53 protein-coding genes (1 of these 53 cut by a window edge) are annotated in these 56141 nt (G+C 71.9%); 20 read left to right on the forward strand and 33 right to left on the reverse strand.

Annotated elements, in window-relative coordinates; translation table 11 throughout:
- A protein-coding gene (locus JOL79_RS27365) for a GNAT family N-acetyltransferase (RefSeq protein ID WP_210158777.1) crosses the window boundary here: on the reverse strand, positions 1–143 show its start. It extends 1318 nt beyond the left edge of the window; 143 of the gene's 1461 nt are visible here — the first part of the coding sequence; its start codon is at positions 141–143; the stop codon falls past the left edge of the window.
- Between the two features lie 114 nt (positions 144–257).
- On the opposite strand from JOL79_RS27365, the gene JOL79_RS27370 reads away from it, so the two are divergent.
- Positions 258–1136: a LysR family transcriptional regulator gene (locus JOL79_RS27370; protein ID WP_210158778.1), complete on the forward strand. Its 879-nt coding sequence runs from the start codon at positions 258–260 to the stop codon at positions 1134–1136.
- 52 nt (positions 1137–1188) lie between these two features.
- Here the strand turns inward: JOL79_RS27370 and JOL79_RS27375 are convergent, their stop codons facing one another.
- Genes JOL79_RS27375 through JOL79_RS27390 form a run of 4 tightly spaced genes read right to left on the reverse strand, consistent with a single transcriptional unit; the run spans position 1189 to position 8966 of the window.
- Positions 1189–3990 (reverse strand): FtsX-like permease family protein, encoded by a 2802-nt coding sequence (locus tag JOL79_RS27375; RefSeq protein ID WP_210158779.1) that lies wholly within the window; start codon positions 3988–3990, stop codon positions 1189–1191.
- Positions 3987–7328 carry an FtsX-like permease family protein gene (locus tag JOL79_RS27380; RefSeq protein WP_307848759.1) on the reverse strand — a complete coding sequence of 1114 codons (3342 nt, stop codon included), beginning with the start codon at positions 7326–7328 and terminating at the stop codon, positions 3987–3989. Before JOL79_RS27380 ends, JOL79_RS27375 begins: the two co-directional genes overlap by 4 nt.
- Positions 7297–8037, reverse strand: coding sequence for an ABC transporter ATP-binding protein (locus JOL79_RS27385; protein ID WP_307848760.1), 741 nt, complete (start codon positions 8035–8037; stop codon positions 7297–7299). Before JOL79_RS27385 ends, JOL79_RS27380 begins: the two co-directional genes overlap by 32 nt.
- Positions 8034–8966 (reverse strand): ABC transporter ATP-binding protein, encoded by a 933-nt coding sequence (locus tag JOL79_RS27390; protein ID WP_210158780.1) that lies wholly within the window; start codon positions 8964–8966, stop codon positions 8034–8036. Before JOL79_RS27390 ends, JOL79_RS27385 begins: the two co-directional genes overlap by 4 nt.
- Positions 8967–9268: 302 nt before the next feature.
- On the opposite strand from JOL79_RS27390, the gene JOL79_RS27395 reads away from it, so the two are divergent.
- Positions 9269–9763, forward strand: coding sequence for a hypothetical protein (locus JOL79_RS27395; protein ID WP_210158781.1), 495 nt, complete (start codon positions 9269–9271; stop codon positions 9761–9763).
- A 53-nt stretch (positions 9764–9816) separates the two neighbouring features.
- Here the strand turns inward: JOL79_RS27395 and JOL79_RS27400 are convergent, their stop codons facing one another.
- Complete coding sequence (locus JOL79_RS27400) at positions 9817–10638, reverse strand: SAM-dependent methyltransferase (RefSeq protein ID WP_210158782.1); 822 nt, start codon at positions 10636–10638, stop codon at positions 9817–9819.
- Positions 10639–10846: 208 nt separating this feature from the next.
- On the opposite strand from JOL79_RS27400, the gene JOL79_RS27405 reads away from it, so the two are divergent.
- Positions 10847–11653: a maleylpyruvate isomerase family mycothiol-dependent enzyme gene (locus JOL79_RS27405; RefSeq protein WP_210158783.1), complete on the forward strand. Its 807-nt coding sequence runs from the start codon at positions 10847–10849 to the stop codon at positions 11651–11653.
- A 31-nt stretch (positions 11654–11684) separates the two neighbouring features.
- Here JOL79_RS27405 and JOL79_RS27410 read toward each other — a convergent pair whose 3' ends face one another.
- The 6 genes from JOL79_RS27410 to JOL79_RS27435 all read right to left on the reverse strand — a co-directional run bounded on the left by JOL79_RS27410 (position 11685) and on the right by JOL79_RS27435 (position 18397).
- Positions 11685–12854, reverse strand: coding sequence for an acyltransferase family protein (locus JOL79_RS27410; protein WP_210158784.1), 1170 nt, complete (start codon positions 12852–12854; stop codon positions 11685–11687).
- A 155-nt stretch (positions 12855–13009) separates the two neighbouring features.
- Entirely contained in the window at positions 13010–14632 is a 1623-nt protein-coding gene (locus JOL79_RS27415) for an ABC transporter permease (protein WP_210158785.1), read from the reverse strand.
- Entirely contained in the window at positions 14629–15552 is a 924-nt protein-coding gene (locus JOL79_RS27420; RefSeq protein ID WP_210158786.1) for an ABC transporter ATP-binding protein, read from the reverse strand. Before JOL79_RS27420 ends, JOL79_RS27415 begins: the two co-directional genes overlap by 4 nt.
- Complete coding sequence (locus tag JOL79_RS27425) at positions 15545–16246, reverse strand: TetR/AcrR family transcriptional regulator (RefSeq protein ID WP_307848761.1); 702 nt, start codon at positions 16244–16246, stop codon at positions 15545–15547. The genes JOL79_RS27420 and JOL79_RS27425 overlap by 8 nt, the downstream gene beginning before the upstream one ends.
- Positions 16247–16307: 61 nt before the next feature.
- Positions 16308–16703 (reverse strand): Rossmann-fold NAD(P)-binding domain-containing protein, encoded by a 396-nt coding sequence (locus JOL79_RS27430; RefSeq protein ID WP_210158787.1) that lies wholly within the window; start codon positions 16701–16703, stop codon positions 16308–16310.
- Between the two features lie 785 nt (positions 16704–17488).
- A complete protein-coding gene (locus tag JOL79_RS27435; protein WP_210158788.1) occupies positions 17489–18397 on the reverse strand; it encodes a TIGR03620 family F420-dependent LLM class oxidoreductase in 909 nt (302 codons plus the stop codon).
- A 424-nt stretch (positions 18398–18821) separates the two neighbouring features.
- On the opposite strand from JOL79_RS27435, the gene JOL79_RS27440 reads away from it, so the two are divergent.
- The 5 genes from JOL79_RS27440 (at position 18822) to JOL79_RS27460 (ending at position 22265) form a co-directional block, all read left to right on the forward strand.
- Positions 18822–19394, forward strand: coding sequence for a COG4315 family predicted lipoprotein (locus JOL79_RS27440; RefSeq protein ID WP_210158789.1), 573 nt, complete (start codon positions 18822–18824; stop codon positions 19392–19394).
- Between the two features lie 207 nt (positions 19395–19601).
- Positions 19602–20069, forward strand: a complete 468-nt coding sequence (locus JOL79_RS27445) for a GAF domain-containing protein (RefSeq protein WP_210158790.1) — start codon at positions 19602–19604, stop codon at positions 20067–20069.
- Between the two features lie 68 nt (positions 20070–20137).
- Positions 20138–20866, forward strand: coding sequence for a GAF and ANTAR domain-containing protein (locus JOL79_RS27450; protein WP_210158791.1), 729 nt, complete (start codon positions 20138–20140; stop codon positions 20864–20866).
- On the forward strand, positions 20838–21191 hold the full coding sequence (locus JOL79_RS27455; protein ID WP_210158792.1) for an STAS domain-containing protein: 354 nt from the start codon (positions 20838–20840) through the stop codon (positions 21189–21191). Before JOL79_RS27450 ends, JOL79_RS27455 begins: the two co-directional genes overlap by 29 nt.
- A 21-nt stretch (positions 21192–21212) precedes the next feature.
- Positions 21213–22265: a quinone-dependent dihydroorotate dehydrogenase gene (locus tag JOL79_RS27460; RefSeq protein ID WP_210158793.1), complete on the forward strand. Its 1053-nt coding sequence runs from the start codon at positions 21213–21215 to the stop codon at positions 22263–22265.
- A gap of 44 nt (positions 22266–22309) precedes the next feature.
- Here JOL79_RS27460 and JOL79_RS27465 read toward each other — a convergent pair whose 3' ends face one another.
- The 3 genes from JOL79_RS27465 to JOL79_RS27475 all read right to left on the reverse strand — a co-directional run bounded on the left by JOL79_RS27465 (position 22310) and on the right by JOL79_RS27475 (position 24765).
- On the reverse strand, positions 22310–23206 hold the full coding sequence (locus JOL79_RS27465; protein WP_210158794.1) for an N-acetylmuramoyl-L-alanine amidase: 897 nt from the start codon (positions 23204–23206) through the stop codon (positions 22310–22312).
- Positions 23207–23273: 67 nt separating this feature from the next.
- Positions 23274–23540: a hypothetical protein gene (locus JOL79_RS27470; RefSeq protein ID WP_210158795.1), complete on the reverse strand. Its 267-nt coding sequence runs from the start codon at positions 23538–23540 to the stop codon at positions 23274–23276.
- A 121-nt stretch (positions 23541–23661) separates the two neighbouring features.
- Positions 23662–24765 (reverse strand): LacI family DNA-binding transcriptional regulator, encoded by a 1104-nt coding sequence (locus JOL79_RS27475; RefSeq protein WP_210158796.1) that lies wholly within the window; start codon positions 24763–24765, stop codon positions 23662–23664.
- A gap of 221 nt (positions 24766–24986) precedes the next feature.
- Here JOL79_RS27475 and JOL79_RS27480 point away from each other — a divergent pair, with 221 nt between their 5' ends.
- Positions 24987–25649, forward strand: coding sequence for a TetR/AcrR family transcriptional regulator (locus JOL79_RS27480; protein WP_307848762.1), 663 nt, complete (start codon positions 24987–24989; stop codon positions 25647–25649).
- 195 nt (positions 25650–25844) lie between these two features.
- Here JOL79_RS27480 and bldC read toward each other — a convergent pair whose 3' ends face one another.
- Together bldC and JOL79_RS27490 are read right to left on the reverse strand one after the other, a co-directional pair.
- Positions 25845–26048, reverse strand: a complete 204-nt coding sequence (gene bldC / locus JOL79_RS27485; protein ID WP_013133571.1) for a developmental transcriptional regulator BldC — start codon at positions 26046–26048, stop codon at positions 25845–25847.
- A gap of 320 nt (positions 26049–26368) precedes the next feature.
- Positions 26369–27289 carry a DUF8083 family protein gene (locus JOL79_RS27490; RefSeq protein ID WP_230985584.1) on the reverse strand — a complete coding sequence of 307 codons (921 nt, stop codon included), beginning with the start codon at positions 27287–27289 and terminating at the stop codon, positions 26369–26371.
- An 82-nt stretch (positions 27290–27371) separates the two neighbouring features.
- Between JOL79_RS27490 and JOL79_RS27495 the strand changes: the two genes are divergently transcribed.
- Both JOL79_RS27495 and JOL79_RS27500 read left to right on the forward strand, forming a co-directional pair.
- A complete protein-coding gene (locus tag JOL79_RS27495) occupies positions 27372–28490 on the forward strand; it encodes a Glu/Leu/Phe/Val family dehydrogenase (RefSeq protein ID WP_210158798.1) in 1119 nt (372 codons plus the stop codon).
- 151 nt (positions 28491–28641) lie between these two features.
- Entirely contained in the window at positions 28642–28869 is a 228-nt protein-coding gene (locus JOL79_RS27500) for a DUF3073 domain-containing protein (protein WP_210158799.1), read from the forward strand.
- Positions 28870–29054: 185 nt separating this feature from the next.
- Here the strand turns inward: JOL79_RS27500 and purM are convergent, their stop codons facing one another.
- Positions 29055–30080, reverse strand: coding sequence for a phosphoribosylformylglycinamidine cyclo-ligase (gene purM, locus JOL79_RS27505; RefSeq protein ID WP_210158800.1), 1026 nt, complete (start codon positions 30078–30080; stop codon positions 29055–29057).
- Entirely contained in the window at positions 30077–31513 is a 1437-nt protein-coding gene (purF, locus tag JOL79_RS27510) for an amidophosphoribosyltransferase (protein WP_210158801.1), read from the reverse strand. Before purF ends, purM begins: the two co-directional genes overlap by 4 nt.
- A 149-nt stretch (positions 31514–31662) precedes the next feature.
- Between purF and JOL79_RS35640 the strand changes: the two genes are divergently transcribed.
- On the forward strand, positions 31663–32262 hold the full coding sequence (locus tag JOL79_RS35640) for a hypothetical protein (RefSeq protein ID WP_307848763.1): 600 nt from the start codon (positions 31663–31665) through the stop codon (positions 32260–32262).
- A gap of 22 nt (positions 32263–32284) precedes the next feature.
- Here the strand turns inward: JOL79_RS35640 and JOL79_RS27520 are convergent, their stop codons facing one another.
- From JOL79_RS27520 to JOL79_RS27535, 4 genes are all read right to left on the reverse strand, one after another.
- Complete coding sequence (locus tag JOL79_RS27520) at positions 32285–32983, reverse strand: hypothetical protein (protein WP_210158802.1); 699 nt, start codon at positions 32981–32983, stop codon at positions 32285–32287.
- A gap of 257 nt (positions 32984–33240) precedes the next feature.
- A complete protein-coding gene (locus tag JOL79_RS27525; RefSeq protein ID WP_210158803.1) occupies positions 33241–33786 on the reverse strand; it encodes a hypothetical protein in 546 nt (181 codons plus the stop codon).
- A 100-nt stretch (positions 33787–33886) separates the two neighbouring features.
- Positions 33887–34327, reverse strand: coding sequence for a sterol carrier family protein (locus tag JOL79_RS27530; RefSeq protein ID WP_210158804.1), 441 nt, complete (start codon positions 34325–34327; stop codon positions 33887–33889).
- A 17-nt stretch (positions 34328–34344) separates the two neighbouring features.
- Positions 34345–35817 carry an MFS transporter gene (locus JOL79_RS27535; RefSeq protein ID WP_210158805.1) on the reverse strand — a complete coding sequence of 491 codons (1473 nt, stop codon included), beginning with the start codon at positions 35815–35817 and terminating at the stop codon, positions 34345–34347.
- Positions 35818–35915: 98 nt separating this feature from the next.
- On the opposite strand from JOL79_RS27535, the gene JOL79_RS27540 reads away from it, so the two are divergent.
- On the forward strand, positions 35916–36593 hold the full coding sequence (locus JOL79_RS27540; RefSeq protein WP_210158806.1) for a TetR family transcriptional regulator: 678 nt from the start codon (positions 35916–35918) through the stop codon (positions 36591–36593).
- Here the strand turns inward: JOL79_RS27540 and JOL79_RS27545 are convergent, their stop codons facing one another.
- The 6 genes from JOL79_RS27545 to purS form a co-directional block, all read right to left on the reverse strand.
- A complete protein-coding gene (locus JOL79_RS27545) occupies positions 36594–37262 on the reverse strand; it encodes a Crp/Fnr family transcriptional regulator (protein WP_210158807.1) in 669 nt (222 codons plus the stop codon).
- A gap of 62 nt (positions 37263–37324) precedes the next feature.
- Positions 37325–39460, reverse strand: coding sequence for an adenylate/guanylate cyclase domain-containing protein (locus JOL79_RS27550; protein ID WP_307848764.1), 2136 nt, complete (start codon positions 39458–39460; stop codon positions 37325–37327).
- Positions 39461–39548: 88 nt separating this feature from the next.
- Positions 39549–41804, reverse strand: a complete 2256-nt coding sequence (gene purL, locus JOL79_RS27555; RefSeq protein WP_210158808.1) for a phosphoribosylformylglycinamidine synthase subunit PurL — start codon at positions 41802–41804, stop codon at positions 39549–39551.
- The gene (gene purQ, locus JOL79_RS27560) at positions 41801–42484 is read right to left on the reverse strand and encodes a phosphoribosylformylglycinamidine synthase subunit PurQ (protein WP_210158809.1); all 684 of its coding nucleotides are present in this window, start codon (positions 42482–42484) and stop codon (positions 41801–41803) included. Before purQ ends, purL begins: the two co-directional genes overlap by 4 nt.
- A 126-nt stretch (positions 42485–42610) precedes the next feature.
- Positions 42611–43060 carry an ATP-binding protein gene (locus tag JOL79_RS27565; RefSeq protein ID WP_210158810.1) on the reverse strand — a complete coding sequence of 150 codons (450 nt, stop codon included), beginning with the start codon at positions 43058–43060 and terminating at the stop codon, positions 42611–42613.
- 172 nt (positions 43061–43232) lie between these two features.
- Positions 43233–43478, reverse strand: coding sequence for a phosphoribosylformylglycinamidine synthase subunit PurS (gene purS / locus JOL79_RS27570; protein ID WP_210158811.1), 246 nt, complete (start codon positions 43476–43478; stop codon positions 43233–43235).
- 392 nt (positions 43479–43870) lie between these two features.
- On the opposite strand from purS, the gene pdhA reads away from it, so the two are divergent.
- From pdhA to JOL79_RS27595, 5 genes are all read left to right on the forward strand, one after another.
- Complete coding sequence (pdhA, locus tag JOL79_RS27575) at positions 43871–44962, forward strand: pyruvate dehydrogenase (acetyl-transferring) E1 component subunit alpha (protein ID WP_210158812.1); 1092 nt, start codon at positions 43871–43873, stop codon at positions 44960–44962.
- Positions 44959–45933, forward strand: coding sequence for an alpha-ketoacid dehydrogenase subunit beta (locus JOL79_RS27580; RefSeq protein WP_210158813.1), 975 nt, complete (start codon positions 44959–44961; stop codon positions 45931–45933). The genes pdhA and JOL79_RS27580 overlap by 4 nt, the downstream gene beginning before the upstream one ends.
- Before the next feature lie 9 nt (positions 45934–45942).
- On the forward strand, positions 45943–47310 hold the full coding sequence (locus tag JOL79_RS27585) for a dihydrolipoamide acetyltransferase family protein (RefSeq protein ID WP_210158814.1): 1368 nt from the start codon (positions 45943–45945) through the stop codon (positions 47308–47310).
- Positions 47311–47399: 89 nt separating this feature from the next.
- The gene (locus JOL79_RS27590) at positions 47400–47693 is read left to right on the forward strand and encodes a Dabb family protein (RefSeq protein ID WP_210158815.1); all 294 of its coding nucleotides are present in this window, start codon (positions 47400–47402) and stop codon (positions 47691–47693) included.
- Positions 47694–48089: 396 nt separating this feature from the next.
- On the forward strand, positions 48090–49604 hold the full coding sequence (locus JOL79_RS27595; RefSeq protein WP_210158816.1) for a sodium:solute symporter family protein: 1515 nt from the start codon (positions 48090–48092) through the stop codon (positions 49602–49604).
- A gap of 74 nt (positions 49605–49678) precedes the next feature.
- Here JOL79_RS27595 and JOL79_RS27600 read toward each other — a convergent pair whose 3' ends face one another.
- Together JOL79_RS27600 and JOL79_RS27605 are read right to left on the reverse strand one after the other, a co-directional pair.
- Positions 49679–50869: a sensor histidine kinase gene (locus tag JOL79_RS27600; RefSeq protein WP_307848765.1), complete on the reverse strand. Its 1191-nt coding sequence runs from the start codon at positions 50867–50869 to the stop codon at positions 49679–49681.
- Positions 50866–51519 (reverse strand): response regulator transcription factor, encoded by a 654-nt coding sequence (locus tag JOL79_RS27605; protein WP_210158817.1) that lies wholly within the window; start codon positions 51517–51519, stop codon positions 50866–50868. Before JOL79_RS27605 ends, JOL79_RS27600 begins: the two co-directional genes overlap by 4 nt.
- An 88-nt stretch (positions 51520–51607) precedes the next feature.
- Here JOL79_RS27605 and JOL79_RS27610 point away from each other — a divergent pair, with 88 nt between their 5' ends.
- Positions 51608–53038: a S41 family peptidase gene (locus JOL79_RS27610; RefSeq protein WP_210158818.1), complete on the forward strand. Its 1431-nt coding sequence runs from the start codon at positions 51608–51610 to the stop codon at positions 53036–53038.
- A gap of 82 nt (positions 53039–53120) precedes the next feature.
- On the opposite strand, the gene JOL79_RS27615 is transcribed toward JOL79_RS27610, so the two are convergent.
- Positions 53121–54944 (reverse strand): acyl-CoA dehydrogenase, encoded by a 1824-nt coding sequence (locus JOL79_RS27615; RefSeq protein ID WP_210158819.1) that lies wholly within the window; start codon positions 54942–54944, stop codon positions 53121–53123.
- 262 nt (positions 54945–55206) lie between these two features.
- On the opposite strand from JOL79_RS27615, the gene JOL79_RS27620 reads away from it, so the two are divergent.
- On the forward strand, positions 55207–55584 hold the full coding sequence (locus JOL79_RS27620) for a VOC family protein (protein ID WP_210158820.1): 378 nt from the start codon (positions 55207–55209) through the stop codon (positions 55582–55584).
- An 85-nt stretch (positions 55585–55669) separates the two neighbouring features.
- Here JOL79_RS27620 and JOL79_RS27625 read toward each other — a convergent pair whose 3' ends face one another.
- Positions 55670–56119, reverse strand: coding sequence for a hypothetical protein (locus JOL79_RS27625; protein ID WP_210158821.1), 450 nt, complete (start codon positions 56117–56119; stop codon positions 55670–55672).
- Positions 56120–56141 lie beyond the last annotated feature (22 nt).

A 56141-nucleotide genomic window follows, 5' to 3' on the forward strand; every position in this document is an offset into this window, starting at 1 on the left:
TCGGCCAGGGTGCCGCCGGCGTCCACGCGGATGTGCCGGGACTCGGGGATCATGGCGGCCAGGCGGGAGGCGCCTTCGACCAGCCTGGGCGCCGTCGGTGACAGCGACCCCTGCCACTGGGGAACCTCGACGACGGTTAACACCGTGCCCCCTCGCCTGACGATCCGCGTGACGATTCCTGGACGGTCACCAGTCTCGTATGCTCCAATTCGCAACGTCCACTTAGTGTTTCCGCGCAGATCTATAAGGCTTCCTTGATGTTGGACCCCACGCGGCTCCGTCTTCTGGTGGAGTTCGCCGAACACGGCACGATGACGGCCGTGGCGGAGGTCTGCGGGATGACCTCGTCCGCGGTCTCCCAGCAGCTCGCCACGCTCGAACGCGAGGCCAAGGTGCCGTTGTTCGAACGCGCCGGGCGTCGCGTACGCCTCACGGCCGAGGGCCGGCGCCTCGTCGGGCACGCGCATACCGTGCTCAACGCGCTGGACGCTGCCGAGGAGGACCTCCGCTCGGCCGCGACGCCGAGGGGGCCCGTCCGGGTGGCCTGTTTCGCCACGGCCGCGGTCCACCGCCTGCTGCCGGCCGTCGCGGCCGCCAGAAGCCGCCATCCGGAACTCCGCGTGAGCGTTCACGAGCTCGAACCCCAGGAGGCGGTCGAGGCGCTCCGCGACCGCCGCTGTGACCTCGCGATCATCTTCACCTACAACCTGATCCCCGAGGACTTCCCGCCCGGAGTGTCCCTGCGGCTCCTGGGGGCCGAACCCATCCTGATCGCCCTTCCCTCTGGCCATCGGGCCGCGACCGGCGAAGTCGATCTCCGGCTGCTGGCCGGCGAGCCGTGGATAGCGGGCACCCACGGCACCACCGACCACGAGATGCTCGACCGGGCCTGCGCGCTGGCCGGCTTCCGTCCGGACGTCATCCACACGGCGGACGACTACGCGCTGGTCCTCCGCATGGTCCACGAGGGGCTGGGGGTCGGGCTGGTTCCCGAAGTGGTGGCCGCCGTGGTCGGCGTGCCCGAGGGCGTCGTCCTCCGCCCCATCTCGACGATCGCGATCACCCGGAGCACCTACGCGCTGGTCCGCACCGCGACCCCGGCGGTCGGCGCCGTGCTCGGCCTGCTCGGCGGCTGACGCGCCGTCGAACCCGCGGCGGGCCGTCCGTTCCGGACGATGTCCGCGAGCGTTACCCGTCGCCCACGCGGAGCACCTCGCTCAGCCGCCTGCGGCGCCGTAGCGCCGACTCGGCGGGCACCACGACGGCGACCGTCGCGAGCAACGCGGCGGTCACCAGAGCGAGCCGCCACCACGGGAGCACCAGGGCGAGATCGGCGGCCTGCCCGGTGAGCGTCCGCAGCGAGAGAGAGCCGAGCGTCAGCCGGGCGAGCAGGACGCCGAGCAGCGGACCTCCCACGGCGGCGACCAGCACGGGCGGCAGCAGTTCTCCCGCGGCGACCCAGCGGGCGTCCCGTGGCCGCAGACCGAGGGTGCGCAGCCGGGTCAGGGTCTGCCACCGCTCCGGCGCGCTCGCGGCCGCGCCGAGAAGGAGCCCCAGCAGGCCCAGGGCCAGCAGCGTCGCGGCCGAGGCCCACGCCAGCCGCAGCAGGCCCGAGGTCAGCGGCGCGGCGCGGCGGGCCCGCAGCAGGTCGTCGCGGAGCACGACGTCGGCGGCGCCTGCGTTCGCGGCGGCCGCCCGCGCCGCTCCTGGGCCGCGCACCCAGATCGTGTCCGGTACGGACGGCATGCCCGCGGCGGCGAGGGTCGCGGCGTCCACCATGACGACGTCACCGGCGTCGCCGACGGCGGGCGCCGTACCGACGACTGTGAGCCGGATGGACGGGGCGCCGTCCCGGAGCAGCTGCAGCCGCGTGCCCTCGGGTGGTCCGCCGTCGTCCGAGCGCACCAGGGCGGGGACATCGCCGCGACCGGTTCCCCTGAGCCGGGCGAGCGCCGGGGCGTCCGGCAGGGGAGTGGAGGTCAGCAGCCGCCGGAACGCGGACGCGTCCACGACGACCAGCCGCCGGCTGTCGACCAGCGAATCGGCGGCGAATCGGACGTTGTCCGTCACCTGGGCGGCGACGACCTGCCCGACACCCGGCGCGGCGGCCACGCGCCGGACCAGTCCGGGGGTGGAGGCGGTGGCTCCGGGGAGCACGTCGAGGCGGGCGTCGGCTCCGACGGTGCGCCACGTGCCGTCCTCCAGGCCCCGCACGGCGGTGGCGTCGAGGGTGAGCGCGAACGACGTCAGGGCGGCCGACGTCACGAGGACCAGGAGCGGCAGCACGCGGGCGGACGTCGCGGCGGCCCGCGCGGCGCCGAACACGGCCAGCGGGCGCCGAGAGCGCAGGGCCTGCCTGAGCGCGAGGCCCGTCCCTGCGGGCATCAGCCGGAGCAGGACGAGCGTGCCGGCGAGGACGCCCAGGGCGGGAGCGCTCGCGGGCAGCGCACCGCCGCCGACCGGCCCGAGCCCCAGGCCGGCCGCGTCGTCCGCGGCCGGGGCGATGCCGCGCTGGCTCAGTGAGACGAAGGCGGCGATCGCGGCGATCACCACCGCGGCCTCAAGGGCGGCGCGGCGCAGCCGTACGGTGTGGCGGGCCCAGCTGCGCGCGGACCGGTTGGCCGGGACCCGCCGGTCGCGGGTGGCACGGGCGGCGGCGAGCGTGCCGAAGGCCGGGCCGGCCACGGCGGCGGCGAGGACCACCGGGATCACCCAGGCCCACGAGGCGCCGGGGGCGACCGCACGGGCCAGCGCGAGCCCGGCGGCCGCGGCGGACAGGGCGATCACGGCCGATTCGAGCAGCAACTCAATGCTGAGGTCGGGCAGGGCGACCCCTCGTTGCCGGGCGGCGCCGAGCGCCGGGGCGCGGCGGCGCACGAGCAGGTCGGCGGCGAGCAGCAGCACCAGAACCGCGGCCGCCAGCACGCCGGTGAGCAGGACGGACGCCTGCGCGGACGCGGCGGCCACCTGGACGCGGACGTTTCGCAGCACGTCGTCGAGCCGTGTCTCCCATTTCAGGGAGCCGTCGATGGCGCCGGAGGAGCCGGAGGTCGCCTTGAGCGCCACCACCTTCGCGCCGATCGTGTGGGCGGAGTCCCAGGTGAGCTTGCCGGGGTCGGGGGCGAACCAGACGGTGCGCTGCAGGTCGTCCGGGCCGAAGGCGAGGCGGGCGTCGGGCAGCGACTCGCGCGACAGCAGCCCGGTGAACCGGGTCGTGCCCACGCCGTCCGCGCCGGAGACGGGACGCAGCAGCGAAGGGGCGAGCCCCCAGGCGGGATCGGCGCCGTCCGTCGCCCGGAAGACGCCGCTGACCTGGACGTCCTTGACATTGCCCTGGTCGTCCGCGAGCGGGATGCGCGCGCCGGGACGCACGTTGAGCGCCGCGGCGTCTGCCTCGGAGAGGCCGACCTGCACCCGCCAGGGCTTACCCCCCTCGTACGGGACCTCGGCACGGCTGTCCACCCCGCCGGCCGAAGGCGGGGGCGGGCCGCCCGCGATCCAGGTCACGTGAGGTCCGCCGCCGGACTTCCGGTCGTCGGCCAGATAGGCGAGCTGGAAGGTGCGCAGCACGCTGCCATCAGTGATCTTGAGTACAGGGCTGGTGACGGTGGCGACGGGCGGGCGCATGGCGGCGCGCAGGCCCGGACCGAGAGCGTCCACGGCCCTGTCGCGGAAGTCGTCGATGTCCTCGGCCAGGGTGGGCGTGCGCATCCGCCCGCCGTTCACCCCGTCGTCGCGTTCCAGACGGGCGTGGACCAGGAGGTCGCTGTCGCGTCCTGAACGGCGAACCGCGTCCTGGACGGCGTCGCCGGCCGTGGCCGTCAGCAGCGGCGGCACCGCGCCCGCGAGCAGGGTGACGACCGCCACGACGGCGGCGGCCAGCAGCAGGGGACCGGCGTCGGCGCGGGCGCGGCCCCGGACGCTCGGCCAGTGCGGGGCCGGCAGGGCTCGCCGGTGATCGGGCACCCGCAGGGCGGCGTGCCACCTCACGACGTCACCCGCAGGTGCGCGGCGTCGACGCGGCGGGCCTGGACGACGATCACCAGGGTGACCGCGAGTGTGCACGCGGCCAGCAGCAGGGCGAGCGCGACGGCCTCGGTGGTCCACGGCCAGACGGGCAGGGCGGCCGGGACGGGCGCGGCCCCGGTGTCCGATCGCACGAGCAGGGGCGCGACGACGCGGGTGGCGAGCCCGCCGACGGCCGCGCCCGCCGCCAGGAGCGGAAGCAGGATGCCGACGTGCTGGCCGAGCAGTACGGCACGGACCTCGCGCCGGGTCATCCCGAGGCCCCGCAGCCGCGCCACCTCGATCGCGCGGCTGCGCAGGTCGAAGGTCACATGCAGCAGGACGCCGGCGAGCAGGAGCAGAGCCGCGGCCGGGCCGAGCAGCCGCAGCGCGGCCGGCAGCCCGGCGCGGAGCGGGCCGGCGGAGAGGCGGGCGGTCTCGGACGCCCGGGTGATGACCGGGCCGAGGTGGAGGGCCGTGGCACGCGCCGCGGCGTCCGCCCGGGTGGGGTGACCGACCCACCAGGCGTCCACGGGGAAGCTGAGATCACCGGCGACGACGAGGGCGCGGGAAAGGGCGTCCAGGTCGGCCAGGATGGCCGCGGCGCCGGGCGCGGACGGGACGGTGGGCACCACCTCGGTCACCCGGACCGGGACGGCGGTGAGTCCGACGGTGAGGCTGAGCCGGGAGCCGGGCCGGGCGCCGACCTGGCCGGCGAAGCGGCTGGAGACGGCGACGGGGACCGGTCCCGGCACCGGGAAGGCGGTGGCGACCAAGGTGCGGGCGGCGTCCGGGGGACCCTTGAGCTCGACACCTGTGGTCATCTTCAGCCGGACGCCCGAAGGGCCGCCGCTGAGGGTGACGGCGGGGCCGGCGAGCTGCCCGGGAGCGGGCGCGACGGAGGTCGCGGTCCACGGCGACCCCGGCGCCGAGACGGCTGAGGCGGGAGCCCCCGGCACCGTGAGCGTGACGGCGACGCGGCTGGCGCCAAAGGGGCCCGGTCCCCCCTCCAGGGAGTCGGAGTAGCCGAAGCCGACGTTGCCCTGTCCCGTGTCGGCCGCGAACGGGAGAGACACCGCGACCAGCCGTAGCCCCGCCGCCGTCGCGCACGTGGGCAGCGGGTGCGCCCTGCCGTCGAGCGGGACGGGCGTCCCCGCGCATGAGGTCCGCAGGCCCGTGGCGTCCTGGAACATCAGCCGGGGGGTCACGGTGAGCGGGATCGCGCCGGTCGCCGTCCCGGTCAGGGTGAGCGCGGCGCCGGCCGGGACGGGGACGCCGGTGACGCCGGTCGAGGGCGCGAGGGAGGCGCCCAGGTCCGTCCAGCCGCGGCCGTCGGTCAGCCGGCCGCGCAGCAGGTCCTCGGCCCGGGCGGTGTCGACGGCGACCAGCCGCGGCGCGTCGCCCGCGGCGCCGAGCCACTGCCCGACCGCGATGCCCCGGCTGGTGGCCGGGCTCACCGCTCCTCCGGTGGCCGCGGCGACGGCCGCGCCCTGCCCGGCGTCCGGCGGGGCGGTGAGGGTGAGGGCGAGGTCGGTGCCGACGGACAGATCGGCCTGGTCGTGCTGGGAACGCTGCCACGTCGCGTCGAAACCGATCCCGAACGTCACGGCGGCGCAGGCCAGGGCGATCAGCAGCCCCGCGGCGATCGCCTGCGGTCTGCGGGCGGCCTCGAACGCGGCCAGCGGGAGCACCAGCCCGCGGGCGCGGCGGGCCAGCCGGTCGGCGCCGCGCAGCGTGGGCCACACCGGGCGCAGCGCCAGCGCGGAGCCCGCGGTGAGCAGCAGCGCCGGAGCGAGCACGCGGACGGTGTCGGCGGGGGAGCCGGAGCCGGTGGGCTGGTCGCGCAGTTGCCACCACCCCACGGCGGCGAACGCGACGAGGAGCAGGTCGGCCCCGGAGCGGGCCAGCAGTTCCCGCCGGTGCCGGCGGTCGCCGCCCGTGGAGGCGGGCCGTACGGACAGGGCGACGAGCAGCGCCGCGAGCCCCAGCGCACCGCAGGCGACGGCGAGCACCTGGACGCCGGTCACGGCCGGACGGGCGGCGAGCCCGGCCCCCGCCAGCGGCGGCAGGTGAGTCAGCGCGGCGTGCAGCGCGGACGAGGCGGGGACCGCGACCGCGGTGGCGAGGACGGCGAGCGCGCCCGCTTCGACGGTGGCGGTGACGGCGAACTGGCCGCGGCCGACGCCCAGCGACGACAGCAGGGCGGTCTCCTCGGCGCGTACGCCGGCGGTGAGCCGGCCCGCCAGGGCGAGGGCGGTCGCGGTCAGGGCGACGCCGAGGACGGCGACGGTGAGCACGGCGGCGGCGGTGACCCGCTGCTGGTCGTGGGCGGCGATCAGGGTCGACGGCAGCTGCGACGCGACCCGTTCGATCTGGATCCGGTCGCCGAGGACGTGGGCCAGCCTGCGGTCGGCGCCCAGCACGGCGACGGCGACGGCCTCGAGGTCGCGGGTGGTGGGGGCGGACAGGTCGGGATGGGCGGTGATCTCCAGCCGGTCGACGGTGGAGCCGCCGGCGAGCAGGTCAGCCAGGTCGACGATGAACGGCCCGTAGGCGTGGACCGGCTGGACCGACCGGCCGTCGTGGTAGGCGAGGTCGAATCCGGCTGCGGCGAGCGGGTCGCGCTCCCAGCCCGCGCCGGGCAGCGGCCGCACGACCCCGACGACGATGACGTCGAGCCCTTCGGCGTGTTCGCCGGACAGCTCCGCGCCGAGGTGGACCCGGCTGCCGGGGGTGAGGCCGAGCAGCCGCGCGGTGGGTTCGAGGACGACCGCCTCCATCGGAGACGCGGGCGGCGCGGCCCCGGCCCCGGCTGTCCCGGCCCTTGGCCAGCGTCCGGCGGTCAGCCGGGCGCGGGCCGTCAGGTCCTCCACGGCCGACAGGTAGGTCTCGGTGGGGACGCCCGATCCACCGGACCCCGTCGCCTGACCCGCTCCCCGTGCTGTGGCGCGCGCGGGTCGCGGCAGCCACCGCATCACGGACGACGCGCGCGCGGCGGTCGTCACGGCGAACGGGGAGAGCGCCGAGGTCAGCACGCCCCGGGTGTCGTCGGCGACGGACCGCGCGTCCGGGCCGCGGACGGTGACGGTGAAGGCGGTGACGTCGACCCGGTCCGCGGCGGCCTGGGACGCCGCCGCCTCCAGCGCCCGGTCAGCCGTGCGGGTGAGGAGCAGGGCGCAGGTGCCCAGCAGGGTGGGGCCGACCATGGCGACCGCCAGGAGGGCGGCCAGCAGCGGCCACTGCGCGCGGGCGCGGCGGGCGAGCAGCCTCAGCACGGGCGACTCCGGACGGTCACGTGACGTCCTGCCCGCCGGCCTGCTCACCGAGCTGTCCTTCGAGGCGTCCGTCGGCGATCCGGATCACCCGGTCCGCCAGCGCGACCATCGTCGGGTCGTGCGTGGACACCAGCGCCGTCACGCCCTCCGACTCCACCACACCGCGGAGCAGCGCCATGACGGAAAGGCCTGTTTCCGCGTCGAGTTGCCCGGTCGGCTCGTCGGCGATGAGCAGCCGGGGCGACGCGGCCAGGGCGCGCGCGATCGCCACCCGCTGCTGCTGGCCGCCGGACAGCTCGCCCGGACGCTGCCGGGCGTGGTCGGCCAGGCCCACCAGCTCAAGCAGCAGTTCGACGCGGCGCTCGCGTTCCGCCGCGGGCACGCGGGCCAGCCGTAACGGGGCGCCGACGTTCTCCGCGGCCGACAGCACCGGGATCAGGCCGAACGTCTGGAACACGTACGCGACCCTGTCGCGGCGCAGCCGGGACAGTCCGTCCTCGTCGAGGGCCGTGACGTCGGTGCCGTCGACGAGCACGGTCCCGGAGTCCGGGCGGTCAAGACCGCCGATGACGTTGAGCAGTGTGGTCTTCCCGGAGCCGGACCGGCCGATGAGGGCGGCCATGGTGCCGGGCGCGAGGTCGAACGACACGTCCCGCAGAGCGTGGACGGCGGAGGGCCCGGCGCCGAAACTCCGGTGGACGCCGCGCACGCTGAGCAGCGGCCCGGCGTTCGGCTCAGTGCTCGGCGCGGCGCTCACGTGTGCTCGCCGGCGTCGGGGCGGATCGCGACGTGGTCGGCCTCGAGCGCCAGCCGGACCCGCCTGGTCAGCGCCAGCGCCTCACGGTAGTCGCGCGGCACCTGCACCCGTCCCGCGCGGTCCATCACGGCGTACTCCTCGGCGATCACCCGCGTGTCGCCGTCGGCGTCGGTGGCCGTACGGCGCAGCACCTCGCTGCTGGTGCGCCCGTCGCGGATCGCCACGGTCCGCTCGACCTGGCCGCTGACCGCCGGGTCGTGGGTCACGACGACGACGGTGACCCCGAGACGCCGGTTCACCTCGCGCAACGTCCCGAAGACCTCGGCTGAGGTGGCGGTGTCGAGTTCGCCGGTCGGCTCGTCGGCGAGCAGGACGCGGGGCTCGTTGGCGAGGGCCACCGCGATGGCGACCCGCATCTGCTGTCCGCCGGACAGTTGCGCGGGCCGCCGGTCGGCGAGGTCGGCGACGCCGAGGGCGTCCAGCAGTTCTGCCGCGCGAGCCCGGCGGACGCGGGCCGGCGTGCGGGCCGCCGTCATCGGCAGGTCGATCATCTGCCGCGCGGTCAGATACGGCACGAGGTTGGCCGCCGTCTGCTGCCGGACGAATCCGACCGTGTGCCGCCGATAGCGCACGCGGTCGGCACGGGACATCGACAGCAGGTCCCACCGGTCGACGCGGGCCCGTCCCGCGGTGGGCGCGTCGATCCCGGCGAGGATGGAGAGCAAGGTCGACTTGCCCGACCCGGACGCTCCGACGACGGCGACCATCTCGCCGCTCTCCACGAGCAGGTCGAGCCCCTGCAGAGCCTGCACCTCGATCGATCCGGACTGGTAGATCCGCACCAGGCTCTCGCACACGATCAGCGCGTCCCGGCCGAACTCCGGAGCCTTCGGCGGCGGCTGCGGCAGGGACAGTGGTGTGGTGGCCATCCCCCTCCTCCGGTCCGGCGGCGCTGACATCGGGACCAGACTCTATTGGTCCCGATGTGTCCGGGCCAATGCCCATAACACTGATTAGGGCTCCGGAGTGACGGTGGGCAGCCTGGCCCCGGAAGACGCGGCCTTGTGTGTCGTTGTGCACGTTCGGGCTGTTGTGTGGATTTGTGCGCAGAACGGCGGAGCGGGTCTTCCTAATGTGATCGTCGTCCGGAGCGGACGGCACCGTCAAACGCCCCGGACGACAGGTCGGCCCGTGGGGGCCGAGTGGTTTCACACGAAGGAAGTTCACCCTCATGCGCAAGCTCAGCAGCGTTCTCGCCGGTACGGTCCTCGCCGGCGCCCTGGCGGCCGGCGCCGCGGCGGCCCCGGCCCAGGCGGCCACCGCGAGCACCACGAGCACCGCGAGCGCGGCGTCGGCGTCGTCCGCGCAGTCCGCGCAGTCCGCGCAGTACGTCAAGCACTGGTTCTCCGGCTACTCCTCCTTCGGGCGGGGCGAGTCCCGTGGGGAGCGGTCGTTCTACAAGGGCTACTGGTACTTCTCCGGCGGCCGCTACTACTTCGACATCACGGCCTGGGACCGTGACCGCGACGGCCAGTCGACCTACGTGGACTTCTGGTACCACGACGACCGGGGCTGGCACCTGGGTCACCGCTTCACCACCCGCGGCACGGGCGAGTGGCGCTTCTCCTACGGCCGGGGCGGCGGCTTCGACGGCTTCCGCGTCCACCTCGGCGAAGGCACCACCCGCGACCTCGATTGGGGCTCCTACTACCGCCACTCCTTCTGACCTGACCGCCTCAGGCCCCTTCCCGGTCTTCCGGAAGGGGCCGCCCGCCGGGCTCAGGGCAGCCGGCCGACCGCTCCCACGGCGCCGATCCCGTCCTTAACGGCGGGATCGGGCTCGGGGGCCCATGGATCCGGCCGCCATTCGTGGAGTGGGACGAGCCCCGGCTCAAGCAGCTCGAATCCGGTGAAGAACGACCGGATCTGCGCGTCGCTGCGGGGGGTCGCGCCTCCCGCCGGCGTGGTGGTGTAGACCTCGCGCGCCTGCCGCATCTCCTCCTCGCTGAGGTCGCCCAGGGTCCCGTGTGAGATCACGAGGTGACTGCCCCCTGGGAGCGCGTCGCGGAGGGTGCCGACGATCCGATGACATTCGGCGTCGTCGGTGATGAAGTGCAGGACGGCCAGCAGGAGCACGGCCAGCGGCTGGTCGAAGTCGAGATGCGCCCGCACCTCGCGGTGATCGAGAATCGACCGCGGGTCGCGCAGGTCGGCCGACACGACCCGGGTGAGGCGGTTCTCGTCCAGCAGGGCGCGGGCGTGGACGAGCACGATCGGGTCGTTGTCGACGTAGACGACCCGCGACTCCGGCGCCACCCGCTGCGCCACCTGGTGCACGTTCTCCTGGGTCGGCAGACCGGTGCCGATGTCGAGGAACTGCCGGATCCCCGACTCCGCGAGGGTCCGGACGACCCGGCCGAGGAAGGCCCGGTTGATCCGTGCGATGTCCCGGATGTTCGGCGCGAGGGAGATGATCTTCTCGGCGGCCTGCCGGTCGGACGCGAAGTTGTCCTTGCCTCCAAGGTAATAGTCGTAGATCCGCGCCACGCTCGGCGTGCTCGGGTCCACGACCCACCAGGGAGTCTTGTCCTGACCGGTCACGCAATCGCCCCCCGGATCGCCGTAACGGTGTCATCGCCGCCGACGGCCACTCTACCGATCATGCTTCGATATTTGTTGCTATTTGACGTGGAGTCAACACGGGGGGAGAGCGGGATGATCTGCGACGGGTGTGACGTTCGCCCCTGAGACACGTGACCGCGCTCGGGCCCGGAGACGGGCGGCGAGCCGGCGTCGAACAGGAGAGCAGATGACCGACAGGGCCGATCAGCCGATCAAGACGCTGCGGGCGGGGGCCGACGACCTCGCCTCTTTCGTACGGAGCCGCACGCCCGACGACCTCGCGCGCGGATCCGGGGCGTCCGAGTGGGACGTCTCCCAGGTGCTGAGCCACCTGGGCAGCGGCGCGGAGATCAGCCTGGCCACACTCGAGGGCGCTCTCGCCGGCGGCGGCGCCCCGGAGCGGGAGTGGATCACGGGCGTGTGGGCCCGATGGGACGGCAGGTCCAGGACCGAGCGGGCCGAGGCGTTCCTCGACGCCAACGAGGCGCTGGTGAGCCGTCTTGAGGGTCTGGACGAGGAGACCCGGGAGCGGCTGCGCGTTCCGCTGTGGTTCCCGGGCGACCCTCTCGACCTGGCGGGCTTCGTGGGCATGCGCCTTACCGAGTTCACCTATCACGTCTGGGACGTCAAGGTCGCGTTCGACCCCGAGGCGGCCCTCGACCCGGCCGCCGTCGACCTGCTCGTCGACAACGCCGGCACCCTGCTCCGCTGGGCGGGCAAGGCCGAGGGGCTGGGCGGACGCAGGGCGACGATCGAGGTCCGGCTCGGCTCGCCCGAGCGGGTCTTCGGCCTGGAGATCGGCGAGGCGGTAGCAGTGGCCGACGTTCCGGCGGAGCCGGACGCCGTGCTGACCGCCCCCGCCGAGTGGTGGCTCCGCCTGGTCTCGGGACGCCACGCGCCGGAGCACACACCCGCGAACGTGGAGCTGATCGGCAAGTCCGGCGGCGACGCGCTCACGATCGACGACCTGCGCCGGGTCTTCCCCGGGTTCTGACGCGCGCTCCGGCCCCGCGCCTCAGTACGGCTCACCGCGACGACGGGTGCGACCGGCGCGGCAGGTCGAAGAGCCATCTGGCGCCCGCCCGCAGCAGGACCCGGTGCAGCGCCAGGCACAGCCCCACCAGGAGCGCCGTGACGACCACCGGCTCGCCGGCCGCCACCAGGACGCGTACGGCGGGCGGGGTCGAGAGGCGCGCGACGGCGGACAGCGGGCCGGTGAGCGCGAGGTCGAGCAGCGCGAGCAGCGGCATGTGTAAGACGTAGACCGGCAGCGTCGTGCGGCCCAGCCGGGCGAGTGCGCGGGCCGGCCACGGACGCCGTGCCACCCCTGCCACCTGTTCCACCTGCTCCACCCGTGCCACCCGTGCGGCCGCCGTCAGGCCGAACACGGTCGCGAGGACGCAGACCGCGGGCCACACGCCCGGCCAGGTCCGCGCCCCCGCGACCGCGGTGGCCGCCAGGGCCGTGCCGTACGCGGCGGCCGTGAGAAGGAGCCGGCGCGTGGTCGCGGTCGCGACCAGCCGTTCTATCAGGGGCCGGAAACGCGCCCCGGCCAGGAAGAAGAACAGGTTGGCGTAGACGCCGCCGCGGTCGCCCGGCGTCTCCAGCACGCCCGCGGCGGTCGCGGCCGAGAGCGCCAGGGCCGCCGCCGTCACCAGGCTCCCGGGCAGCCGGCGGGTCGCCTTCGCTATCGGGAAGTAGAGCGCGAGGGCGTATAGATACCAGAGGTTCGAGGGGGTCACGGTGAGCTGGCCGAGCAGTTCGCCCAGGTCGCGGGCACGGGCGGTGCCGAATCCCGGGGCGGGCGCGAGGAGCGCGGTGTGGATCAGCAGCCACACCGCGTACAGGTAGAGCCATCTGGCCGTCTTCGACCGCAGCAGCCCCCGCCACGGCCGGTTCACCGCGCCCGTGGCGAACATGCCGGACACGGTGAAGAAGAGCGGCATGCGGAGCGGCACGAGCTGTTCGGTCAGCGCGCCCCATGCGCCGGGGACGGGCCAGGCGTGCCAGTCGATCCGCAGGTAGTGCTTGGTGACCACGTGCCACAGCACGACGAGCGGGATGCACGCGCCCTTGGCGACATCGGCCCAGACCTCCCGTTCCCGGCCGCTCCGCCCGGGGGACCGCGGGGCGGGGCGGGCCAGGAGCGACGTCGGGCCGGTGGACGCGGGTACGCGTCGGAGCGCGGAGCACATGGGCACCTCCGGGAGCCGGGGGCGCCGGATGACGCCCTCGGCCACCTTCGGTGGGCAACATGTCCAGGTTGTCCGCGTGCTGTGTGAGGTCGCGCTCTATCGCGTATCCGTCGTGTATCGCGTGAGACCAACCTCAGACCAACCTCAGACCACCGTCAGACCACCGGCAGGTCGCGACGGCGCAGGCCGGCGAGCCCGGCGGCGGCCAGCACCGCCGCGACGGCCGTGAGCCAGAGCAGCGGTGTCACACTCATCGCGCCTCCGGGCAGCCGGGGCACATGCGTGAACGGCGAGACGTCGACGACCCGCTGGTCGAGGCCGAGCGCCGTGCCGACCAGGCCGACCAGCAGGCAGACGACGAGCGCGCCCCAGCTGACGGCAGACAGCCGGGGCAGCAGGCCGAAAAGCGCCAGCGCGATCGCGGCGAGCACCCAGACGGCGGGCAGCTGCACCATCGCGCCGGCCAGCACGCGGGGCGCCTCCCGGCCCACGTCGCCGGTGTTCAGCCCGTGGGTCAGCCCCATCGCGAGCCCGGCGGCGGCGAGGACGACGGCCGGCCCAAGCAGGGAGAAGACGAGGTGGCCCGCCGCCCAGCGGAGCCGTCCGACGGCGGTGCCGAGCACGGGCTCGGCCCGGCCGGCCGCCTCCTCCGCGCGCATCCGGAGCGTCGCCTGGATGGCGTATCCGGCGGCGATCAGCCCGAACAGGCCGAGCATGCCGGCCAGATAGCTGTCGATGAGGCCGGACGCGCCCCCGAGGCGGGCGAAGACGTCCGCCATCTGGGGCGCCTCCTTGAGGAGGTCGCCGAGCCCGCCGGCGAGATATCCGAGCACCACGCCGAGCGCCACGAACCCGGAGACCCACCCGGCGAGCAGACCCCGGTGGAGGCGCCAGGCGAGCGCCAGCGGCGACCGCAGGCCCGGCCCCGCCGACGACGGGCCGAGCCGCGCCGGCAGCAGCCCCGCCCCGATGTCGCGCCGGTTCGACAGAGCGACGGCCGCCACAGCGAGCACGACGGACGCGACGACGGCGAGGCCCGCGGCCCACCAGCGGGCGGCCCCGTACGGGTCGATCTGGTGCACCCAGCCGATCGGGGAGACCCAGGTCAGCCAGGACAGCGTGCCGGAGGCCGACAGGCTGCTGATGTCGCCCACCACGCCCAGCACGTAGGCGAGGCCGAGGACGCCGATCGCGAGGCCGCGCGCGCTGCCCGCCCCGCTGGTGAGCTGGGCCGCGACGGCGCCGACCCCGGCGAACGCGACGCCCGCTGCCGCCAGCTCCGCCCCGAAGGCCCACGACCCGGCGGAGGGCAGCCCCTTGCCGATCGTCGAGACCGCCGTGATCAGACCGAGCACCAGGCTCGCGCCCCAGGTCGCCGCCAGCGCGGCGGCCAGGGGAGCGTGCCGCCCGACCACGGTCGAGCCGAGCAACTCCCGGCGACCGGCCTCCTCGTCGGTGCGGGTGTGCCTGATGACGGTGAGGATCGCGCACAGCCCGATCACGATGGGGAGGAACCCGGCGCGCCAGGCCACCAGGTCGCCCAGGCCCGATCCCGCCAGCCGGCCGTACAGCGCCACGAACGCGGCGTTGTTCCCGCTGGTCAGGGCGTACGCCTGCTGGGCCGCGGCGGTGGGGAAGAGGTCGATGATCGCGGTGACGTACGAGACGGGGAGCACGCCCACGAAGAGCACCCACAGCGGCAGCACCACACGGTCGCGCCGCAGGACCAGGCGCAGCAGCCCGCGGGTGCCGGTCAGCTCACGGGTCGCGGCGCTCATCGCGCGACCTCCGCGCCCGCGCCGACGGCCGTGGCCGAGCGATCGTAGTGCCGCAGGAACAGCTCCTCCAGCGTGGGCGGGCGGCTGACGAGGGTGCGGACGCCCGCGGCGGCGAGCGCGCGCAGCGCGGGGTCGAGCTCGGAGGTGTCGACGTCGAACCGCACCCGCAGGTCGTCCACGCGCAGCCCGTGCACGCCGGGCAGGGCGGCGAGGCCGTCGACGGGCGCGGCCAGCTCGGCCTCGATGGAGGTGCGCGTGAGGTGGCGTAGCTCGGCGAGGGTCCCGCTCTCGACCGTCCGGCCGTCCCGGATGATCGTGACGCGGTCGCACAGCGCCTCGACCTCGGAGAGGATGTGGCTCGACAGCAGCACCGTGCGGTCGCCCCGGCGCTTCTCCTCCAGCACGGCCTCCCGGAACGCCTCCTCCATCAGGGGGTCGAGGCCGGAGGTCGGCTCGTCGAGCAGCAGCAGTTCCACGTCGGAGGCCAGCGCGGCGACCAGGGCCACCTTCTGCCGGTTGCCCTTGGAGTAGGCGCGCCCCTTCTTGCGGGGATCGAGGTCGAACCGCTCCAGGAGCTCGTCGCGGCGGCGCCGGTCGAGCCCGCCGCGCAGGCGGCCGAGCAGGTCGATGACCTCGCCGCCGGAGAGGTTGGGCCACAGCGTGACGTCGCCGGGGACGTACGCGAGCCGCCGGTGCAGCTCGGTCGCGCCGGACCAGGGATCGCCGCCGAGCAGGCGCACGGCGCCGGCGTCCGCGCGCATCATCCCCAGCAGGATCCGGATCGTGGTGCTCTTGCCCGCGCCGTTCGGGCCGAGGAAACCGTGCACCTCCCCGGTTCGTACGGCGAGGTCGAGGCCGTCGAGCGCCCTCGTGGGGCCGAAGGTCTTGACGAGCCCGGCAGCCGAGATGGCGTCATTCATCGTGGTGCTCCTCGTCTTGGCCGAGCGCGCCCGCACGCTCGGCGGGGGTCGCGGGGGAGGGGGAACGGTCGATCGCCGCGGCCAGCGCGGCGGCCTCCTCCGGGGTGAGCATGGGATGCGAGTAGATGTCGAGCATCGCGCGCGACAGCAGCCGGTCGCCCTCGGGGCTGAAGAGGTCGACGCCCATCCCGCGGGCGACGTGCTCGTGCAGCATCGGGACGGCCAGGGCCATCGCGGTGCCCAGCGTGGCCCGCGCCCTGACGTCGACCCGCGGAGGATCGGGACGCTTGGCGTCGGCCTCGGCGAGCCACTCCTCCGACAGGCGGACCATCTCGTCGAACACCGACGCGGCGGCGCCCTCCACCAGGGCGCGGGTAAGGTACCGCTGGTACGGCCGCAACGCCGCTCGCGAGGCGGCGACGTAGCTCACGTCGGTGTGCGTCGTGTCGGCCCTCACCTGGTCGTTGAACCGGCGGATCAGCCTGATCAGGTAGTCGTCGCAGGCCTCGCGCAGCCCCTGCTTGGAGCCGAAGTGGTGGCGGACCAGCCCCGGCGACACCCCCGCGTCGGCGGCGATGCCGCGGATCGTCGCCCCGTTGAACCCGTGCTCCCCGAACTGCCGCATGGCGGCGTCCCTGATGCGCGCCCGGGCGGTGAGGTCCTCCGGGTCCCTGCTGGGAGTCGCCACTGTCACCCTCTCCCTTGTTCGCTCGTGCTGTTCGCCCGTGTAGCGAACTGCCCGCACGGATAAGAGGCTATACGCGCGTATAGTCGGTGTCCATGGCGCCCCCCGGGTAGTCCGGCAGCGTGATCGATGTGGCGGCCTTGGTGGTGAGCCGGTCGAGGAAGCCGACGAGGAACCGGGAAGTCAGCACGCGGTACATCCGGTTCCGGCGGCGTAGCCGCGCCGCGGTGACCGAGGCCAGGAACGAGCCCGAACCGGCGCCGATCCGCTGGCACGCCCTGGCGAACCCGCGGACGCGGCTCTCGTACTCCGCGAACGCCGCCCGGTGGCCGCCCCCGGCGGCCGCCAGCTCACCCGCGAGGACGTGCGACGTCACCAGGGCCACGCCCGCGCCCATGCCGCCGAAGGTCGCGCCGTAGCCGGCGTCCCCGGCCAGGGCCACCCGGCCGCCGGTGGAGTGGTCCATCCGGACCAGGGCGATCGTGTCGAAGTAGAAGCCGGGCGCGTCCGGCAGGGCCTCCAGCAGCCGCGGCCGGGCTCGTTGTAGAGCAGGGTGCGGCCGTCGAGCGGCAGCCGCAGCGGCGAGCCGAACAGCGCCACATGGTGGCCGGACGCCCAGACGAACCGCGACTCCGGCCCTAACGCCAGCCGCCGGACGTTGGAGTGGGGCCCGTCCGCCCCCACCACCAGGTCGAACGTCCGCTGCTCGCCGCTGTCGAAGGTGACCTCCACCCCGCCGCGTGAGCAGCGACATGTGCACGTTGCCGCGGAAGTCGACGGCCTGACCGCCCGGTCGCGGCGCGGGGGGCCGGCGGCTACCGCCAGGCTGCGCTCGCGCGCTGACCGGCCGCCCACCGTCCGCTGACGGCGGCCCGCCCGCCGCTGATGAGGAACGAGACGCGGCGGGCGGAGACGAGGATCAGACGAGGGTCACTGCCGGAGGCCGCCCAGGGGCGGGGAGTCCTCCGGGCCGGCCGACGGAACCGGCGGTGGGAGCGGCGGCATGAACGTGGACGCGCGAGAACCGGCCAGACCCAGGACCTGGCGGATCCATGCCTCCAGCCCGGTGGGGTCCGGCGGCGGTGGCGCCCCCGCGTCCCCCTCACTCTGGGGTGCGCCGGTTTCCGGCTGATCCGACGCGCGTGTGCCGGGCCCGGCCGGGCCGGCCTCCTGGGCCGCCGGAAGGGACGGCCCGGTGTCGTGTGATCCGGCTGCCGGGGACGGGGGCTCCCGTCGTGCGGTGCCCACTGGTCAGGCCACCAGGATCGGGGCGAGCCTGCGCAGGCTCTCCATCTGGGCGTCCAGGGTGCCGGCCAGCGGCTGGACGCAGACGTGGTCGGCTCCCGCCTCGTAGTGCGCCCGGAAGGTCCGGGCGAGCGTGTCGGGATCGCCCCACGGGATGACGGCGTCGATCAGCGCGTCGCTGCCGCCGTCGGCGAAGTCCTCGTCGGAGAACCCCAGCTCCCTGAGGTTGTTGGTGTAGTTAGGCATCTGCAGGTAGAAGGCGGCGTAGTCGCGGGCGGTCCGCCGGGCCCGGGCGGGGTCGGTGTCCACGACCACCGCCTGCTCGACCGCGAGGACCGGGCCCGCCCCGAGCGTCTGCCGCGCCCGCGCCGTGTGCTCCGGGGTGACGAAGTAGGTGTGCGCCCCCTGGGCCCGGTTCGCCGCCAGTTCGAGCATCCCGCGTCGCAGCGCGGCAAGGAGGCGCGGCGGCTGCGCCGGGACGGCGGGGCCGAACGTGCTCTCGTCCATGGCGTCGAGGTAGGCCCGCATGTACGCCAGCGGCCTGCTGTAGTCGTGCCCGCGCGAGGTCACCAGGGGGGCGTGGCTGACGCCGAGGCCCAGCACGAACCGGTCGTCCCACGCCTCGGCCAGCGTGCGCGCCCCGTTGGCGGCGGCCACGGCGTCCCGGACGTAGATGTTGGCGATGCCGGTCGCCACCCGCAGGTTCCGGGTCGCGGAGAGCAGGAGCGCCGCCTGCGTCAGCGCCTCCCGTCCGAACGGGACCTCAGGCGTCCACAGCGCCGAGTAGCCGAGCTCCTCGATGCCGGCGGCCGCCTCACGCACCTCCCGCGCGGACGCCTCGGAGAACGACCCGAGCCATACGCCGGCGGCTCCGAGGTGGGTCCTGAGATCGGACGGGTCCACCAGTGAGGTCATCCTGGTGCTCCTTTTCAATCGCGTGATCAGACGAAGGGGGGTGACTCGCAGGGAGACGCCGTTCTCGCGGTAGGTGGGAGACCCGATACGGCGAGCGTCCGACGCACAGCATCGCACCGGCGACGCCGCGCTCCCGCACATGAGCGGCACGACCGGGTTCCGTGTCGGCGGCCCGCTCCCGCATGGTCCTCCCTGCTGCCCCGAAACGCGGCTTCTGATCCCCCTTGCTGGGGTAATGCCGCCGGGTAGAACGCGGCCCCGGCGTCATGCCTTCCCACGGGTTTCCTCCGCCCCTCCGGCCTCGGGCGTCAATCCACTCCCACAAGACGGCAAAGGCCTGTCACGGATCTTCGCGTCCCTGCGGCGGGCGCGGGGCCGTCGCGTGTGTCCTTGGAGCCACTCGCCTACATCCCTGGAGCCGAAGATGAGGAAACTGCTGTACGCGGGCGCCGTCCTGGCCGCCCTGCTGGCGTCCGGCTGCGGCGGCACCGACGAAAAGGACGCCGCCAACCCGGTCGCCGCCGACGAGCCGACCGAGTCGGCGCCGGAGACGACGCCCTCCGAGTACGCCTCGGGCATGGTGACGCCCGGTGCCACGGGGGCGCCGACCTCGCCTGTCCAGCAGGCGCCCACCGGCCCCGCCCGGATCGACGCGGCGAACACGTCGCTCGGCTCGGTGCTCACCGGGGTGGACGGCCGCACCGTCTACCTCTTCACCGCCGACAAGAACGGCCAGTCCGCGTGCAACGCGGCCTGCGCGGCGGCCTGGCCGCCCGTGCTGACCATGGGCGCTCCCCAGGCGGGCGCGGGCGTCAAGGGCGCCCTGCTCGGCACCCTCAAGCGGCAGGACGGCGGCACGCAGGTGACCTACAACCGCCACCCGCTGTACTACTTCGCCAAGGACCAGAAGGCCGGTGACGTCACCGGACAGGGCGTCAAGGACTTCGGCGGCGAATGGTTCGCCGTGACGCCGGAGGGCAAGAAGGCCAAGCACTAGCGGGAGATCCGCGGAGGACACCACGGGCCGCCCCGGGAGCGATCATCGCCCCCGGGGCGGTCCGCTGTGTGTGTATCGGCGCCGGGCGCGACATAGGATGAACGCGTTCGACCGCCTGGCAGGGACTCCTCGAAGCCCACTAGGCTTACGGTAATCCGCCCTGTGTCCGCGGCCGCTTCGTCATATGGAGACGGCAGGCGACGACACATGGATGCGTCTTCAGTTCTTGAGAACGTGCTCACCGGCATGGCCGAGCTCTTCGGCGTCGACGGTGCCGCCCTGATGCTGCTTGACGGGCACGACCGGCTCAGAGCGGTCGGCGCGACCGACGACGCCGGCGTGATGCTGGAATCCGCGCAGGAGCGCGCCGGTGACGGTCCGGCGATGGAGAGCGCCGCCCGCGGCGGCCTCGTCGCGATCCGCGATCTTCACGCTTCGAGCCCCACGGGCTTTCCCGACGTCGCCGCGCACGCCCTGCCGGTCCGGGCCGTCCTGTCCATCCCGCTCATCGAAGACTCCGAGCTGATCGGCGTCCTCGACTTCTACACCCGCGCGGGGCGCGACTGGGACAGCGCGACCCGGCAGACCGGCTCCCGGCTCGGCGAGCTGCTGGTCATCGTGCTCCAGGTCCTGGCCGAGAGCAGGACTGACATCGCCTCACCTGGGCAGTGTTGATGGCCGAATCGACATCTCCGCACGACCGGAGCGGGCGGGCGGGGATGGGGTTCACGAGAGGATACGGAATGACGCAAATCGATCCTGAGGCGCTCGTCGCCAGCCTGCGCCGTCTACAGAAGGACAGGTCGGCGACCGGGATCGTGCACCACCTTGAGCGGATCGTCCAGGTCGTGGACCGGCTCTTCGGATACTCCGGGGCGGGCCTGATGTTCGCGGAGGAGGATCGCACGCTCCGCTACCTTTTCGCGACCGACGAGCGCGGCCGCAGCCTGGAGCGCGCGCAGGCGGCCACCGGGCAGGGGCCGTGCGTCGCCGCCTACGCGGGGGACACCGCCGTGACGAGCGTGGACGTGCGTGGCGACGTTCGCTGGCCGGGACTGCCGGAGTTGCTGCACCCCGAGGTGCGCGGCGTGGCCGGAGTGCCCATCCGCCTCAACGGCGTGCCGGTGGGGACGCTGAACGTGTACCAGGACACCCCGCACGAATGGCAGGAGTCCGACACCCAGGCCCTCCACGCGTACGCCCACGTGATCGAGCAGGTGCTCGTGGCGGCGATGGAGGCGGACGAGAAGGCGGTCCTGGCCGACCAGCTCCAGTACGCCCTGGACTACCGCATCGTCATCGAACGCGCCATCGGCTATCTCATGGGAAAGCACGATCTCACCGCCTCGCAGGCGTTCACGGGTCTGCGCAAGCAGGCCAGGGACAGCCGGCGTAAGGTGTCCGACCTCGCGGCGGAGCTGCTGGGAGAGCAGGGTCCGCGCAATGTTGCGAATCCAGATCACGTGGGCTGACACGACGATCCGGGTCGCGGTCGGTGGCGATCTCGACCGGGCGGGCGCGTCCGAACTGCGCGCCCGCCTGCGCGGCACACTGGACGCCGTGCGGGCCCGTCACCTGGAGCTTGACCTCGCCGAGGTGCTCTTCATCGACTGCGCCGGGTCGCGCTCCCTGCTCTGGGTGAGCGATCGGGTGCGCGCGGGCGGCGGGACCGCGACGTTCACCCGGCCGCGGCGGCGGGTGCTGCGGCTGCTCCGGCTGCTGCAGTACGACAGGGTCCTGCAGATCGGGGCGGCCGGGGCGCCGGTCGACATCGAGGCCGGGCCCGCCGACGGGTGAGCCGGCGATAGGCTGGCCGCGATGTATCGAATCATATTCACGCAGGTCCTGAGCCGCGTCGACGCGGAGACCGCCCACCATCTCACGATCCGGCTGCTCCGGCTGATCGGGCGGTGGCCGGTCGTCCTGCGGCTGCTCCACCGGGTGCTCGCGCCGCGGGACGAGTCCCTGCGGGTCACGGCGTTCGGGGTGCACTTCCCGAGCCCGTTCGGCCTGGCCGCCGGATTCGACAAGGACGCCCGGTGCCTGGAGGCGCTGACGGCCTTCGGCTTCGGCCACGTCGAGGTCGGCACGATCACCGCCCACGCCCAGCCCGGCAACGCCCGGCCCCGGCTGTTCCGTCTCCTGGAGAACCGGGCGATCATCAACCGGATGGGGTTCAACAACGCGGGCGCCGCGGCCGCGGCCAGGAGCCTGCGCCGGCCCCGGAGGGTCCCGGCCGTCGTCGGCGTCAACATCGGCAAGACCCGGGTGGTGCCGGAGGCGGACGCCGCTCGTGACTACGCCGAGAGCGCGCGGCTGCTCGCGCCCCTCGCCGACTATCTCGTGGTCAACGTGAGCTCGCCCAACACGCCGGGATTGCGCGACCTGCAGGCGGCCGACCGGCTCTGGCCGCTGCTCTCCTCGGTCAAGGAGGTGGCCGGTCGTACGCCGCTGCTGGTGAAGATCGCCCCCGACCTGGCCGACGAGGACGTCGACGCTGTCGCCGAGCTCGCCGTCGACCTGGGCCTCGCCGGCATCATCGCGACCAACACCACCATCCGCCGCGACGGCGTCTCCAGCGCCGAGACCGGGGGCCTGTCGGGCCGTCCGCTCAAGGCGCGCTCCCTGGAGGTGCTGCGCAGGCTGCGGCAGAAGGCGGGAGACCGGCTGGTCCTCGTGTCCGTCGGCGGCGTCGAGGACGTCGACGACGTGTGGGAGCGCCTGCTCGCGGGAGCGACCCTCGTCCAGGGGTACACCGGGATGATCTATGAGGGGCCGCTGTGGGCGTACGGGATCAACCGTGCCCTCGCCCGGCGGCTGCGCCGCCACCGGCGGTCGTCGGTCCGCGACATCATCGGCGCGACCGCCTGACCGCTCCGGCGTCCCCGCCGCCCGCTCGGGCGCCGTCGCAGGCGTCAGGCGGCGAGGTAGTCTTCCAGGCCTCTGCCGAGGGCGACCGCGATCCGCTGGCGGAACCGCGTGTTCTTGAACCTGGCGGCGTCGCCCGCGTTGCGCATGTTCCCGCACTCGATGAAGATCTTCGGCACGGTCGACAGGTTCAGCCCGCCCAGGTCGCTGCGGAAGTTGAGCGCCTTCGTGCCGATGTAGGTGGAGTACGCGATGCCGGTGCCGGTGTGGAAGGCGTCCCTGACCGCGACGCCGAGGCGCTTGGACGCGCCCACCACCCGGTCGACCGGGCCGTGGATCTTCTTCGGCATGATCACATGGAAGCCGTGCGCGCTCGCCGGCGCGCCGTCGGCGTGGATGGAGATCGCCGCGTCCGCCTTGGCCCGGTTGCCGACGGCCGCCCGCTCGGTGATGCACGGCCCGGCGCCCGTGTTGTTCTTCCGGGTGAGGATCACGGTCGCGCCCTGTGCCCGTAGCAGCCGGGCGAGCCGGTTGGAGACGTCCCAGGTGTACGCGGCCTCGCTGTAGCCGTCGTTGGTCGACGTGCCGGTGGTGTCGCAGGCCTTCTTCTGGGTCAGGATGTCCACCTGCCGGTTGATCACTTCCGGGTGCCGGAAGTTGCCGCCGTTGTGCCCGGGGTCGATGACGATGACCTTCCCCGCCAGCGGCTTCGCGTTGGCCGCCGAGGAGCTGGCCTCGCGGGCCGAGCCGGGGGCGGCCTTGGCGGCGTCCTGCGACGCGTCCTGTGCGGCGTCGTGCTGCCCGGCGGCCTGCGACGCGGCGGACGACCTCGGAACGCCGGAGGCGCCGGTGTCGGCCGCGTGCGAGACCGCCGTGCCGCCGCAGGCGACGGCTCCGAGCCCGCACAGGCCCAGAACTGCGGCGGCGAGTGGTCTTCTGATCACGCTCGAATCCCTTTCCCGGAGGTCGACTGCTCCTTAAAGTACGCGGATTCGAGCCGTAATCAGACCGTCATGCCGGAAACCGCCCCACCCAGGCCGGCTCCGCCGGCTCCTGGCTGTGGAGGAGAGCGGCCAGCTCACGGGCGTCCTCGGCGTCGAGACCGAGGACCACCCGGGGACGTCCCCACGGATGGTCGATCGAGTGGGCGACGTAGCTCGCCACCGAGTCGGCGACGTCGTCGCCGTTCAGCCCGCGGGTCTCGCGCCAGTGCGCCCATGCCCGCTCGAGCTCGCCGGCCGCCCGCTGGGCGCAGGAGACCAACTCCGGATCACGCATGAATCCCCCCGATTCTCGTGCGGTCGCCGGCCCTGCGGATCCCCCGATTTCCTGATCCACCGGGGGCCGGCGTCACGGGTCAGAGTCAACACCCCCGCGAGGTGACACGTCGGCGATTGACCTAGCCTTGGTCGTCCCTTGGAGCCGGTCCGGTGCTGCGCCGCACGATGAGCTGGGGAGTCACCTGGCGCAGCCTGGCCACCTTGCCCGGCTCCGCGATCCGGTCGCTGAGCAGCGCGGCGGCCGACCGGCCCATGGCCCGGCGCGGCTGGTCGACGCTGGTCAGCGAGATGTGCGTGACGGCGGCGAGATGGGTGTTGTCGTAGCCCACCACGGACAGGTCCTCCGGCACGCGCATGCCGAGCTCGCTGGCCGCGCTCAGCACGCCCATCGCCACGATGTCGTTGGCCGCGAAGATCGCCGTCGGCCTGGGCTCGCGCCGCAGGAGGGCCAGCGCGGCGCGCCTGCCGCCCTCCTCGGTGAAGTCGCCGTGCTCCACCATGATGTACGGCGCGAGGGCGTGGCGGCGCATGGCCACCAGATAGCCCTCGCAGCGGCAGCGGGCGGCCGACGACGGGGTGCCCTCGATGTGGGCGATCCGCCGGTGCCCCAGCTCGACCAGGTGGTCGACCGCGTGGCGGGCGCCGAGCTGGTCGTCGTCCACCACGATGTCGACGCCTTCGAGCTCCACGTCGCGCTCACCCACGACCACCGTGGGCGTGTAGGCGGCGGCCTCCGCGAGCGTGTCGCTCGACGGCGCCACGCCCAGCAGGACGAGCCCGTCGACGCGCAGCTCCAGGAAGGCCTCCACGGCCTCGTCCTCGAAGGCGGGGTCCCAACGGCCGCTGCCGATGAGCAGCCGCAGGCCGTCGCCGTGCAGGCTCTCCTGCAGCCCGTCGAGGAACTCGGCGTAGAAGGGATTGTGCAGGTCGGCGACGAGGGCACCGACGAGATGGGTCCGGCCCTCGACCAGGCTGCGGGCGACCGCGTTCGGGCGGTAGCCGAGCTCCCTGGCGGCCTGCAGCACCGCTTCCCTGCGGTGCTCGCTCACATGTGGCGACCCTCGCAGAACGAGGGAGACCAGCGACTTGGACACACCTGCCCGCTCCGCCACGTTGCGGATCGTAGGCCGTGGCCGTGGGCTGAACCCATCGGACAGCCCCCCGTCGGGTAAGCGGATCCCGACGTCGTTTCGGGCAGTGGTCTGTATGGACGGTCCTGACATGGTTCTCCCCACGATGCAAGGACGTGCACCTGACACACCAAACGATCGAGTTGCCCAGAGGGTACGGGTTAATCGGAGAACGCGTCGTCCTTCCCTTTGGCGGATCCGGGACTTCGCTCTACGGACGGGGGGAAGGCGATGCCAGAGGGACGGTGTCCCCGGACGATGTCTTGGCCGATCCGGAACGGCGGTGTGAGTCACCACCCGCTAATGTTCCAGGTGTGAGTGCCAGACCCCAGACGGAGGACGGCGCCCGGCCGGCACGGCGCAGGCTGAGCGTCGACCGGAGACGGGAGGAGCTCATCGCCGCGGCCCTGGAACTTTTCAGCCGGCGGGACGCCGAAGATGTGTCGATCGACGATGTGGCCGCATCGGCCGGCGCGTCCCGGGCCCTCGTTTACCACTACTTCGGCGGCAAGCAGGAACTGTACGTGGCGGCGCTGCGGAGTGCCGCCGACGGGCTCCAGGACCGGTTGCAACGGCAGGAGCGCGGTGGCGGGTCCCTGGAGGTCGCCCGCGGGCTGTCCCGTTATTTCGACTTCGTGGAGGAGCACGCCGCCGGCTTCGCCGCGCTGCTGCGCGGTGGTCCGGGCACCAGGACCGGGGAGATCGGCGAGATCGTCGACGGCGTCCGGCAGCGGATGTTCCGGCTCGTCCTGAGCGAGATGGGGATCGCGGAACCGGGACCGGTCCTCAGGACCACGCTGAGGTCGTGGATCGCCTGTGTGGAGACCGCGGGCCTCGACTGGCTCGACAACCGCGACATGAAGCGCACCGACCTGGAGGGGCTGCTCATGGCGCAGATGGTCGCCCTGTTGCAGGTGGCGGCCACGCACGACCTTCAGGTTAAGCAGCTGCTCGAGGCGTCGCCCACGGGTCGGTGACCGGTCCCGTGACCGGTCCTGGGCCCGGGACGTCGTACGACCGGGGGCAGGGTGGACGGGCGGGCCTGCGGCGCCGGGCGGGCGGCGCCTGGCCTCACACCCTCCCCGTGACCCATGGTGGTCACGGGTGTGTGGCGGGCGCGCTCACGTACGCGAGCGCGCCGGACTTCCCCCCTGATGCGGCGACGGCCCGCCCTACTCGGACCGCTGCTGCGGTATGCCCGCCAGCAGCGCCCGCACCTCGGTCTCCCGATAGCGCCGGTGACCACCGAGCGTGCGGATGGACGTCAGCTTGCCGGCCTTCGCCCACCTGGTCACGGTCTTCGGGTCGACGCGGAACATGGTTGCGACCTCCGCCGGGGTGAGCAGTGGCTCGGCCTCGGGTGTACGAGCTGACATGTGTGCGGCCTCTCCTCCGTGTGGACCGCTGACAGCGATCCTTGCGACTTGTCTGGCGCTAGTCACGGATGTCACCAATGATCCAAAACGTGCGGTTTCCTGGACCATTTGCGGCATCACCCGATGTGACCATACAGCCACGTAGTGCGATTGGCGAGCCCTCTGGGCGCAACGTCTCGACCACGGGTTGATGTCACGCTGGGTGATTCTAGCGACACGTTTCGTGGTATCGCAGTGAAAACGGCAAACTACTCAGTTCGTAGATGTGAGATCGAACATCCCGTGACCAGAATCTGCAGGTCAGGGCATGGTGATTACGCTCAGTTTGCCGTTTCGAGGGCTTTTATCGATCTCCAGCGGAGGATGACCCGCTGATACATCGCGAAGGCAAGTTCTTCCTGACCGTTGTCCAAACTGGTGAGGGCGGTCGAGACCTCCGCGACGGACTGGTCGCCCTGGAGCGTCCGGTCGTCCATGACGTGCACGAGCCCGCCGTAGTCGAGCTCCACGAGCGAGTGCGGGTGGAACTCCTCCAGCCAGCGACCCACCTCCTCGACCTCGGAGAGCGCCGCCACCTGGCCGACGTGCCGCCTGATCACTACGAGGGCCCGGGCCACCCGGCGGCGCGCCTGGGCCATCGAGGTGACGTAGAGCATGTTCCGCGGGGGAGCGGTCGTGGTGGGCGCGGTCGGCTCGGAGCCGGCGCCCGTGCCGAGGACCAGCCACCGCTCGGCGGAGTCGAAGGGGACGAACCAGGAGACCGGCACGTGCCAGGTGCTCGTCCTGATGTGCGTGCGCAGCGACTCCTCCCCGCGCTTGAACCGGTCGAAGTCGTGAGCCGTCTGCTCCGCGATCGCCTGGGGCACGAACCGCTGCGCCAGCTTCGGCGGCGTCTTCCCGCGGAACGAGGCGAAGGCCAGCCAGGAACGCAGCCTGCTCTGCCAGGGGCAGACGTAGAGGACGTCCTCCACCCGGCGCAGGTAGGCGTTGGGGCTCTCTCTTTCCGGCGCGGGCAACGGAGGGATGGACAGCAGCCGGCGGACCGACTCGCCGTGCTCGACCTCCAGGGCCCCGGCTCGGCGCGGCCGGTCGCGGGACTCCGCGTACCGGGCCCATCGCGCCTGGTCCTGCCGGGGGAACGCGCTGAGTGGCTCGTACACACGAAGATAGGCGGCGTAGGGGAGCACACAAGAATCGTGCCACGCCGCAGGGGGATGCGCAGCTCGGACAGGTCTTTTCATGATCGTCGTCGCGCCGCGCGGCTAAACTTGGGATGAACCGCCGCACCGAGGCGGCGGACATAGACGATCAGGAGTCACCATCGTGACCGACGTCTTCGGGCTGTCCCACAAGGACGCGGGCCCAGGCAGCGAGGCGAATCCCGTCCATCCGGGCAAGCATGAACAGGTCGTGTTCTGCGCCGACGAGAGCAGCGGGCTGTACGCGATCATCGCGATTTACAGCACCGCGCTCGGACCGGGGCTCGGCGGCACCAGGTTCTACCCCTACGAGAGCGAGCAGGCCGCGCTCGCCGACGTCCTCAACCTGTCGAGGGCCATGGCGTACAAGAACGCGCTGGCCGGGCTCGACCACGGCGGAGGCAAGGCCGTGATCATCGGCGACCCCGCCACGCACAAGAGCGAGGCGCTCCTGCGGGCGTACGGCAGGTTCGTCCAGTCGCTCGGCGGGCGCTACTACACGGCCTGCGACGTCGGCACCTACAGCGAGGACATGGACGTCGTCGCCCGCGAGTGCTCGTACGTCACCGGGCGCACCCCCGAGCACGGCGGCGCCGGAGACTCCTCCATCCTCACCGCGTTCGGCGTCTTCCAGGGCATGCGCGCGGCGGCGGGGCACGTCTACGGGACCCCCACCCTCGCCGGCCGCCGCGTCGGAGTCGAGGGCGTCGGCAAGGTGGGCCACCGGCTGGTCGACCACCTCGTCGAAGACGGCGCCGAGGTCGTGATCTGCGACGTCGACGAGGCGGCGGTCGAGCGGGTGGTCACCCGCCACCCGGCCGTCCACGTCGTGCCGGACGCGGTCGCGCTGTCGGGCGCCGACCTCGACGTGTACGCCCCCTGCGCGCTGGGCGGCGCGCTCGACGACGACGCCGTGCTCCGGCTCCGCGCCAAGATCGTCTGTGGCGGCGCCAACAACCAGCTCGCCCACCCCGGCATCGACAAGCAGCTCGCCGAGCGGGGCGTCGTCTACGCTCCCGACTACGTGGTGAACTCCGGTGGTGTGATCCAGGTCGCGGACGAGATCGGCGGCTTCGACATGGTCAGGGCCCGCGCGAGGGCGGCGCGGATCTTCGACACCACCCTGAAGATCTTCCGGTTGGCCGAGGAGGAAGGCGTCCCGCCGGGAGTCGCAGCGGATAGGCTGGCGGAACGCAGAATGTCAGAAATAGGTCGGCTGAGGGGTATTTGGCTCCGACGCTGACCGCCGCCGCTCGTACGACGTACCGAGCGGCGCACAAACCAGGTACGGTAATAGGCGAACGAGAGACTGACGCCTGAAGTCGGGTGGCGTCGGTGCGCGGTGCGTTAGTGACGAGGGGTCGGGCACGGCCCCGCATGAGGGGGTCGAGCCAATGGGGCGCGGCCGAGCCAAGGCCAAGCAGGTCAAGGTCGCCCGTCAGCTGAAGTACAACAGCGGCGGCACGGACCTTGAGCGCCTGCGCGCGGAGCTCGGAGTCGTGGACGAGGACGATTCCGGCCACAGTGACGAGCATGACCCTTACGACGAGTTGGCTGATCGCTACGCCGATTACGCCGTCGACGACGACGATGGCGACAGCGACCGCCATGGGCGTCGGTGATCCGTTCTTGAACCGCCGCTGAGCCGCCCAGTGGGGGAGTGAGCCCCCGCGGGGCGGCGGCGGTGTTCTGTGATGTCAGCGTTCCGGCTCGCCGGAGCGCTTCTTTCGCGTTGATGTGAGATCTCTCACGCCGTATCACGTCTCCGGCGACGGCCCGGGGCCGCCGCCGGTCGCGAAGGTCCCGCCTACCGGAACCGCGCCTGTCCGGTGCCGGGCACGATCTCGCCGAGGACCCAGGTGGGGAGACCGCGGGAGTTCAGGAACGCCGTCGCCCTGTCGGCCTCGGCCGCCGGGACGATCGCGCACATGCCCACGCCCAGGTTGAACGTCCGGTCCATCTCGGCCTGCGGTACTCCGCCGTGGCCGGCCAACGCCTCGAAGATCGCCGGCGGCGACCACGATCCCCGGTCGAGCAGGGCGTCGGTCGTCTCGGGGATCGACCTGGCCAGGTTGGCCGCCAGCCCCCCGCCGGTGATGTGGGCGAACGCGTGCACCTCCGCCTCCCGGATCAGGGCGAGGCAGTCGAGGGAGTAGATGCGGGTGGGTTCGAGCAGTTCCTCGCCCAGCGTGCGGGACAGCTCGGGCAGCTCCTGGTCGAGCCGCAGCCCCGCCGTGGCGACGACGTGCCGGACCAGCGAGTAGCCGTTGGAGTGGATCCCGCTCGACGCGAGCCCGAGCACCACGTCGCCCGGGACGACGCGGTGCGGCCCGAGCAGCTCGGACGCCTCCACGACGCCGGTACCGGCCCCCGCGAGGTCGTACTCGTCCGGTCCCATGGCGCCGGGGTGTTCGGCCGTCTCGCCGCCGACGAGCGCGCAGCCGGCCAGGCGGCAGCCCTCGGCCACGCCGCCCACGATGTCGGCGATGCGCTCGGGCACCACCTTGCCGCAGGCGATGTAGTCGGTCATGAACAGCGGCTCGGCCCCGCACACCACGAGGTCGTCCACCACCATGCCGACGAGGTCGATGCCGATGGTGTCGTGCTTGCCGAGACGCTGGGCGATCATGACCTTGGTGCCCACGCCGTCCGTGCTTGTGGCGAGCAGGGGCCGGCGGTAGCGCAGGAAGGCCGAGGCGTCGAAGAGCCCCGCGAACCCGCTGGCGTCGTCGAGCACCTCGGGGCGGCGCGACCGGGCCACCCGCGACTTCATCAGCTCGACGGCCCGGTCGCCGGCCTCGATGTCGACGCCGGCGTCGGCGTAGCTGGTCATCCGCGTGCCTCCAGGACGTACTTGCCGACCTGGTCCTCTTCGATGGGGATCGGATACTCCCCGGTGAAGCAGGCGCGGCAGAGCCGGTCGGCCGGGATCGTGGTCGCCTGGGTCAGCCCCTCAAGGGAGATGTACCCGAGCGTGTCCGCGCCCAGCGAGCCGCGGATCTCCTCGACGGACAGCGAGCCGGCGATCAGCTCCGCCCGGGTGGCGAAGTCGATGCCGTAGAAGCAGGGCCAGGCGACCGGCGGCGAGGAGATCCGCACGTGCACCTCGGTGGCCCCGGCCTCGCGCAGCATCTTCACGATCGCCCGCTGCGTGTTGCCCCGGACGATCGAGTCGTCGACCACGACGAGCCGCTTGCCCTGGATGACCTCGCGGAGCGGGTTGAGCTTGAGGCGGATGCCGAGCTGCCGGATGGTCTGCGACGGCTGGATGAAGGTCCGGCCGACGTAGGAGTTCTTCACCAGGCCCTGTCCGTACGGGATGCCGCTCTGCTCGGCGTAGCCGATGGCGGCGGGCGTGCCGGACTCCGGGGTGGGGATGACCAGGTCGGCGTCCACGGGGTGCTCCCGGGCCAGCACGCGGCCCACCTCGACCCGGGTGGACTGGACGCCGCGCCCGGCGATCGTGGTGTCGGGCCGGGCCAGGTAGACGTACTCGAACAGGCAGCCCTTGGGCTCGGCGAGGGCGAACCGGCGGGAGCGCACGCCCCGCTCGTCGATCGTCAGCAGCTCGCCGGGCTCGACCTCGCGGATGACGGACGCGCCGACGATGTCGAGGGCGGCGGTCTCGGACGCGACCACCCAGCCGCGTTCGAGCCGGCCGAGCACGAGCGGGCGGATGCCCTGGGGGTCGCGGGCGGCGAAGAGGGTCGTCTCGTTCATCCACACCAGCGAGTACGCGCCCTTCACCTCGGGCAGTAACTCGGCGGCGACGTCGTCGACCGGGCGGGAGGAGTCCTGCGCGAGCAGCGCCGTGAGCACCTCGGTGTCGGTCGTCGCGCGGGTGGCGCCGGGAGCGAGGCGCTCGGAGAGGCGCGCGGTGTTGATGAGGTTGCCGTTGTGGGCCAGCGCCAGGCCGTTGCCGTCGGCCGAGCTCAGCGTGGGCTGCGCGTTCTCCCACACGCTTGAGCCGGTGGTGGAGTAGCGGCAGTGTCCGATCGCCAGGTGCCCGCGCAGGGTGCCGAGGATCGACTCGTCGAAGACCTGGGCGACGAGGCCCATGTCCTTGTAGACGAGGATGCGGCTGCCCTCGCTGACCGCGATGCCCGCGGACTCCTGGCCGCGGTGCTGCAGCGCGTACAGGCCGTAGTAGGTGAGTTTGGAAACGTCCTCCCCGGGCGCCCAGACGCCGAAGACGCCACAGGCGTCCTGAGGCGCACGGTCCCGAGGGTCGAGGTCATGGCCGAGCCGGCCGTCGCCCTTCAACACGTTCCTGAGTCTATTTGGGCGTCGCCGCTGCTCGAACCGCAGGTAGGGGGAGCGCGCCTGCCGGATTGACCGCTTCTTGCCGTGTCACCCCTGGTCAACTCGGCGTTTCCGGGGGACTGTGGAACTTCTGGCGCGTCGAACATCGAGCGATGAAAGGCGGCATCGTGACGACACCGGACGACCCGGGCCGCCGCCCCGGCCCGCACGGCGAGGAGCCGGGCGAGGGGCGGGAGCCGCACCAGGGCGGGCCGCCGGGGGCCTATGGGCAGCCCTACGGTCAGCCGTACGGTCAGCCCGAGGGACAGCCACACGGGCAGCCCCAGGGACAGCCCTACGGCGCTCAGCCGTACGGGGGCCAGCCCTACGGCCCCTACGGGCAGATGCCGCCGCCCGGTGGCCCGTGGCAGCCGGGACCGCCGCCGGGGAGCGGGCTCGGGACGGCGGCGCTGGTGCTCGGTATCTGCGCCATCCTCCTGCTGGTGGCCTGCGGGATCGGGACGCTCGTCGCGGTGGCCGGACTGGTGGTGGCGATCATCGCGATCGTCCGCGACTCCAACCGCCGGCGGGCCGTCGTCGGCCTCGTTCTGAGCGCCGTCACGCTGATCCTCGCGGTGGCCGGCCTGGCGCTGATCTACCACGTCTACGAGAGCAAGAACCTCTCGGAGTGCTTCGACCGCAGCCTCTATCCGTCCCAGGAGGCCGCGCAGCGCTGTCTGGAAAGCAAGCTGGGCGGCGGCGCGATCGAATAGGACCCGTAGAGAGCGTGGATCCTCACCCGAAGGCAGCCCAATCGGCACCGCTGAACGGCCGATAGCCGATTGCCACCGTGCCTTGCAACCAGACCCTGAGCCGCAGGTTGGGTGGGGCGTCGTCACCGTTGACCTGCGCGACCCGGATGGACAACTCGCCGGACTCGCGCACGTGATGCACGTAATCGAGCAGCAGGTCGGGCACCCAGCCGAGCTCGGCGCCCTCACGTGTGACCAACAGTGCACGTGAATTCACTGGGTTGGCTGTGTCATCACGCAGCTCGAGAGCGTCCCCCGGGTGCAGTAGAGAGATACGAGTCTGCGCATCGGGTAGATGACGAGGTCCATGCACGAAGAACACGGCGGAAGTGCGCCCATCCTCGGCGACATGAGGCTCGGGAACGAGAGTGATCGAGTCGCCGGCTCGGCGACCGCCCGAGCGGCCCAGAACGACTAGCGGAGGGGAGCCGGCCGGTAGCCCGAGGACCGTGAGATAGCGCGGATAGTCGGCACGCCGTGGGTTCATGAGACGCTGGCTGAACAACGGAAAGAGCACCGGTGACTCGTAGCGACGCTCCAGGTCGCTGAACCCGAGTAGAGGTCTGAACCCTGGCATGTCCAGCACTCGTCGCAGGTAGGCGAAGGCGAAGCCGTCCTCGATCGTCTCCAGGAAACCGACAGGGCTGATGCGGCGAGACACCGGATCCTGCATGGCGACCACGAGGCGAGGCGAGGTCACCGTGCTGGACGAGCGCGACGAGGGAGAACAGACCGTTCTAGCCTTCGAGGATCCTCCTCCTGTTCGCGTCCACAAGCTCCACTGCGAAGATACGTGCCGCCTCCGACATTTCTGGAACCGACATCGCCAGGTCGCTTATTTGATCTTTGCTGCAGGTCTTCAAACGGTCAAGCCAATATCGTTTGACCTGCGGATCAACCATGCTTAGCGCTCGTGTGCCGAACTCAACAAGAGTGACCTTACGGCACCCTTCGAACCTCCAGGCAGTCCCCCTCCTCAGGAACGCCTCCCACTCTCGCGCGCCTCCCATCGAACACAAGGTAGCCGACGAATACATCGAAGGCGCCGAACGCGTCTGGCCCGGTAAAATCGGGCGGTGGACCATAGTTGCGCAAAGCGCGGCGAATGTTCTCGAGGGTATGTCCCTCGTGGAGCCTGGCCCTGGGATCGTGGACTTGCCCCGTACTGTCGGTAAGCAACACATATCCAGGCTGAAGTTGCCAATCGGCGGGCTTCACGTTGTACGAGATGCATCCACGGTGGCCAGCACGAACAGCGAGATCGATGTCGGCCCTGGGGACGCCGAGCAAACCTGCTATCTCCGAAGTAAGCTTCTCGGGCCAATGGTCGGCCTTTTCCGCCGTGTCGTTGCGGAGATTCGGCTTGAACAGCGCACGTCGCTGCGAATCGGACTCGATGAGCCAGACCTTCTCCTCCGAGCCGTCGGCCTCGAAGAGGTCAACGGCCCAGTGAGTCACGTCCACCACGGGGAAGCGCGCGACCATGGGAGGACCGTACAGCACTCGCGGTGACCGGTCGTACACGAATACAAATGGGTGGCTGGGTCGCCGGAAGTCGAGGACAGCGGCGCAGGACGGACCCGGGTCACCAGATGGGCAGCCACTCCGACAGATCGGCTCGCGCCCCGCTGGCCGAGATCCGGCCTGCCGCCGCGGCGTCGGCCCAGGGGAGCCGGCCGACGGCCAGCTCCAGCCAGGTGCGGGGGTCGGTCTCGATGACGTTCGGCGGGGTGCCGCGCGTGTGCCGCGGGCCCGCCACGCACTGCACGGCGGCGTACGGCGGTACGCGCACCTCCACCGACCGCCCCGGCGCCCGCGCCGCCAGCTCCTCCAGCAGGTGCCGCACGGCGGCGCGGGCGGCCTCCTTGAGGGGAGTCCGCCCGGCGTCGTAGGCGTCGAGCACCGCGCGGACGCAGGCGCCCGCCGCGGCGCTCACGGGACCGTCGAACGGCGGCCGGCCGAGCTCGGCGAGCTGCGCGTCGAGCGCCTCCCGCACCTTCTCCGGGTCCAGTCTGCGTGGGGGCATCCGCCCATTGTCGCGTCTCAGGCGACGGGCTCCACGACCGCGGGCTCCGACGTGCCGGAGGACGTGCCGGAGGACGTGGCGGGCGACACGGCGGGCGACACGGCGGGCGGCGTGGCCGGGGTGCGCCGGCGGCCCAGCGAGTAGAGGCTGACCGGAACCCCCACGAATATGATCACCGCGGCCAGGATCAGGGTGAACTGGTACGCATCGAGGAACTTGTGCAGGGGCGGCCCGGCGACCGCGTCCTGCCTGGCGCTCAGCACGGCGCCCAGGATGGTGATGCCGAGGAGGCCGAAGACCTCGCGGGAGACGTTCAGCACGCCGGACGCCACCCCGGCCCGGGCGGGCGGCATGGCGCCGAGCACGAGGTTCGTCAGCGGGACGAGCAGGCCGCCGCCCGCGCCGTACACGAGGAACCAGGGGAGCAGGTCGAGGTAGCCGCTGCCCTCGCCCGCGCTGGACAGGCCGCCGATGGCCACGGCCATGAGCGCGAGACCCGCCGCGACTGTGGGACCGCTGCCGAACCGCTCGGCGATCCGCGGCGAGACGACGGCGAGCACCGCCAGGAGCAGCGCCATCGGCACGAAGCCCGCGCCCGCCTCTGTGGGGCTGAAGCCGAGCGCGCTCTGCAGGTAGATCGCCGTGTAGAAGTAGATGCCGAAGACCCCGAAGGCCCACAGGCCCATTGACAGCAGCCCGCCGCTGAAGACCCGATCCCGGAACAGGCTGAGGTCGATCATGGGGCGCGCGGTGCGCGACTCGGCGACCACGAACGCGGCGGCGGCCAGTACGGCGAGCCCGAACGAGCCGAGGATCAACGGGGAGGTCCAGCCGCGTGACTCGCCCTCGATCAGGGCGAAGGTCAGCGCGAAGAGCGTGAGCGCCGAGGTGACCAGGCCGGGCAGGTCGAGCCCTGAGTGCGCTCCGGGGTCGCGCCCGATCTGGATCGACCGGGTCCCGATGACGGCGGTGACCACGCCGATCGGGGCGTTGATCAGGAAGACCCAGCCCCAGTGGGCGTGCTCGCTGAGCAGGCCGCCGGTCAGGGGACCGATGGCCAGGGCGAGCGCGCCGACCCCGCTCCAGACGCCGACGGCGGTTGCCCGTTCCCTGGGGTTGGGGAAGATCTTCGGCAGCAGCGCCAGCGACGTCGGCGCGAGCAGTGCGGCCCCCAGGCCCTGCGCCGCGCGGGCGGAGATCAGGGTCACCTCGCCGCCCGCGAGCCCGGCGGCCACGGACGAGAGCGTGAAGACCGCCAGCCCGGCGAAGAAGGCCACCCGGGGGCCTAGCAGGTCGGCCAGCCGTCCGCCGACGAGCAGCAGGCCGGCGAACACCAGAACGTAGGCGCTGACGATCCACTCCAGCGACGAGATCGACAGCCCGAGATCCCGCTGGATCGTCGGGAGCGCCACGTTGACCACGTTGTTGTCGAGATAAGTCATGAACGTCGCCAGCGACACCGCGACGAGCGCCCACCATCTTCCACGCATGGATACCCCCTCTTGTACGTAGTACACGTACGGCGTACATGTACGTCGTACAGGAGACCTTGTACGGCGTATAGTTGTCAAGCGGGAAGGGAGTGGCCATGAGCGGAGGAGAACGGCTCAGCCGGCAGTTGGTGGTGGACAAGGCGATCGAACTCGCCGACGCCCACGGGCTGGAGACCCTCACGATCCGCAGGCTGGCGAAGGACCTCGGCGTGTCGCCGATGGCCCTCTACTGGCATTTCAAGAACAAGGACCTGCTGCTGGAGGCCGTGGCCGACCACGTGCTGGCCGAGGTGACGGTGACCCTCGGCCGAGGCGCGCCCTGGAACGAGCGGATGCGCGCCATGATCGAGGCGCTGATCCGGGTGCTACGGCGTCACCCGTCGATGACGGAGATCTTCACGGTGATCGAGAAGGGCCGGGTCGACAGCTTCACCCAGGCCACCGAGGCGGCCCTCCAGACCCTCGAAGAGGCGGGATTCGCCCTGAACGAGGCCTACTACGTCGCGTCCTACCTGCTCCACGGCGTCATCGCGCTGGTGGACCAGGAGCCCGGCTGCCAGGGGCCCCGGGCGCCCGAGGAGCGGAAGGAGTGGCGCAGGCAGAAGCGGCTGTCCCTGGAGTCGCTGCCGCCCGACCGGTTCCCCTGCATGATCGCCTTCGCCAGGACGTACGAGGAGGAGCCCGACATCGACCACTACTACGAGTTCGGTCTCGGGCTGCTCGTGTCGGGGCTCGAGGCGATGGCGTCGCGCCGGGCCGCCGGCCGGATCTGATCAGCGGGCGCGCCTGCGCAGGCCCTCCAGGTCGTGCACGATCACCCGGCGCCGGCCGGTCTCGATGAGGCCCCGGTCGCGGAGCGAGCGCAGCGCCTTGCTGACGGCCTCCCTGGAGGCCCCCGTCCAGCCGGCCAGCTCGTCCTGCGACAGCGGCAGGGCCACCCGGACGCCCTCGCTCGTCTGCTCGCCGTACCGCTCGGCGAGCTCCACCAGCCGGGTGGCGACCCGTCCCGTCGTGTCGAACGCGCCGTACTCCACCCGTTTGCGGTCGGCGTCCCGGAGCCTGCCGATGATCAGCCGCATGAGGAGTACCCCCACCCTGCCGTGCTCGCTCAGATAGCCGGTGAAATCGTGCACGACGAGGCCCTCGATGGGTTCGAGCGCCGTCACCGTACCGGACCGGGGATGGCCGTCCAGGGCGGACATGTCGCCCAGGAGCGCTCCGGGGCCCCGTACGGCGAGCACGACCTCGCTGCCGCCCGCGGTGTGCGAGGAGACCTTGACCCGGCCGGACGTCAGCACGAGGACCCAGTCGGCCGAGTCGTCCTCGCTCATGACCGTCTCGCCGCGCTCCCACCGCCTGGTGCGGCCGACCGCTCGCAGGTCGGCCGCCTCCTCGGGCGTCAGCTGGGCGAGGAACTCGCCCGGTTCCGGACTGGTGGCCACCTGGAAACCTCCTCGATCGCCTGTCAGTAAAGCGGGTCGTACGGCGAGGAGCCGAGCCGGGGTCAGCCGAGGGACCGCAGCCGGTAGGCGTGCACCGTGCTCCGTCTGCCCTTGAGCGTGAGGTCGCCGAGCGATTCGAGCGCCGCGGGCCCGATCAGGTCGCGGGTGCTCTGCCCGATCACCACCGTGCCCGGTTCGGCGAGCGCCTGGAGCCGGGCCGCGACGTTGACCGCGTCGCCCATGGCGTTGAAGCCGCGGAACTCCGGGCTGCCGATGTTGCCCACCAGGGCCTGCCCGGTGTTCACGCCCACCCGGAAGGTCGGCCACTCCACCTGGGGCAGCCTCCCGGCCGCCTGCTCGGCCACGACCTCCCGCGAGACCCGCGCGGCGGCCTCCTGCAGTTCGAGCGCGGCCTGCGCGGCCCTGCCCGCGTGGTCCGCCTGCCGTACGGGGGCGTTGAAGAGCGCGAGCATCGCGTCGCCGACGAACTGGACGATCGTGCCGCCGTTGCCGAGGACGCACGGCACGGCGGCCGTGTGATAGCGGTTCAGCATCTCGACGATCTCCCCGGGGGCGACCCGCTCGGAGAACGTGGTGAATCCCCGCAGGTCGGCGAACAGGGCCGTCACCTCCATCAGCCGGCCGCCCAGGGCCGCCTGATCGGGGTCCGACAGCAGGGAGTCGGCGACGTCCGGGGACATGTAGTGCCGGAACAGCGTATTGATCTCCTGGTAGAGCCGGACGTTCTCCAGGAAGATCGACATCTGGCCGGCCAGCGTGGCCGCCAGCGCCTCGTCCTGGGCCGTGACGCCGACCGGCACCGAGAGCGCCCCCGCGAGGCGGCCCTTCACGGTGAGCGGGTGGACGACGCGGCCGTCCGCCGAGACGGCGGTGCCCGCCGCGAGCTCGCCCGTCGCCGGGAAGTCCCCCTGCCCGGACGCGGCGGCGTCCCAGGGCACCAGGCGGCCGTCGCGCATCAGGCCCAGCCGCACGTCGCCGTACGCCTCCCTGATCCGGCCGAGGGCGGAGGAGAGCAACTCGGGCTCGGGCAGGCCCACCCGGGTCTGGCGGCCCACGTCGACCAGCGCCGCGAGCCGTTCGGACAGGTCGCGCTCGGCCGCCAGCGCGGCCCCCGCCCGGTCGAGTACGGCGGTCTGCCCCTCGGTCAGCCGGAACCGCCCGGCCAGCCGGGTGCTGATCGGGGTGCCGGAACGGGTGCCGCCGCGCAGGTGGGCGACGAGCTCCTCCAGGGCCCGTTCGTAGTCGGCCTGGATCCGGCGGGCGGTGGCGGACAGCCCGGCCGCGTCGAACAGCCCGGCCGCCGCGCCCTCCCGGCGGAACTGCAGATAGGCGCTGTAGGCCACGAACAGGAACGCGAAGGTCAGCAGCAGATGCCACTCCCACCAGGACAGATGCCAGTTGAGGTGCGACATCGTCGCCAGCATGCCCTCGGCGAGCAGCGCGTACGCGGTGATGAGGCTGATGAGCACGGCCGCGGGCCGCCTGCGGTGGAGCCGGAACATCATCACCGCGGCGGCGGCGTACAGCGCCACCGTGATCAGGGAGTACTGCTCCAGCCCGGACCCCTCGGGCGGACGCGGGGCGCTGAGCGGGGTCAGCCCGGGAACGAGCGAGGCGATCCCCCAGCCGACGAGCACCACGAGGAGGCCGCCCCTGAGCGCGCCCTGGGCCCGGAGCACGGCCGCCGCGGCACGCTCACCCAGGGGAAGCGCGGAGGTGAACGCGAAGACCGAGGCGATCGTGAGGCCCACCGGCTGGTCGAGGTCGAAGCCGACCGTCGCGGCGGGGTGGAAGATCTCCGGCGTGTCGAGGCCGTGGAGCAGGAAGAACCCGGCCGTGCTCATGAACACCAGTGAGACCAGCAGCAGCCGGGCGTCGGCGCGCCGCGCGGAGGACTGGCCGATGAGACCCCCGAGCGCGACGTTGATCCCCGCCACGCCCACGACCAGCCAGAAGTGACCCAGGTTGTCGTGCCACATCAGGTCGGCGGCGGGGTTGGCCAGGAGCAGCCAGAGGCCGAGCAGCGGCAGCGCCAGATGCAGCGCCCACACCACGCCGCGCACGGGATGCGTCGCGGGCGGCAGATACGGCCCGGCCGCGGGCGCCGTCGGCTGCCCGGTCGTCTGCTCCGCCGCTGTCCGCTCGGTCATCGCGGTCACGTCGGTCTCGGCGGACACGTCTCCTCCACAGGTCCTCGACGGCGGCGGGCTCACGGCGGTCTGGGCCCTTCCGGCAGGCGCCGGAAGGGCCCAGGCCGATACGGGCTCAGCCGAAGACGGCCGGCAGCGCCCCGGTGTGGGCCTCGCGGAGCCGTTCGACCGGCACCTCGAAGACCCCCTCGACCGACAGCGTCGTGCCGCCGGTGGTGCCCAGCCCGTAGCAGGGCACGTCGTGCCGGGCGCACAGCTCCGCGAGGGCCTCGAACGCCTCGGGCCGGACGCAGACCAGCGCCCGGGCGGCCGACTCGCTGAACAGGTCGACGAAGGCGTCGTCGCACGGCAGCGTCACCGAGCAGCCGACGCCCTGCGCCAGGCACGACTCGGCCAGCGCGACGGCGAGACCGCCGTCCGACAGGTCGTGCGAGCCCTCGAGCAGGCCCTCGCCCGCCGCGGCGGCCAGCACGGCGGCCAGCTCCTGCTCCGCCCTGAGGTCGGCCCGCGGGGGCAGCCCCCCGAGGTGCCCGTGCACGACGTGGGCCCACTCGGATCCGCCCAGCTCGTCGCGGGTCTCACCGAGCAGCACCACCCGCAGGCCGGGGGCGACGAAGCCCGACCGCACCCGCCGGGCCACGTCGTCGATCACGCCCAGCACGCCGACGACCGGCGTGGGGTTGATCGCGGCCGAGCCCGTCTGGTTGTAGAACGACACGTTGCCGCCGGTCACCGGCACACCCAGGGTGCGGCAGGCGTCGGCGAGGCCTCGTACGGCCTCGGAGAACTGCCACATGACCTCCGGGTCCTCCGGCGAGCCGAAGTTGAGGCAGTTGGTCACCGCGAGCGGCCGCGCCCCGGTCACCGCCACGTTCCGGTACGCCTCGGAGAGCGCGAGCTGCGCCCCCGTGTAGGGATCGAGCCGGGCGTAGCGGCCGTTGCCGTCGGTCGCGAGGGCGATGCCCCGGCTGGTCTCCTGGGCTCCCGGCATGACCTCCGAGACCCGGAGCATTCCGGCGTCGGCCGGCTGGGCGAGCACGGTGTTGCCCCGGACGTACCGGTCGTACTGCGAGGTCACCCACTCCTTCGAGCCCACGTTGGGCGAGCCGAGCAGTGTGAGCAGGGTCTCCAGCAGGTCGTCGGGGCGGGGGAGCCGCTCCGGCCCGTCGGCGTTGAGCGCGGACTGCCCGGCCGGCTCGGCGATCGGCCGGTCGTAGATCGGGCCGTCGTCCGCCGCGGTGCCCGGGGGAATGTCGACGATGACCTCGCCGTCCCACGTCATGACGAGGCGGCCGGTGTCGGTGACCTCGCCGATCACGGTCGCGGGGACGTCCCACTTGTCGCAGATCGCCATGAAGGCCGGGATGTCGCCGGGGGTGACCACGGCCATCATCCGCTCCTGCGACTCGCTCATCAGGATCTCCTCGGGCCGCAGCGTGGGGTCGCGCAGCGGGACGAGGTTGAGATCGACGTGCATGCCGCCGGTGCCCTTGGCCGCCAGCTCGGTCGTGGCGCACGAGACCCCGGCGGCACCGAGGTCCTGGATGCCGACGACCACGTCGGCCTGGTAGAGCTCCAGGCAGCACTCGATCAGCAGCTTCTCCATGAACGGGTCGCCCACCTGCACGGCGGGCCGCTTGGCCTGCGACTCGTCCTCGAACGTGGCCGACGCCAGGACGGACGCGCCGCCGATGCCGTCAGCGCCGGTCCTGGCGCCGAACAGCACGACCTTGTTGCCCGGCCCGGGAGCGGTGGCCAGCTTGATCTGGTCCTTGCGGAGCAGGCCGACACACAGCGCGTTGACCAGCGGGTTGCCGATGTAGCAGGGGTCGAAGGCGACCTCGCCGCCGATGTTGGGCAGGCCCAGGCAGTTGCCGTAGTGGCTGATGCCCTCGACGACGCCCGGCAGCACCCGGCGGGTGTCCGGCTGGTCGGCGCCGCCGAACCGCAGCGAGTCCATCACCGCGACCGGGCGGGCGCCCATCGACATGATGTCGCGGACGATGCCGCCGACCCCGGTCGCCGCGCCCTGGTGTGGCTCGACGTACGACGGGTGGTTGTGCGACTCGATCTTGAAGGTGGCCGCCCAGCCGTCGCCGATGTCGACCACGCCGGCGTTCTCGCCCATGCCGACCAGCAGCGCCTCCGACTTGGGGGCCTTGGCGGAGAACTGGCGCAGGTGGACCTTGGACGACTTGTAGGAGCAGTGCTCGCTCCACATGACCGAGTAGATCGCGAGCTCGGAGCTGGTCGGGCGGCGTCCCAGGATGTCGCGCACCCGCTGGTATTCGTCGTCCTTCATGCCCAGCTCGACGAACGGCTGGCGCTCCTCCGGGGTCTCGCCCGCCCGCTTGACGGTGTCGAGGGTCATGCGTTCACCAGCCGCTTCAGAATCGAGGTGAAGAAGCCGCGGCCGTCCACACCGGGTGCGCCGGTGAGGTCTTCGACCGCGTGCTCGGGGTGGGGCATCAGGCCGACGACGTTCCCGGCCTCGTTCGCGATTCCCGCGATGTCGTTGAGCGAGCCGTTGGGGTTGCCGCCCGCGTACCGGAACACGACCCGGCCCTCGCCCTCAAGCTCCGCGACGGTGGCGGCGTCGGCGACGTACCGGCCCTCGCCGTGCTTGATCGGCAGCACGATCTCCTGGCCCTCCGCGAAGTCGGCGGTCCAGGCCGTCCGCGCGTTCTCGACCCTGATCCGCTGGTCGCGGCAGACGTAGTGCAGTCCCTCGTTCCGGGTGAGAGCCCCGGGGAGCAGATGCGCCTCGCACAGGATCTGGAAGCCGTTGCACGTGCCGAGCACCGGCAGGCCGGCGCGAGCCGCCGGGATCAGCTCGTCCATGAGCGGCGCGAAGCGGGAGATCGCTCCGCAGCGCAGGTAGTCGCCGTAGGAGAAGCCGCCGGGCAGGAAGACCGCGTCGACCCCCCTGAGGTCGTGCTCGGCGTGCCACAGCGGCACCGCCTCCGCCCCGGCCAGCCGTACGGCTCTCGCGGCGTCCTGGTCGTCGAGTGTTCCGGGGAAGGTGACGACGCCCACCCGGGCAGCGCTCATTAGTTCCTCCAAGGCGCACGCCACCGTCACCTGGTCGGACGGCGGTCTGTGGCGGTACACCTCAGGGTATCGAAGGCGCGAGATGGGCCGCCCTGCCGGAGCGGGGCGGCCCGGGGTCGGCCGAGGTCAGACGGCGGCCAGCCGCCGGTCGAGCGTGAGATGGTGGGCGATGGCGTCCTCGTCCCAGTCGAGCTCCTTGCACATGCGCACGGTCGTGCCACGCCCGGGAGTGATGTCGAAGGAGATGTCGTCCACCACGGCCCTCATGATGAGGATGCCGCGACCGTTTTCGGCGTCGCCGGGCGGATACTGCCGGGGAATGACCTGCAGTCCTTCCCCTCCGTCCGCGACGCGCAACTCGCAGCGGCCGTTGCCGATGGTTGCCATGACCTCGTACCGATTCGCCGGGCCTCCATGCCGCACCGCGTTGGCGCAGGCCTCGGAAGTCGCCAGCAGGATGTCGGACACGCATTCCTTGGTGACGCCGAGTGAACGGAGCGCGTCCCCGACCACGCGCCGCACCATCGGAATGCCGATCGCCTCTCGTGGCATGGCCAGCGAGAACTCAATATCCACCGGACCCCTCCCCGGTGTCGAAGGTCACCAAGGAAGGTTTCCCCGATGAATCAGGGCTAACCGCAAAATCACGCGTCTGTTATTTACAACACGTCGCAGCGCTGGTTTGGGCCAGCCAAATGTCGGTCATAGGGGATTTGTTGCGCCGTTCACCTTGGGTGAACCGTTTCAGTCACCCCTCGACGCGGATGTCGAAGTCCTCAATGACGGTGTTGGCCAGGAGCGTTTCGGCCATCTTCCGGACGTCCGAAAGTGCGGCCTCGTCAGCCGGGCCGTCCAGTTCGAGCTCGAACCGCTTGCCCTGCCGCACGCCGGAGACCCCGGAGAAGCCGAGCCGCGGCAGCGCCCGGGCGATGGCCTGGCCCTGCGGGTCGAGGATCTCCGGCTTGAGCATGACGTCGACGATGACGCGCGCCACGATGTTCCTCCAGGTGGGTGGGGTCGTTACGGCCCAAGCCTATCGACCCGGCACGGGAGCCGGGCCCCGGCGGTCACGCGTGAGATGGACCCCCGGATGCCGTACCGTCTCCTGACATGGTGGATCGGTGGTTGCCGTACGGTCTTTTGGCGGGAAGCCGACAGCGCCGTGCCCACCACGCGCCGCCCGTTGAGAGAGTGTGGGCATCGCGGGTACGGGAATCGGGAAGGGTGTGGAGCGATGGCGGGGACTTGCGCTATGGGGTGTGATCTCTGCCACGATGTCCGCGGAAGCGGCCGGCCGCACACCCCAGCGGCCGTACGCCCGATGGCCCGGCCTCCCGGCGGTGGTGACCCCACCAGCGGACGGCCCGAGACACACAGGAGTGGCACGTGACAGCCGACGCCTCTCACGGTGTTGACACACCCCCGGAACTCGTCCAGCTGCTCACCCCCGAGGGCGAGCGGGTGGAGCACCCCGACTACGACATCGAGCTGACCGAGGAAGAGGTCCGCTCCCTCTACCGCGACCTGGTCCTGGTCCGCCGGATCGACCTTGAGGCGGTCGCCCTGCAGCGCCAGGGCGAGCTGGGCCTGTGGGCCTCCCTCCTGGGTCAGGAGGCCGCGCAGATCGGCTCCGGCCGCGCCCTCACCGACGCCGACATGGTCTTCCCCACCTACCGGGAGCACGGCGTGGCCTGGTGCCGCGACGTCGACCCGGTGAAGCTCCTGGGGCTGTTCCGCGGCGTCAGCAACGGCGGATGGGATCCGGCCGAGCACAACTTCCACCTCTACACCATCGTCATCGGGTCGCAGACGCTGCACGCGGTGGGCTACGCGATGGGCCTCCAGCGCGACGGCGCCGAGGCGGCCACGATGGTCTACTTCGGCGACGGCGCCACCTCGCAGGGCGACGTCAACGAGGCGTTCATCTGGGCCTCGGTGACCAACGCGCCGGTCGTGTTCTTCTGCCAGAACAACCAGTGGGCCATCTCCGAGCCCCTGGAGAGGCAGTCGAGGATCCCTCTCTACAAGCGGGCGTCCGGCTTCGGGTTCCCCGGCGTGCGGGTCGACGGCAACGACGTCCTCGCCTGCCTGGCCGTCACCCGTCAGGCCCTGCGCAACGCGCGCGAGGGGCAGGGACCGACGCTCATCGAGGCGTTCACCTACCGGATGGGCGCGCACACGACGTCCGACGACCCCAGCCGCTACCGCCTCGCCGACGAACTGGAGGCGTGGAAGCTCAAGGACCCGATCGAGCGCGTCAAGGCGTACCTGTTCAAGAACCGGCTGGCCGACCAGGAGTTCTTCGAGAAGGTCGACGCCGAGGCCGACGCGCTCGGCAAGGACGTGCGCGGCCGCTGCCTCACGCTGCCCGATCCGCCGCCCGAGGCGATCTTCCAGAACGTGTACGCCGGTCCGCACGCCCTCATCGACGAGGAGCGCGAGCAGTTCCTGACCTACCTGGCGGGGTTCGAGCGATGACCACACTGACTCTCGCCAAGGCGATCAACGAGGGCCTGCGCCGCTCGATGGAGGACAACGCCAAGGTCCTCGTGATGGGAGAGGACGTCGGCAAGCTCGGCGGCGTCTTCCGGGTGACGGACGGCCTGCAGAAGGACTTCGGCGAGGACCGCGTGATCGACACGCCGCTCGCCGAGTCGGGCATCATCGGCACCGCGATCGGCCTGGCCCTGCGCGGCTACCGCCCGGTGTGCGAGATCCAGTTCGACGGGTTCGTCTTCCCGGCGGCCGACCAGATCATCACACAGCTCGCCAAGATGCCGCTGCGGTCGCTGGGCAAGATCAAGCTGCCTGTCGTGGTCCGCATCCCCTTCGGCGGCGGCATCGGCGCCGTCGAGCACCACTCCGAGTCGCCCGAGGCGTACTTCACGCACACCGCCGGCCTGCGGGTGGTGGCCTGCTCAAACCCGGCCGACGCGTACACGATGATCCAGGACGCCGTCCGCGGCGACGACCCGGTCATCTTCTTCGAGCCGAAGCGCCGCTACTGGGACAAGGCCGAGGTCGACCTCGGCGCGCCGGGCCTGCCGCTCGACCGGGCCAAGATCGTCCGGCCGGGCGCCGACCTCACCCTGCTGGCGTACGGCCCGATGGTGAAGACCTGCCTTGAGGCGGCGGCCGCCGCCGAGGAGGAGGGGCGCGACCTGGAGGTCGTCGACCTGCGTTCGCTCAACCCGCTCGACCTGGAGGTGCTGACCGACTCGGTCCGCCGAACCGGCCGGTGCGTCGTCGCGCACGAGGCGCCGGTCTTCAGCGGGTTCGGCGCGGAACTGGCCGCCCGCCTCACCGAGCGCTGCTTCTATCACCTGGAGGCCCCCGTGCTGCGGGTCGGCGGGTTCTCCACGCCGTACCCTCCGTCGCGGCTGGAGGACTACTACCTGCCCGACCTCGACCGCGTCCTCGACGCCGTCGACCGCTCGTTCGCCTACTAGGAGTTCCTCATGCTGCGTGAGTTCAAGCTCCCCGACGTGGGTGAGGGACTGACCGAGGCGGAGATCGTCAAGTGGCACGTGGCCGCGGGCGACGCCGTCAAGATCAACCAGACGATCGTGGAGATCGAGACCGCGAAGGCCGTGGTCGAGCTGCCCTGCCCGTTCGAGGGCACGGTGGCCTCGCTGATGGTGTCGGAGGGCCAGACCGTCGAGGTCGGCTCCCCGATCATCGCGGTCGCGACGGGCGACGCCGACGACCTACCGTCCACCGGGGGACTGGCGGAGGACCTCGTGCCCCCGCCGCCCGGCGACCAGCCGGAGGGCGGCAAGCGCCAGCCGGTGCTGGTCGGATACGGCGTGCGGGCGAGCGCCACCCGGCGCCGTCCCCGCAAGGCCGCCGAGACGGGGTCGCCCGTGGCTCCGGCCGGGTCCCGCTCCGCCGCCGTGACCGCGGCCCCGGCCTCCTTCGCCGCCCCTGCCGCCACCGCCTCCGGGAGCGCCACCGTCCCCGTCCGCGGCGGAACCGTCGGCGTCCTCGCCAAGCCGCCGGTGCGCAAGCTGGCCAAGGACCTCGGGATCGACCTGGCGTCCGTCGAGGGCAGCGGCCCGCACGGCTCGATCACCCGGGCCGACGTCGAGGCCGCCGTCGCCGCCCCGGCGCCGCGGGCGGGAGCCGTACGGGGCCGGGAGGAGCGCGTCCCGGTGCGGGGAGTCAGGCGCGCCACGGCGCAGGCGATGGTCGCCAGCGCGTTCACCGCTCCCCACGTCACCGAGTGGCTGCAGATCGACGTGACGGAGACGATGGAGGCGGTCCGGCGGCTGCGGCAGCTCCCCGAGTTCGCCGACGTGAAGGTCTCGCCTCTGCTACTCGTGGCGAAGGCACTGCTGACCGCGGTGCGGCGGCATCCGATGGCGAACGCCACCTGGACCGACGACGAGATCGTGGTCAAGCACTACGTGAACCTCGGGATCGCCGCCGCCACCGACCGGGGCCTGATCGTGCCCAACGTCAAGGACGCGGACGCCATGTCCCTGCCGGAGCTGGCCCGGGCCCTCGCCGAGCTGACCGAGCGGGCCCGCGCCGGAAAGTGCGGCCCGGCCGACCTGACCGGCGGCACCGTGACGATCACCAACGTGGGGGTGTTCGGGGTGGACGCGGGCACACCCATCCTCAACCCCGGCGAGGTCGCGATCCTGGCGTTCGGCCAGATCAGGGACATGCCGTGGGTGGTCGACGGGCAGCTCGCCGTACGCAAGGTGACCACGCTGGCCCTGTCGTTCGACCACCGGGTCGTCGACGGCGAACTCGGCTCCCGGGTGCTCCGCGACGTGGGCGACATGCTGGAAGATCCGCTGCGCATGCTCGCCTGGAGCTGAGCGGGATCCTCCCCGGCCGCCGTCCCCGCACGCCGCCGCTCCGCCGGCGGGTGCGAGGATGGCAGCCTCAGATAACGGAAGGGGAACGCATGTTCCGGCACATCGTGCTGTTGAAGTGGACCGACGACGCCGGCGAGGAGCAGAAGGCCGAGGTGTTCCGGCGGCTGAGCGAGCTGCCCGGGGCGATCCCCGAGATCCGCCGTTACGAGTTCGGCCCGGACGCGGGGCTCGCCGACGACAACTTCGACGCCGCGGCGGTCGCCGACTTCGACTCCCCGGAGGACTACGTCGTGTACCGGGATCACCCCGTGCACATCGCGGCCATCAAGGAGAGCATCGTGCCGATCCTCGCCCAGCGGGTGGCCATCCAGTACGAGCTCTGAGGCCTCACTCAGAAGTCGGGGCGGTTCTCCGTCGATGGCGAACGTCAGGATCGCCCCGGCTGTTCGTCTTGCCCTACCGGCCTCCAGCTGCCGGACGTTCACCGTTGCCAGGCGGTGACGGATCCGAGTCGTGCCACTTCTCGTAACTCACTCGTTGCACACTCTCGCCGGGCGGACGGTGCGCAGCAAGGTCATGTCCGATAACGATTCAGATACACGAAGAGGGTTCATGTATGTGAATATCCTCTGACCTGCGTCCTCCGCGCCGCGCCGGTCTTACTGGCGTCGCTGACCCATGTGCCCGTCGTTGACGGGCGGGGCGGGACGGGCGCATGGTAGCGGGGCCAGGCGGTTCACGGTCCGGGTGCCGAAGATTCACCCGGAGGTCTGACACGCATGACCGGACTGGACTGGCTCGTTCTTGGCGCCTACTTCGTCGTCATGGTGGGGATCGGCGTCTACTCGCACCGCCGCATCGGCGACATCAGCGACTTCTTCACCGCCGGCGGCCGGATGCCCTGGTGGCTGGCCGGGATCTCGCACCACATGTCCGGCTACAGCGCGGTCATGTTCACCGGGTACGCGGGACTCGCCTACCTCTACGGCGCGACCTCCTACTTCACCTGGGCCTTCCCGATCGCGATCGGCGTCGCCATCGGGTCGGTGCTGTTCGCGCCCAGATTGAACCGGGTCAGGGCGAAGCTGCGGGTGAGCTCGCCCCTGGAGTTCCTGGCCCAGCGGTACAACGTGCCGACCCAGCAGGCCCTCGCCTGGTCCGGCGGCCTGCTGAAGATCGTGGACGTCGGGGCGAAGTGGGCGGCGATCGCCACCCTGCTGTCCACCTTCACCGGGCTGTCGCTCAACCAGGGCATCCTGCTCACCGGCGTCGTCACGGCCGTCTACTGCACCGTCGGCGGGCTGTGGGCCGACGCGCTCACCGACTTCGGGCAGTTCGTCATCCAGCTCCTCGCGGGGCTGGTCATGCTCGTCGCCGTGCTCGGCAAGCTGGGCGGGATCGGCGCGATCGGGAGCCTGTGGGACCGGCTGCCGCCCGAACACGCCCATCCTCTCAACGGGCCCTACACGCTGACCTTCCTGCTCGCGTTCCTGTTCATCAAGACGTTCGAGTACAACGGCGGCATGTGGAACCAGGCGCAGCGCTACATGGCCGCCCCGACCGCCGCCCAGGCGGCGCGCGGCGCGCGGCTGTCGGCGGTGCTGTGGGCCGTGTGGCCGCTGCTGCTGTTCTTCCCGATGTGGGCCGCGCCGCTGCTCGTCCACGCCGCAAAGCCGGACGCCAGCGACTCCTACGCGCTGCTGACCACCCAGCTCATCCCGCACGGCCTGCTGGGGCTCGTGGTCGCCGGGTTCTTCTCCCACACGATGGCGATGGCGTCCTCCGACGCGAACGCGATCGCCTCGGTGTTCACCCGGGACGTCATCCCGGTGCTCTCGCGCGCGGCCCGCGCCTGGGACACCCGGGCGAGCCTGATCGCCGCCCGGGTCACCACGGTCGCGTTCATCGCGCTGTCGATGAGCGTCGCGACCCAGGTCAACAGCCCGGCGCTGAAGGACATCATCACCGTCGTGATCAAGTGGGTGGCCGGGCTGATCGGGCCGATCTCGATCCCGCTGCTGCTCGGCATGCTGCCGCTGTTCCGCCGGTCCGGCCCCACGGCGGCGCTGACCTCCTGGGCCGCCGGCCTCTTCATGTTCTGGCTCACCAACTACGGCCTCAGCGGCGTCTCCACGGCGGTGGCGACCGCCGCCCCGGTGGCGACCTCGCTGGTGCTGTTCACGATCATCGGCTTCATCCGCCCGGAGAACACGCCGGAGCGCGAGGAGATCATCTCGACCATCAACACCGACGACGACGGCGCGGCCAGGCCACTGCCCGCCGCGACCGGCTGAGGCCGGGTCCGGGTACGGCCGCCGGATCGGCGGCGGCGGCCGTACCCGGGCTCAGAACGACTCCTCTTTTGGGGCTACGGCCTCTGGCTCAGTGGGATCGTCGTGGTCAGTTGGCGGAGGCGGACTGCTTCGGGGGTGTTGCTCTGGCCCGCGTGTTGGGGGAAGCGGACGTTGACTTCCAGGCCGCCGCCGGGGTTGGGGTGTGCGGCGAGGGTGGCGCTGTGGGCTTCGGCGATGGCGGCGACGATCGACAGGCCCAGTCCTGCGCCTTCGGACGAGCCCGTTCGGGTTCGGGTTCGGTCCAGTCTGCGGAAAGGCTCGAACAGTTCGTTGATGCGGTCTTCCGGGACGGTGGGGCCGGTGTTGCGGACGGTCAGCAGCCCTTGGGTGGACAGTCGCACGTCGACCTCGCCGCCGGGCCGGTTGTAGCGGACGGCGTTGTGCACCAGGTTGCCCACGAGCCGGGCGAGCAGTACCTCATCGCCGATGACGTCGAACGGCTCCGCGTCGACTCTCAGGGTCACGGCCTCGGCGGGGGTCTCGTATGCGACCTGCCTGACGAGGTCGGCGAGCGCTACTGGTTCGACCTCTTCGAGTCCGCGCTCGCCCTGGGCCAGCACCAGCAAGCCCTCGATCAGGGCTTCGCTGCGGGCGGTGATCTCCAGCAGCTGGCCGCGGACTCGGGCCAGTTGCTCGGGTGACGGGTCGTCCAGGCCCAGTTGGAGCACTGTGCGTTGGATGGCCAGCGGCGTGCGGAGTTCGTGTGAGGCGTTGGCGACGAACCGGCGCTGGGAGTCGGCGGCGTGCTGGAGTCGTTCCAGCATGCCGTCGAAGGTGTCGGCCAGGTCGCGCAGCTCGTCGGCCGGGCCGGCCAGGGCGATCCGTTCATGCAGGTTGGACAGCGACAGCCTGCGGGCGGTGGCGGTGATGTGATGCAGGGGCCGCAGCACGCGGCCGGCCAGCCGCCAGCTCACGATGACCGACACCAGGATCAGCACCGCCATGATGACGCCCGTGGTGATCCACTGATCGCGGAGCACCGAGGCGTTGAAGGCGTGGAAGGTCTGCTTGATCACCATGGGGCCCGTTCCGGGGGCGGGGGTGCCTTCCGGCGGGACGCCGGTGAGGGGCGCCGTTTCGGGTGTGTGGCGCGCCAGCGTGTTCATCAGCACCAGGTTGCTGGTGACCAGCAGGATGACGCCGGTGGCCATGAACAGGCCGCAGTAGATGATGGTCAACCGTGCCCGCACGGTACGGCGGGTCACAGCCGGTACCCGACCCCGGCCTCGGTGTGGATGCACGGGGGGTCGCCCAGCTTGGTGCGCAGCCGGTTGATGACGACGCGGACGGCCGTGGTGAACGGGTCGGCGCTTTCGTCCCAGGCCTGCTCCAGCAGCTTCTCCGCACTGACCGGGGCTCCGTCGGCGCGCAGCAGGACCTCCAGCACGGCGTACTCCTTGAGCGACAGCGGAACGAAGCGTCCATCGCGGCTCGCCTGGCGCCTGTAGGTGTCCAGCACGATGCCGGCTCGCTGGAGGACCGGTGGGACGGGCGCCAGGCTGCGCCTGCCCAGGGCCTGGACACGTGCGGCCAGCTCACCGAAGTCGAACGGCTTGGGCAGGTAGTCGTCCGCGCCGATGCCCAGGCCCTCGATCCGCTCCCGCACCGAAGCCGCCGCGGTCAACATGATGATGCGGACATCGGCCCCGGACAGGGCCAGCCTCCGGCAGATCTCGTCACCATGCACGCCAGGCAGATCCCGGTCCAGCACCAGCACGTCGTAGTCGTGGACCGCGAGGTGCTCGTCGGCCGCCTCCCCGTCGTAGACGACATCCACCGCCATGGCGAACTTACGTAACCCCTCGGCGATCCAGTCGGCGAGAATCCACTCGTCCTCGGCCACCAAAATCCGCATACGGCGTCTCTAGCACACCGGGTGTTGCGCCGGGGTTAGCGTCCAGGCTCACAGCCGTGCAACGTCGCGACCGCCAACGTTGACGACCATGAAGAAACGAACCGTCACCGCCGCGATCGCCGTGGTGGCCTCGGCCGCCGTCTTTGCGGGCGGGCTCCCCGCCACCGCGAACGGCTCCACCGGACGGCCGGCCGGCTGTGTGCAGCTGGCCCCCTCGAACGGCCCGACGTCGCCGCAGCAGAAACCGACCACCATCACCACGCTGCAGCAGGCCTACTGGTGCATCTTCGACCACTACTACAGCGGCTCGGTCCTCGACAGCCGCGCGCTGCTGGTCCCCGCCTTCTCCGCACTCACGCGAGAGCTGCAACGCCGCGGTCTCGATCAGGCCGTCGCGAACATGCCCGCCCTGTCGGGTGACAGGAGGGCCGACTGGGCCGCGTTCGCCGCGGTCTACACAAAGATCGAGAAGCGGCTGCCGGACGGCCCGGCCGCCCGCCAGGCGATCGCCGCGGCGACCATGCTCGGCATGGTGGACAGCCTCAACGACGACCACGCGAGGTGGCAGTACGGCCCGGCCCCGGCCCCGGGGCCGCTCGGCTTCAAGGTCTCCGGCGTGCAGTGCTGCACCCGCCCGGACCCCGCCGCGTCAGGGCCGATGTTCGTGACAGAGGTGAAGCCCGGCTCACCGGCGGCGACCGCCGGCGTCCGTCCCGGTGACGAGATCATCACGGTCAACGGGGTTCCGCCGTACATCAACGGCACGATGCAGCCCGGCGTGCTGGACTGGATCAACAGCCCGGAAAGCCCGGTGACACTGCGACTCCACCACCCGGCCACCGGCGAGACCTCCAGCGTCACTCTCTCGCCGCCGACCTCGCCGCCCGCACCGCCCGGCGGCTCCGCACCGCCACCGCCGAGCGTGAATTCCCGGCTGCTGAACGGCGACGTCGCCTACGTGCAGATGTCCGCCTTCGCCCCCGGCACGGCCGACCAGGTACTCGCCGCCATCGCCGACATGCGCGCCCAGGCCAAGCTGCGCGGAGTCATCCTCGACCTGCGCGGCAACGGCGGCGGTCTGGGCACCGAACTCGAGAAACTGCTGGGAGCCTGGGAACACGGCAAGCCCTACGCCTACTTCTGTGACATTCACTCCCACTGCACGGCCCAATATCCCGACAACACGCCGCTGGTGCACCTTCCCCTGACGGTTCTCACCGACCGCAACTGCGCCTCGGCCTGCGACATGTTCTCCGGCGCCGTCAAGGACCTGCACCTGGGCACTCTGGTCGGCACCCGCACAGCGGGCTTCGCCTCCGGCCCTCTCTACCAGTACCAACTCGATGACAACAGCACCCTGGGCCTCCCCAACGCCCACAACCTCCAGGCCAACAAGGAAGTCGCCGCCACCATCGGCGTAGCGCCCGACTACCAAGCCCCCCTGACTCCGGACGCCCTTTCCCGTGGCAAGGACCCCGCCGTCGACAAGGCCCTCTCGCTCCTCCACAACAACCACTGAGGAACCGATCAGGCGGTTTCTCTTCAGGCGGCTCCGCTCTTCGAGTGCCGTGGAGCCGGGTCGGCGGCGGCCGTACCCGGGCTCAGAACGACTCCTCCGGAAGCTCCATCAGGTCCTGGCCGGTGGACGCGAGCACCCGTCGCTCGGCGGCCAGGCGCGGCAGCACGGTCTGGGCGAAGAAGGACGCGGCGGCCACCTTGCCGGTGTAGAAGGCGGTGTCGGCGTTCGAGCCGCCCAGAGCCTTCAGCGCGACCTCGGCCTGCCGCAGCAGCAGCCAGCCGATGACCAGGTCGCCGAGCGCCAGCAGGAAACGGGTGGTGTTCAGCCCGACCCGGTAGACCTCCTGCGGGGTCTCCAGCGAGCCCAGCGCCCAGCCCGCCATCGTGTCGGCCATCGCCCTGACCTCGCCGGCGGCCTCCTCCAGCAGGCCGCGTTCGACCTTGAGCCGTCCGTTGCCCGCGTCGGAGGTCGCGAAGGCGCGGATCTCCCCGAGCAGGGCGCCGAGCGCCGCCCCCTGGTTCCTGAGGACCTTGCGGAAGAACAGATCGAGGCCCTGGATGGCCGTCGTGCCCTCGTAGAGGGAGTCGATCTTCGAGTCGCGGATGTACTGCTCGATCGGGTAGTCCTGCAGGAATCCCGAGCCGCCGAGGGTCTGCAGCGACCGCGCGAGCAGCTCGTACGACCGCTCGGAGCCGACGCCCTTGACGATCGGGAGCAGCAGGTCGTTGAGCGCCTCGGCGTCGTGGTCGCGGCGGCCCTCGAACTCCGCGACGAGGATCGTGTCCTGGATCGTGCCGGTGTAGATCACCAGCGCGCGCATTCCCTCGACGTACGCCTTCTGCAGCATCAGCTCGCGGCGCACGTCGGGGTGATGGGTGATGGTGACGCGGGGGGCCGTCTTGTCGGTCGACCGGGTGAGGTCGGCCCCCTGGACCCGGCTCTTGGCGTAGTCGAGCGCGTTGAGGTAGCCGGTCGAGAGAGTCGCGATGGCCTTCGTGCCGACCATCATCCGGGCGTGCTCGATGATCATGAACATCTGCTTGATGCCCTCGTGGACGTCGCCCACGAGGTAGCCGACGGCCGGATGCCGGTCGCCGAACGTGAGCTCGCAGGTCGTGGAGACCTTCAGGCCCATCTTCTTCTCGACGTTGGTGACGTAGACGCCGTTGCGCTCGCCCAGCTCACCCGTCTCCAGGTCGACGAGGAACTTCGGCACCAGGAACATCGACAGCCCCTTCGTGCCCGGCCCGTGCCCCTCGGGGCGGGCCAGCACGAGGTGGAAGATGTTCTCCGCCATGTCGTGTTCCGCGCTGGTGATGAAGCGCTTCACACCTTCGACGTGCCAGGTGCCGTCCGGCTGCTGTAGGGCGCGGGCGCGGCCGGCGCCGACGTCGGAGCCGGCGTCCGGCTCGGTCAGCACCATCGTGGCGCCCCAGCGTCGTTCGACGGCCAGCTCGGCGAACCGCTTCTGCTCGGGCGTGCCCAGCTCGTACAGCAGGTGACAGAACGCCGGGCCACAGGCGAACATCCACACGGCCGGGTTGGCCCCCAGCACCAGCTCGGCCATCGACCACACCAGGCTGCGCGGCGCGGGCGTGCCGCCCAGCTCGGGCTGGAGCTCCAGTCGCCACCACTCGGCGTCCACCCAGGCCTGGTACGACCGCTTGAAGCTCTCCGGCATCGTCACCTGACGGGTCGCGGGATCGAACACCGGAGGATGGCGGTCGGCGTCCTCGAACGACTCGGCGATGGGGCCGGTCGCCAGCCTGTTCACCTCGTCAAGCACGCTGCGCGCGGTGTCCTCGTCGACGTCCTCGAACGGCCCGGTGCCCAGGATCTCCTGCCGGTCGAAGACTTCGAAAAGGTTGAACTCCAGGTCGCGAAGGTTGCTCTTGTAGTGACCCATCGTGTGCGCTCCTAGAACAAGGCCCGGTAACGTACTGATGAGTAACTATAAACCATTGCTACCGGTCAGTAACCACCCGCACGCATGATTTATGTCGGCCGCCGGGGTGGAGGGCCGCAGGTGCCCGGACGCCGGTCCTGGCCCCGCCTCGCCGCCTTTCCCGTCGCCCGTCGCCCGCCGGCGGGACGGCGGCGGCCCGGCCTGCCTGGTACGCCGAAATAACCTGTTGACGGGTTTTGCCGGTGTCGGTTTGGCTGTGGCGATGATTGCCTACACGATCACTTTCGACTCCGCCCGGCCCTATGAACTCGCGCAGTGGTGGAGCGAGGTTCTCGGCTGGCCCCTCGTCGACTCGGAACCGGATGACGAGGAAGTGATGCTCGACCGGCCCGGCGGCCCGCCGCACCTGCTCTTCATCAAGGTCCCCGACGGGAAGACCGTCAAGAACCGGCTCCACCTCGACCTGCGCCCGTCCGGGGGCCGCACACGTGACCAGGAGGTGGAACGGTTGCTGGGGTTCGGGGCCAAGTCGTACGAGGACCATCGCACCGCCGACGGCCTCGGCTGGGTCACCCTCCTCGACCCCGAGGGCAACGAGTTCTGCGTGTGCCGGAGCGAGGCCGAGCGCGCCGGCGACTGAGCCGCTCGGTGTGCCCGGTCTGCCCGGGTCTGCCCGGGACTTGCCGGTGTGCCCGGCCGGGCCATGCGACCGTGGGCCCGCCGGGTCACGACGCCTTGGCGCGGCCCCGCATCGCCAGCGTGATGACGCCGGTCACCAGCAGCACCCACACCCCGCCCCAGACGGCGTCCCACGCCGCTCCGAAGACGCCCTCGTGGTCGAAGACGAGCTGGATCGGGTACATGAGCGCGGTCGCGCCCAGCCCCGGGTAGAGGGAGAACCGCCAGGGGTGGCGCAGGGCCCACAGCCGCGCCTGCCGGGTCGCCCGGTCGCCGTCCTGCGGCCGGGAGATCGAGCCGATGGCGGCCACCCAGGTGAAGAGGCTGATCCCCGAGCAGAGGGCCCAGGTGAGGTCGGGGGATCCGGGCAGGATCACGCCCAGGATGAGGCTCATGGCCGCGACCGCTCCGCCGGTGATCGCCGCGGCCCGCCAGGGCGCGCCGCGCAGGGCCGCCCCGGCCAGGGACATCTCGTCCATTCGGGTCAGTTCGTTCATGCCATCAGACTCTCTCGGCCCG

This window comes from Microbispora oryzae (genome assembly GCF_017896165.1).
GTDB classification, from domain to species: Bacteria; Actinomycetota; Actinomycetes; order Streptosporangiales; family Streptosporangiaceae; genus Microbispora; species Microbispora oryzae.

Coding starts and splice junctions, on each gene's coding strand:
- JOL79_RS27405 (WP_210158783.1), top strand. CDS start 10,847: ATGACCGACAGGGCCGATCAGCCGATCAAGACGCTGCGGGCGGGGGCC.
- purQ (WP_210158809.1), bottom strand. CDS start 42,484: ATGAGCGCTGCCCGGGTGGGCGTCGTCACCTTCCCCGGAACACTCGAC.
- JOL79_RS27395 (WP_210158781.1), top strand. CDS start 9,269: ATGCGCAAGCTCAGCAGCGTTCTCGCCGGTACGGTCCTCGCCGGCGCC.
- JOL79_RS27455 (WP_210158792.1), top strand. CDS start 20,838: ATGTTGCGAATCCAGATCACGTGGGCTGACACGACGATCCGGGTCGCG.
- JOL79_RS27530 (WP_210158804.1), bottom strand. CDS start 34,327: ATGCCCCCACGCAGACTGGACCCGGAGAAGGTGCGGGAGGCGCTCGAC.
- JOL79_RS27450 (WP_210158791.1), top strand. CDS start 20,138: ATGACGCAAATCGATCCTGAGGCGCTCGTCGCCAGCCTGCGCCGTCTA.
- JOL79_RS27580 (WP_210158813.1), top strand. CDS start 44,959: ATGACCACACTGACTCTCGCCAAGGCGATCAACGAGGGCCTGCGCCGC.
- JOL79_RS27615 (WP_210158819.1), bottom strand. CDS start 54,944: ATGGGTCACTACAAGAGCAACCTTCGCGACCTGGAGTTCAACCTTTTC.
- JOL79_RS27445 (WP_210158790.1), top strand. CDS start 19,602: ATGGATGCGTCTTCAGTTCTTGAGAACGTGCTCACCGGCATGGCCGAG.
- JOL79_RS27440 (WP_210158789.1), top strand. CDS start 18,822: ATGAGGAAACTGCTGTACGCGGGCGCCGTCCTGGCCGCCCTGCTGGCG.
- JOL79_RS27475 (WP_210158796.1), bottom strand. CDS start 24,765: ATGTCAGGACCGTCCATACAGACCACTGCCCGAAACGACGTCGGGATC.
- JOL79_RS27595 (WP_210158816.1), top strand. CDS start 48,090: ATGACCGGACTGGACTGGCTCGTTCTTGGCGCCTACTTCGTCGTCATG.
- purL (WP_210158808.1), bottom strand. CDS start 41,804: ATGACCCTCGACACCGTCAAGCGGGCGGGCGAGACCCCGGAGGAGCGC.
- purM (WP_210158800.1), bottom strand. CDS start 30,080: ATGACCAGCTACGCCGACGCCGGCGTCGACATCGAGGCCGGCGACCGG.
- JOL79_RS27420 (WP_210158786.1), bottom strand. CDS start 15,552: ATGAATGACGCCATCTCGGCTGCCGGGCTCGTCAAGACCTTCGGCCCC.
- JOL79_RS27435 (WP_210158788.1), bottom strand. CDS start 18,397: ATGACCTCACTGGTGGACCCGTCCGATCTCAGGACCCACCTCGGAGCC.
- JOL79_RS27540 (WP_210158806.1), top strand. CDS start 35,916: ATGAGCGGAGGAGAACGGCTCAGCCGGCAGTTGGTGGTGGACAAGGCG.
- JOL79_RS35640 (WP_307848763.1), top strand. CDS start 31,663: ATGAAAGGCGGCATCGTGACGACACCGGACGACCCGGGCCGCCGCCCC.
- JOL79_RS27460 (WP_210158793.1), top strand. CDS start 21,213: ATGTATCGAATCATATTCACGCAGGTCCTGAGCCGCGTCGACGCGGAG.
- JOL79_RS27535 (WP_210158805.1), bottom strand. CDS start 35,817: ATGCGTGGAAGATGGTGGGCGCTCGTCGCGGTGTCGCTGGCGACGTTC.
- JOL79_RS27370 (WP_210158778.1), top strand. CDS start 258: ATGTTGGACCCCACGCGGCTCCGTCTTCTGGTGGAGTTCGCCGAACAC.
- JOL79_RS27590 (WP_210158815.1), top strand. CDS start 47,400: ATGTTCCGGCACATCGTGCTGTTGAAGTGGACCGACGACGCCGGCGAG.
- JOL79_RS27625 (WP_210158821.1), bottom strand. CDS start 56,119: ATGAACGAACTGACCCGAATGGACGAGATGTCCCTGGCCGGGGCGGCC.
- JOL79_RS27500 (WP_210158799.1), top strand. CDS start 28,642: ATGGGGCGCGGCCGAGCCAAGGCCAAGCAGGTCAAGGTCGCCCGTCAG.
- JOL79_RS27415 (WP_210158785.1), bottom strand. CDS start 14,632: ATGAGCGCCGCGACCCGTGAGCTGACCGGCACCCGCGGGCTGCTGCGC.
- JOL79_RS27585 (WP_210158814.1), top strand. CDS start 45,943: ATGCTGCGTGAGTTCAAGCTCCCCGACGTGGGTGAGGGACTGACCGAG.
- JOL79_RS27470 (WP_210158795.1), bottom strand. CDS start 23,540: ATGCGTGATCCGGAGTTGGTCTCCTGCGCCCAGCGGGCGGCCGGCGAG.
- JOL79_RS27430 (WP_210158787.1), bottom strand. CDS start 16,703: ATGGACCACTCCACCGGCGGCCGGGTGGCCCTGGCCGGGGACGCCGGC.
- JOL79_RS27490 (WP_230985584.1), bottom strand. CDS start 27,289: ATGAAAAGACCTGTCCGAGCTGCGCATCCCCCTGCGGCGTGGCACGAT.
- bldC (WP_013133571.1), bottom strand. CDS start 26,048: ATGTCAGCTCGTACACCCGAGGCCGAGCCACTGCTCACCCCGGCGGAG.
- JOL79_RS27410 (WP_210158784.1), bottom strand. CDS start 12,854: ATGTGCTCCGCGCTCCGACGCGTACCCGCGTCCACCGGCCCGACGTCG.
- JOL79_RS27620 (WP_210158820.1), top strand. CDS start 55,207: ATGATTGCCTACACGATCACTTTCGACTCCGCCCGGCCCTATGAACTC.
- JOL79_RS27525 (WP_210158803.1), bottom strand. CDS start 33,786: ATGGTCGCGCGCTTCCCCGTGGTGGACGTGACTCACTGGGCCGTTGAC.
- JOL79_RS27390 (WP_210158780.1), bottom strand. CDS start 8,966: ATGGCCACCACACCACTGTCCCTGCCGCAGCCGCCGCCGAAGGCTCCG.
- JOL79_RS27605 (WP_210158817.1), bottom strand. CDS start 51,519: ATGCGGATTTTGGTGGCCGAGGACGAGTGGATTCTCGCCGACTGGATC.
- JOL79_RS27610 (WP_210158818.1), top strand. CDS start 51,608: ATGAAGAAACGAACCGTCACCGCCGCGATCGCCGTGGTGGCCTCGGCC.